The 56665-nt window shown below is 64.0% G+C and carries 53 protein-coding genes (1 of these 53 running past the window's edge); 28 read left to right on the top strand and 25 right to left on the bottom strand.

Annotation, left to right across the window (positions count from 1 at the left end; genetic code table 11):
* Positions 1-636 carry the 3' portion of a thermonuclease family protein gene (locus QZL87_RS03550; protein WP_295323820.1) on the top strand. Its footprint begins 33 nt before the window's first position, so 636 of the gene's 669 nt are visible here — the last part of the coding sequence; its start codon lies off the left edge, out of view; its stop codon occupies positions 634-636.
* A gap of 93 nt (positions 637-729) precedes the next feature.
* Complete coding sequence (locus QZL87_RS03545; RefSeq protein ID WP_295323817.1) at positions 730-1647, top strand: HNH endonuclease; 918 nt, start codon at positions 730-732, stop codon at positions 1645-1647.
* 73 nt (positions 1648-1720) lie between these two features.
* Here the strand turns inward: QZL87_RS03545 and QZL87_RS03540 are convergent, their stop codons facing one another.
* From QZL87_RS03540 to QZL87_RS03500, 9 genes are all read right to left on the bottom strand, one after another.
* A complete protein-coding gene (locus tag QZL87_RS03540) occupies positions 1721-2743 on the bottom strand; it encodes a hypothetical protein (protein WP_295323815.1) in 1023 nt (340 codons plus the stop codon).
* A 98-nt stretch (positions 2744-2841) separates the two neighbouring features.
* Positions 2842-4314, bottom strand: a complete 1473-nt coding sequence (locus QZL87_RS03535) for a hypothetical protein (protein WP_295323812.1) — start codon at positions 4312-4314, stop codon at positions 2842-2844.
* 96 nt (positions 4315-4410) lie between these two features.
* Positions 4411-4995 (bottom strand): lytic transglycosylase domain-containing protein, encoded by a 585-nt coding sequence (locus tag QZL87_RS03530; protein WP_362988543.1) that lies wholly within the window; start codon positions 4993-4995, stop codon positions 4411-4413.
* Positions 4983-5543: a S26 family signal peptidase gene (locus QZL87_RS03525; protein WP_295323811.1), complete on the bottom strand. Its 561-nt coding sequence runs from the start codon at positions 5541-5543 to the stop codon at positions 4983-4985. The genes QZL87_RS03530 and QZL87_RS03525 overlap by 13 nt, the downstream gene beginning before the upstream one ends.
* On the bottom strand, positions 5536-5769 hold the full coding sequence (locus tag QZL87_RS03520) for a helix-turn-helix domain-containing protein (protein WP_295327149.1): 234 nt from the start codon (positions 5767-5769) through the stop codon (positions 5536-5538). Before QZL87_RS03520 ends, QZL87_RS03525 begins: the two co-directional genes overlap by 8 nt.
* 322 nt (positions 5770-6091) lie before the next feature.
* Positions 6092-8371 carry a S8 family peptidase gene (locus QZL87_RS03515; protein WP_295323810.1) on the bottom strand — a complete coding sequence of 760 codons (2280 nt, stop codon included), beginning with the start codon at positions 8369-8371 and terminating at the stop codon, positions 6092-6094.
* Positions 8364-9473, bottom strand: coding sequence for an ATP-binding protein (locus tag QZL87_RS03510; protein ID WP_295323808.1), 1110 nt, complete (start codon positions 9471-9473; stop codon positions 8364-8366). Before QZL87_RS03510 ends, QZL87_RS03515 begins: the two co-directional genes overlap by 8 nt.
* 273 nt (positions 9474-9746) lie before the next feature.
* Complete coding sequence (locus tag QZL87_RS03505) at positions 9747-10646, bottom strand: HEPN domain-containing protein (RefSeq protein ID WP_295323805.1); 900 nt, start codon at positions 10644-10646, stop codon at positions 9747-9749.
* Positions 10647-10732: 86 nt separating this feature from the next.
* Positions 10733-11056, bottom strand: coding sequence for a DUF736 family protein (locus tag QZL87_RS03500; protein WP_295323802.1), 324 nt, complete (start codon positions 11054-11056; stop codon positions 10733-10735).
* 449 nt (positions 11057-11505) lie between these two features.
* Between QZL87_RS03500 and QZL87_RS03495 the strand changes: the two genes are divergently transcribed.
* From QZL87_RS03495 to QZL87_RS03455, 9 genes are all read left to right on the top strand, one after another.
* Positions 11506-11961, top strand: coding sequence for a hypothetical protein (locus QZL87_RS03495; protein WP_295323799.1), 456 nt, complete (start codon positions 11506-11508; stop codon positions 11959-11961).
* A gap of 113 nt (positions 11962-12074) precedes the next feature.
* On the top strand, positions 12075-13307 hold the full coding sequence (locus tag QZL87_RS03490; RefSeq protein ID WP_295323797.1) for a TolC family protein: 1233 nt from the start codon (positions 12075-12077) through the stop codon (positions 13305-13307).
* Positions 13304-14551 (top strand): efflux RND transporter periplasmic adaptor subunit, encoded by a 1248-nt coding sequence (locus QZL87_RS03485; protein ID WP_295323794.1) that lies wholly within the window; start codon positions 13304-13306, stop codon positions 14549-14551. The genes QZL87_RS03490 and QZL87_RS03485 overlap by 4 nt, the downstream gene beginning before the upstream one ends.
* The gene (locus QZL87_RS03480; RefSeq protein WP_295323792.1) at positions 14541-17783 is read left to right on the top strand and encodes a CusA/CzcA family heavy metal efflux RND transporter; all 3243 of its coding nucleotides are present in this window, start codon (positions 14541-14543) and stop codon (positions 17781-17783) included. Before QZL87_RS03485 ends, QZL87_RS03480 begins: the two co-directional genes overlap by 11 nt.
* A 60-nt stretch (positions 17784-17843) precedes the next feature.
* A complete protein-coding gene (locus QZL87_RS03475) occupies positions 17844-18569 on the top strand; it encodes a HupE/UreJ family protein (protein ID WP_295323789.1) in 726 nt (241 codons plus the stop codon).
* A gap of 17 nt (positions 18570-18586) precedes the next feature.
* On the top strand, positions 18587-19204 hold the full coding sequence (locus QZL87_RS03470; RefSeq protein WP_295323786.1) for a transmembrane anchor protein: 618 nt from the start codon (positions 18587-18589) through the stop codon (positions 19202-19204).
* A gap of 73 nt (positions 19205-19277) precedes the next feature.
* Positions 19278-20612 (top strand): MFS transporter, encoded by a 1335-nt coding sequence (locus QZL87_RS03465; RefSeq protein ID WP_295323783.1) that lies wholly within the window; start codon positions 19278-19280, stop codon positions 20610-20612.
* A gap of 81 nt (positions 20613-20693) precedes the next feature.
* Positions 20694-21224: a DUF2271 domain-containing protein gene (locus QZL87_RS03460; protein WP_295323780.1), complete on the top strand. Its 531-nt coding sequence runs from the start codon at positions 20694-20696 to the stop codon at positions 21222-21224.
* A 13-nt stretch (positions 21225-21237) separates the two neighbouring features.
* On the top strand, positions 21238-22092 hold the full coding sequence (locus tag QZL87_RS03455) for a DUF4198 domain-containing protein (RefSeq protein WP_295323778.1): 855 nt from the start codon (positions 21238-21240) through the stop codon (positions 22090-22092).
* A gap of 9 nt (positions 22093-22101) precedes the next feature.
* On the opposite strand, the gene QZL87_RS03450 is transcribed toward QZL87_RS03455, so the two are convergent.
* Together QZL87_RS03450 and QZL87_RS03445 are read right to left on the bottom strand one after the other, a co-directional pair.
* A protein-coding gene (locus QZL87_RS03450) for an IS5 family transposase (protein WP_295323776.1) occupies positions 22102-22862 on the bottom strand; the annotation gives its coding sequence in 2 pieces (ribosomal slippage) (positions 22102-22529 and positions 22529-22862; 762 coding nt in all).
* A 71-nt stretch (positions 22863-22933) separates the two neighbouring features.
* Positions 22934-23416 carry an Lrp/AsnC family transcriptional regulator gene (locus QZL87_RS03445; RefSeq protein ID WP_295323774.1) on the bottom strand — a complete coding sequence of 161 codons (483 nt, stop codon included), beginning with the start codon at positions 23414-23416 and terminating at the stop codon, positions 22934-22936.
* Positions 23417-23498: 82 nt separating this feature from the next.
* On the opposite strand from QZL87_RS03445, the gene phhA reads away from it, so the two are divergent.
* The 5 genes from phhA to QZL87_RS03420 all read left to right on the top strand — a co-directional run bounded on the left by phhA (position 23499) and on the right by QZL87_RS03420 (position 27944).
* Entirely contained in the window at positions 23499-24365 is an 867-nt protein-coding gene (phhA, locus tag QZL87_RS03440; RefSeq protein WP_295323772.1) for a phenylalanine 4-monooxygenase, read from the top strand.
* A complete protein-coding gene (locus QZL87_RS03435; RefSeq protein ID WP_295323769.1) occupies positions 24362-25555 on the top strand; it encodes an amino acid aminotransferase in 1194 nt (397 codons plus the stop codon). Before phhA ends, QZL87_RS03435 begins: the two co-directional genes overlap by 4 nt.
* 61 nt (positions 25556-25616) lie before the next feature.
* Positions 25617-26918: a fumarylacetoacetase gene (gene fahA / locus QZL87_RS03430; protein ID WP_295323766.1), complete on the top strand. Its 1302-nt coding sequence runs from the start codon at positions 25617-25619 to the stop codon at positions 26916-26918.
* Between the two features lie 50 nt (positions 26919-26968).
* Positions 26969-27634, top strand: a complete 666-nt coding sequence (locus tag QZL87_RS03425; protein ID WP_295323764.1) for an SDR family oxidoreductase — start codon at positions 26969-26971, stop codon at positions 27632-27634.
* Positions 27627-27944 carry a 4a-hydroxytetrahydrobiopterin dehydratase gene (locus QZL87_RS03420; RefSeq protein WP_295323761.1) on the top strand — a complete coding sequence of 106 codons (318 nt, stop codon included), beginning with the start codon at positions 27627-27629 and terminating at the stop codon, positions 27942-27944. Before QZL87_RS03425 ends, QZL87_RS03420 begins: the two co-directional genes overlap by 8 nt.
* Positions 27945-27986: 42 nt before the next feature.
* Here the strand turns inward: QZL87_RS03420 and QZL87_RS03415 are convergent, their stop codons facing one another.
* Positions 27987-30527: a TonB-dependent receptor gene (locus QZL87_RS03415; RefSeq protein WP_295323759.1), complete on the bottom strand. Its 2541-nt coding sequence runs from the start codon at positions 30525-30527 to the stop codon at positions 27987-27989.
* Positions 30528-30809: 282 nt separating this feature from the next.
* On the opposite strand from QZL87_RS03415, the gene QZL87_RS03410 reads away from it, so the two are divergent.
* Positions 30810-31703, top strand: coding sequence for a LysR substrate-binding domain-containing protein (locus QZL87_RS03410; protein WP_295323757.1), 894 nt, complete (start codon positions 30810-30812; stop codon positions 31701-31703).
* A gap of 70 nt (positions 31704-31773) precedes the next feature.
* On the opposite strand, the gene QZL87_RS03405 is transcribed toward QZL87_RS03410, so the two are convergent.
* From QZL87_RS03405 to QZL87_RS03395, 3 genes are read right to left on the bottom strand one after another with little or no spacing between them, the layout of a single operon-like run.
* Positions 31774-33216 carry an ABC transporter permease subunit gene (locus tag QZL87_RS03405; RefSeq protein ID WP_295323755.1) on the bottom strand — a complete coding sequence of 481 codons (1443 nt, stop codon included), beginning with the start codon at positions 33214-33216 and terminating at the stop codon, positions 31774-31776.
* A 25-nt stretch (positions 33217-33241) separates the two neighbouring features.
* Positions 33242-34690: an ABC transporter permease subunit gene (locus tag QZL87_RS03400; RefSeq protein WP_295323753.1), complete on the bottom strand. Its 1449-nt coding sequence runs from the start codon at positions 34688-34690 to the stop codon at positions 33242-33244.
* A gap of 8 nt (positions 34691-34698) precedes the next feature.
* Positions 34699-35361 carry an ABC transporter ATP-binding protein gene (locus QZL87_RS03395; protein WP_295323750.1) on the bottom strand — a complete coding sequence of 221 codons (663 nt, stop codon included), beginning with the start codon at positions 35359-35361 and terminating at the stop codon, positions 34699-34701.
* 301 nt (positions 35362-35662) lie between these two features.
* Between QZL87_RS03395 and QZL87_RS03390 the strand changes: the two genes are divergently transcribed.
* From QZL87_RS03390 to QZL87_RS03365, 6 genes are all read left to right on the top strand, one after another.
* Positions 35663-36847, top strand: coding sequence for an aminotransferase class I/II-fold pyridoxal phosphate-dependent enzyme (locus tag QZL87_RS03390; RefSeq protein WP_295323748.1), 1185 nt, complete (start codon positions 35663-35665; stop codon positions 36845-36847).
* 9 nt (positions 36848-36856) lie between these two features.
* Positions 36857-37894, top strand: coding sequence for an amino acid ABC transporter substrate-binding protein (locus tag QZL87_RS03385; RefSeq protein ID WP_295323745.1), 1038 nt, complete (start codon positions 36857-36859; stop codon positions 37892-37894).
* Positions 37895-38007: 113 nt separating this feature from the next.
* Positions 38008-39033: an ABC transporter permease subunit gene (locus QZL87_RS03380; protein ID WP_295323742.1), complete on the top strand. Its 1026-nt coding sequence runs from the start codon at positions 38008-38010 to the stop codon at positions 39031-39033.
* The gene (locus QZL87_RS03375) at positions 39030-40127 is read left to right on the top strand and encodes an amino acid ABC transporter permease (protein ID WP_295323740.1); all 1098 of its coding nucleotides are present in this window, start codon (positions 39030-39032) and stop codon (positions 40125-40127) included. Before QZL87_RS03380 ends, QZL87_RS03375 begins: the two co-directional genes overlap by 4 nt.
* Before the next feature lie 11 nt (positions 40128-40138).
* Entirely contained in the window at positions 40139-40873 is a 735-nt protein-coding gene (locus QZL87_RS03370; protein ID WP_295327146.1) for an amino acid ABC transporter ATP-binding protein, read from the top strand.
* A 14-nt stretch (positions 40874-40887) separates the two neighbouring features.
* Positions 40888-41346: a RidA family protein gene (locus tag QZL87_RS03365; RefSeq protein ID WP_295323738.1), complete on the top strand. Its 459-nt coding sequence runs from the start codon at positions 40888-40890 to the stop codon at positions 41344-41346.
* A gap of 100 nt (positions 41347-41446) precedes the next feature.
* On the opposite strand, the gene QZL87_RS03360 is transcribed toward QZL87_RS03365, so the two are convergent.
* Positions 41447-41728, bottom strand: a complete 282-nt coding sequence (locus QZL87_RS03360; protein ID WP_295323736.1) for a glyoxalase — start codon at positions 41726-41728, stop codon at positions 41447-41449.
* 216 nt (positions 41729-41944) lie between these two features.
* On the opposite strand from QZL87_RS03360, the gene QZL87_RS03355 reads away from it, so the two are divergent.
* From QZL87_RS03355 to QZL87_RS03345, 3 genes are all read left to right on the top strand, one after another.
* Entirely contained in the window at positions 41945-42235 is a 291-nt protein-coding gene (locus tag QZL87_RS03355) for a helix-turn-helix domain-containing protein (protein WP_295323735.1), read from the top strand.
* 543 nt (positions 42236-42778) lie between these two features.
* A complete protein-coding gene (locus QZL87_RS03350; RefSeq protein ID WP_295323734.1) occupies positions 42779-43072 on the top strand; it encodes a hypothetical protein in 294 nt (97 codons plus the stop codon).
* A gap of 261 nt (positions 43073-43333) precedes the next feature.
* Positions 43334-43825: a helix-turn-helix domain-containing protein gene (locus QZL87_RS03345; protein ID WP_295323731.1), complete on the top strand. Its 492-nt coding sequence runs from the start codon at positions 43334-43336 to the stop codon at positions 43823-43825.
* 145 nt (positions 43826-43970) lie between these two features.
* On the opposite strand, the gene QZL87_RS03340 is transcribed toward QZL87_RS03345, so the two are convergent.
* A complete protein-coding gene (locus tag QZL87_RS03340; RefSeq protein ID WP_295323729.1) occupies positions 43971-45257 on the bottom strand; it encodes a hypothetical protein in 1287 nt (428 codons plus the stop codon).
* 169 nt (positions 45258-45426) lie between these two features.
* Entirely contained in the window at positions 45427-45600 is a 174-nt protein-coding gene (locus tag QZL87_RS19230) for an ATP-binding domain-containing protein (RefSeq protein ID WP_362988516.1), read from the bottom strand.
* A gap of 386 nt (positions 45601-45986) precedes the next feature.
* On the opposite strand from QZL87_RS19230, the gene QZL87_RS03335 reads away from it, so the two are divergent.
* Positions 45987-47123 carry an epoxide hydrolase gene (locus tag QZL87_RS03335; RefSeq protein ID WP_295323727.1) on the top strand — a complete coding sequence of 379 codons (1137 nt, stop codon included), beginning with the start codon at positions 45987-45989 and terminating at the stop codon, positions 47121-47123.
* Between the two features lie 435 nt (positions 47124-47558).
* Here QZL87_RS03335 and QZL87_RS03330 read toward each other — a convergent pair whose 3' ends face one another.
* From QZL87_RS03330 to QZL87_RS03300, 7 genes are all read right to left on the bottom strand, one after another.
* The gene (locus QZL87_RS03330; protein WP_295323726.1) at positions 47559-49211 is read right to left on the bottom strand and encodes a GMC family oxidoreductase; all 1653 of its coding nucleotides are present in this window, start codon (positions 49209-49211) and stop codon (positions 47559-47561) included.
* A complete protein-coding gene (locus QZL87_RS03325; protein WP_295323725.1) occupies positions 49208-49978 on the bottom strand; it encodes an anti-sigma factor in 771 nt (256 codons plus the stop codon). The genes QZL87_RS03330 and QZL87_RS03325 overlap by 4 nt, the downstream gene beginning before the upstream one ends.
* A 2-nt stretch (positions 49979-49980) precedes the next feature.
* Complete coding sequence (locus tag QZL87_RS03320) at positions 49981-50508, bottom strand: sigma-70 family RNA polymerase sigma factor (protein WP_295323722.1); 528 nt, start codon at positions 50506-50508, stop codon at positions 49981-49983.
* Between the two features lie 543 nt (positions 50509-51051).
* Positions 51052-51747, bottom strand: coding sequence for a TetR/AcrR family transcriptional regulator (locus QZL87_RS03315; protein WP_295323720.1), 696 nt, complete (start codon positions 51745-51747; stop codon positions 51052-51054).
* On the bottom strand, positions 51744-53183 hold the full coding sequence (locus tag QZL87_RS03310) for an efflux transporter outer membrane subunit (RefSeq protein ID WP_295323717.1): 1440 nt from the start codon (positions 53181-53183) through the stop codon (positions 51744-51746). Before QZL87_RS03310 ends, QZL87_RS03315 begins: the two co-directional genes overlap by 4 nt.
* The gene (locus QZL87_RS03305; RefSeq protein ID WP_295323715.1) at positions 53180-54781 is read right to left on the bottom strand and encodes an MFS transporter; all 1602 of its coding nucleotides are present in this window, start codon (positions 54779-54781) and stop codon (positions 53180-53182) included. The genes QZL87_RS03310 and QZL87_RS03305 overlap by 4 nt, the downstream gene beginning before the upstream one ends.
* The gene (locus QZL87_RS03300; protein ID WP_295323712.1) at positions 54778-55812 is read right to left on the bottom strand and encodes an HlyD family secretion protein; all 1035 of its coding nucleotides are present in this window, start codon (positions 55810-55812) and stop codon (positions 54778-54780) included. The genes QZL87_RS03305 and QZL87_RS03300 overlap by 4 nt, the downstream gene beginning before the upstream one ends.
* A gap of 90 nt (positions 55813-55902) precedes the next feature.
* On the opposite strand from QZL87_RS03300, the gene QZL87_RS03295 reads away from it, so the two are divergent.
* Positions 55903-56526, top strand: coding sequence for a TetR/AcrR family transcriptional regulator (locus QZL87_RS03295; RefSeq protein ID WP_066609328.1), 624 nt, complete (start codon positions 55903-55905; stop codon positions 56524-56526).
* Positions 56527-56665: the final 139 nt, after the last annotated feature.

Genomic DNA, 56665 nt, shown 5'->3' with positions numbered 1-56665 from the left:
GGCGCGACGCCGACGACGGCACTCGCTCAGGAGATAAGCGGCCCCGCGCGCGCCACCGATGGCGACACGCTCAATATGACGGGCATCGTCATCCGCCTGCACGGCATCGATGCGCCCGAGCTCAACCAGAGCTGCTCGCTGGAAGGCACCGGCTGGGCCTGCGGCCGGGACGCGGCCGCGAGGCTTGCCACCCTCGTCGCGGGCCAGTCGGTGCGCTGCGAACAGCGGGACACCGATGATTATGGCCGGATCGTCGCAACATGTCGGATAGGCCAGATCGATTTGTCGGCAGCGATGGTCGACGCCGGCCTTGCGGTCGCACTCCCGCATTTTTCGGCATCTTACGTCGCAAATGAAGCGCGTGCCCGCGAACGCCGGGTCGGCATCTGGGGCGGCACATTTCAGCTCCCTGCCGACTACCGGGCAGCGCACCCGTCGCGGCCGAGGCGGACCCCGGCCTTGCCAAGCGCGAGACCGCTACCGAGCGGCCCGCGACCGTCGGCGGTCTATTTCGGGAATTGCCGTGAGGCGCGCGCGGCGGGCGCCGCGCCGCTCTATCGCGGGCAGCCTGGCTATCGGCCCGAGATGGACGGTGATGGCGACGGAATTGCGTGCGAACCCTATCGTGGCCGCTGAGCCGCGCCGGCGCCCTTCGACAAAGGACCCGCCTGTGACGGCGAACCTGCCCGATCCTCTTGCTCATTGCCCGGAGCGTCGTAAGCTTCGCCCATGATCACGATGTTCGTCGCGATAACCGACCGGAGCTGGTTCGATCTTCTTTCGTCGGCGCACCCCGACGAAGTAAATTTCTGGCAGCCGAGCAGTCGCACGACCTTTCGCGCGCTTTCACCGGGCGAGCTTTTGCTCTTCAAGCTTCACAGCCCGAACGATTATATCGTGGGCGGCGGCGTGTTCAGCCATGCCTCGAACATCGCGCTCTCGATCGCCTGGGACGCCTTCGGCCCGAAGAACGGCGTCGCATCGCTCGCCGAGATGCGGACGCGCATCGCCCATTATCGCCGCGACAAGAGCTTGCTCGATGCGCGGCACGATCCGGTCATCGGTTGCCGGGTCTTGACCCAGCCTTTCTTTCTGCCGCGCGAGAGCTGGATTCCGGTTCCATCCAGCTTTTCGAAGAATATCGTGACCGGCAAGCGCTTCTCGACCCGAGACGCGGAGGGCCGCGCGCTCTGGGATGCGCTGGGCGAACGGCTCTCGCAGGCCGCCGACAATCCGGTCGGCGCCGAGCGGTTCGGGGCGCCGCGCCTCGTCAAGCCGCGTCTCGGGCAGGGGGCGTTCCGGCTGGAGGTAACCGACGGCTATGAGCGCCGGTGCGCCGTTTCGGGCGAACGAACGCTGCCGATCCTCGATGCCGCGCATATCCGCGCCTATTCCGATGGCGGCGAGCATGCGCCCGAGAATGGCTTGCTGCTCAGAACCGACATCCACCGCCTGTTCGATCTCGGCTATGTGACGGTATCGGACGATCATTGTTTCGAGGTCAGCCACCGCCTCAAGGCGGATTTCGACAATGGCAAACATTATTATGATTTGCACGGCACGCGCCTGCGCGCGCCGCTCCCGTCGTTCGCTCCGCCGGCCCGCGACGCGCTCGATTGGCACCGCGAGAACCGCTATCTGGGATAACGAAAAGCCAGTCCCCGCCGGCTACTCCACATCGTTCACCAACAAGCGCAGAGCCGCTGCGACACGCCGCCGGTCAGGCCGTGCGGGCGGCGGCGCGCCGCCGCCGCGCTTCCTCGTGCATATTGACCGGCGTCGCGTTGAGAACGCGCATCACCATCGCGGTCAGGAAACGGCCGGGACATAGGTTTCCCGGCGTGTGATCGGTGAGGATCGAGACGGCCGGAAGGTTGGCGACGATGCCTTCCACGGTCGATTCGGGAAGCTCGGATGCACCCGTATCGTCTTCCGGTTCGGGTTCAGGCCCCGGCTCCAATATTCCGTCGGGCGGCTCGGCCGCGCCCTCGGGCAGCGCCGCCTCGTCGGCATAGTCCATGAGGATGAGGCAGGTCGCATGATAGGCATCGTCTTCCTCGCCGAGCTTGGCGAGCAGGTCGAACAGCCAGTCGGCGGTGCGCGGCTCCTTCTGGAGGATGTCCGACCGCAGGCCGAAGAGGAAGCCGAGCGCCGCTAGCGGATGGCGAAGGCGAAGGTTCTTCGCATCGCCATAGGATTCCTCGATCCGGTTGGGGGCATTCTTGCCGTAGGAGGAATCCATGCGCTTGGTCGAAATGAGGAGTTCGGGGCCGGTCGCCCAGTCGGTCATGATGACATCGACCTGCTTTAGATAATTTTTGCCGAGGATCGCCGCCGACGATGCGGTCACCCCCGGGATCGAGGTCGCTTTCGTCAAGCGATCCATGACCTGGGCCCGCAGCGGGCCCGGCAGCGACTTGACCAGATTGGAGGCGGCTGCGGGCAGGATGCGCGGATTGGAGGGGCGTGGCCAGACCTGGTCGGACAGGAAGCCGGCGCGGCGGAGCTCATAGCTCAGCCACACGTCGAGCGCGAGTGCGGGAACGCCCGACTGGGTTCCGGCCTTCAGGTGCAGCGGCACGCCGAGCAGACGCTCGAGCGTTGCATAGTCGGGCTCGAACCGCAGCTCGCCGTCCGGCCCCTTTACCCAAGGGTTGCTGTGCGCGCCGTCCGGCGCCGCCTCGGCGACGATATGATCGAAGAGGATCCAGGCGCGGGCCTTGGAGGATGGTTCGGCAGCCAAATTCGGTTCTCGCTCCAGCGAAAAGGACAGGATTCGCCATCAGCAGGAAAAGGGCGGCGCACGCAAGAGGAAGCTCCACCGACACAAATACTCCGACGTCAGTCGGCGTAGTGGCGCCAGCGTTGCATCGAGCCGATCGCGGCTTCGAGTTCCTCGGTCTCGCTTCTGGGCGCCGTGCCCGGCGCAGGAAAGAGGATGCGACCGGCCTCGCGCGGTTCGAGCTTGAGCATGCCGCCACCGAGCGCATGGCCTTCGAGTTCGCAGCTCAGCCGCACGAACGGCGAAGACCAGGACGGCATCAGCTTGGCGGCGAGCGCGGCATCGCGCACGCGAATTGCATGGACGCTGTTGGTGCAGGTGACGCCGGCATCGTTGCGGACGAGGTTGACGCTTCGCCCCGACATATAGCTCATCACATAATCGGGAACCTGGACGTCGGGGACGACATACCAGGGCGCGCGGTTGCGGCACTTGTAACCGAGCCGCGCCTCGCGCCCCGCGCTGCTGTCGAGATAATCGCGGACCGGGGCCGGCAGCGCCGCGTCGCGGGTCAGCCGCAGCAGCAGGACGGGATCGTCCTTGCTGCGCCAGCCGGCGACGGTCGCCGCAGTAATGCGATCGCTCGGCATCGCGCGGCCGTTGCGCAGTGAGGGCTGAAGAAAGGCGGCGGGGATGCGGAGCCGCTTCGCCTCGGAAGGGCGCAAATGGAAGAAGCTGTTGTCGCCGCTCACATAACCGATGCCGACCGCCGCGAAATCCGAGAGCCGATGCGTGCCGGGCCGGTCGAGCGCCGCCGCATAGAGACCGCGCACCGACGCCGGCAGCAGATAGGGACGCAGGCGCCGGTTCCAGACGTCTCGCCACTCATCGAGCGCGATCCGCAGCGTGGGACGCGGCGGCGATTTCGTCGGGACGAACCGGTCGGCGATCGTCATATCGATCGTATCGGCGCTGCCGCCGAAGCCTTCGGCGTAGAGCAGCCAGCAGTCTTCCGAGAGCGAAGGAAAGAGCTTTTCGCGGACCGCGACGATTTGCACGGTCCCGAAGGAGGAAAGGAGATATTCGAGCAGCGGCGCCGCGTAGGGGGCGTGGCCGATTTCGGCGGGGACGACAAATGCCATGCGGCCGCCGGGCTTGAGCAGTCCCGCGGTTGCGACGAGGAAGGGCGCCCAGGACGAGGTCAGACCGCTGAAGCGGGCGCCGAGGTCGAGACAGAGATCGAGCGCGCGGCGGCGCATTTCGCCCTTGAAACTCTGGTAGCGAATGAAAGGGGGGTTGCCGGCGGCGCATTCGAAGCGCTCGCCGGTCTCGGTCGCCCAGGTGAAGAAATCGCCTTCATGCACCAGCGCGCCGGGCGCCCGCGCGATCGCAGCATGCGCCGAGACGGGATTCTGCTCGATGCCGACGCTGTTGCGGTGAAGCGCGAGGAAACGGCCGTCGCCGCACGAGGGGTCGATCATACGATCCGACGGCCGACGGCACGCCCAGGCGACGAGCGACGCGGCAACGTCGTCGGGCGTAAAATAGGCGCCCGAGCGCTTCTGCGAATATTCCGGAGAGATTGCCACCATCGCGCGCACCTTAGCCAGATCGTTCCGCCCCGCAACGGGAATGACGAAAAGAACATATCAGGAACGACATCATCTCGCAACCATCGCAAATAAACGCTAGCGCCGGATGAAGAATATCGCCGGCGCGGCCGACGGCGACATCACCCCTTCCACCTCGCGCGCCGCTGCAACCGCCGGCTTGAATGTCGAACGCCGAGCCGCTCGATCCAACGCCCCTGGGCCTGCGGTCGAGGAGAGGTAAGACCGCGTCTCGCCCGGAAGCGAACTGCGGCCGGCGAGCCAAGCGGCGTAGCGCGCGGGCCCGGCATTATAGGCGCCGAACAATCCGGGATAGCCGAAGCGGTCGTACATCAGCCGCAGATAGAGCGTACCCGCCAATATATTGTCGCGCGGCGCGTGAGGATCGAAGCCGAGATCGAGCCGCGCCCGCATGTCTGCCCAGGTGCCCGGCATCAGCTGCATCAGCCCCATCGCCCCGGCGCGGCTGACGATCGGCTTTCCGCGGAGCATCGTGCGCCCGCCGCTTTCGGCCAGCATGACGCGCTGGATCCATTCGGCCGGAATGCCGAAGCGCGCCGACGCCTCCTCGATATGCGGGCGCCAGCGCTCGACCGATTGCGCGGAAGCGGGCGCGGCCGCGAGCAGGGCAAATACAAGTAGCCACATCTTCAGCGCAGCCACAGCGGCACCGTCTTGCCGACGACTGCGGACCGTTTTACCGGCCCGAAATAGCGGCCGTCGAACGACGCCGGATCGTCCATCAGCAACAGAAGCGCGTCAGGCCCCAGCGTCCGGCAACCCTGCCACCAGGGCATCGCCCGCCCCGCGCCATCGGCGCCGCGGCGAACGGCTGCCATCCGGCCCGCAACGAATATCCAGGGACCAAAGCCGCAGACGCGATCGCCGGGGACCGCGGCGACACGCTTCAACAGAGGAACGTTGGCGGGAAGATAATGCCGCCGTGCCGCGAGTTCGCGCCATGGCGATGCAAGGCGCACGACCACCATGTCACCGCGCACTACCGAAGAGCCGGGCGACACGCGCCAAAGTCCGACGGGCGCACTGGCACTGGCATTCCAGAGCAGGCGCGGACGCGGCGGCGCCGCAATTGTCACGCCAAGCGATAGGAAAAGCCCTGCACATATGCCAATAAGACAGACCCGCCAGCGTCGCCGACGCAACGCGGCGCGCAGTGCACGTCCGACGATCCGGATCGACGACCTACGCATCGTCCCCCGCCTCCCCGACCCCGCGCGACCAGGCATCGAGATCGTCGATGTGATAACGGATATGCCGGCTGTGGCGCCGGTAGACCGGCCCTGTCCCCGCCGTCCGGTATTCCTGCAGGGTGCGCAGCGACAAGCTAAGGTAGAAGGCCGCCTGTTCCGGGCTCAAGAAGGGCGATCCTTGCCGTGCACGCGCCGCACGCGCATTGGCATCTTCCTCGTCGGACATGTCGGTCATGGCAAAGCACCTCGATGCGCGGCGCTTCAGCGCGCCGCCGGATGCCGGATTGATGGCGCGGCGCGCAGATCCCCTACAGGGTCGGAAACGGCCTACCGTGAAATCGACCCCGCCGACCGATGAACACCGGTCGGGTTCGAGGAAATCTGCGACGCAAGAAGATGCATCATCGGCAAGCCGTCGGGACAGCGATCGAAGCGCGTGCCACGTTCAGCGCCCCATGCCGCCGGAACCTATCCGTGTGCGCGGTATCTCTGGCCGATAGCGGAATGTCGGCTTTTCGGCGCTAACTCAGCAAAACGACTATCGGCCGCTACTGCGAAAGCCGCACTGGCACCTGGACCCCCGCGCGAGGCCGCATTGGTTGCAAGCGATTGGCCGAACTCACAATCACGCGATCGTAGAGGTCGCGGGCTGAGCGATTACGCAATGTCAGAACGAGAGCGAACTTCATGTTCGACGGACGCGCGCCTGCATGACCATGCTCCCGCGCGATATAGCTGACGTCAAACGCGGGTTGGTTGAGCGATGCCGCGCGCTTCGTCTTGCTGCGCGTAAGTGTCGTCTCCCATTTCTGCGCATCGTCGCGGTGCATATGCTCGGTCGCATAAAAGTTTTTCGCGGAGAAGAAGCTATCCGACGCAGGAACCGTGGGGGTGATGATCTTGTCGTCCTTTACGTAGGGCGGCGGAATTTTGGTCGTATCGGGCCGAAACTGAATTTCGAGACCCCCGCGCGTATAGTTGATCGCGTCTTCCGGATCGACATCACAGTAGAAGCTGAAGGTCGCCTTGATCTCGACATTGCCGGTCAACCCGTCCGGGACGGGCAGATAGAGCCGGACCGCTCCCGTCGTGGGCATCTGACGCTGGTACAGGATATGCGCCTCATAGTCGTCGCAAAGAACTAGATCGCCCAGCCCGTGCGACAGCATACCCCAGCCAATTTCGGGTCGCTTGTCGAAATCACCGCTCGCCTGGTGGACGAGAAGAGCCTTAACCGCTGGCGCCCAGAGGCTCTCGGTAAACTGGGCACGGATACCGGCGCCGCAGCGCATAGCAACGGGAGCCGCGAAGCTCGTCCCCATCGTACCCTGCGCCACCGTGGGGGTTCCCGGACTCAGCGCAAGGAACGGGCTCGCATGCGAACCGCCGAACGCCACGAAATCGGGTTTGACGTAGCCGGGGCTACGACCCGGCCCCCAAGCGCTATACGGCGCACGTGCCCATGTGGCGCCGAAACTGTCGCTCGCCCCGACTCCCAGCATGTTGACGCCATCAGAGGGCGGCTGGATGCGATGGAGTCCGCTCTCCTTGTCGTTCATGCCGTTATTGCCACAAGCAATCGTTGCCACCGTCTCGCCACCGGCGAGGAGCTGGTCGAGCCGCGCGGTCCACGGGCTGACATCATCATCATCGATGGCATAGTCGGGGCCGAGACTAATGTTAATGAAATCATAGCGTCGGGAGGTGAGGATTTCCTCGATCCGGTCGAGAAGAGCAAAGGCTTCGAAATCGTCATTGTCGCCCTCGCCATAGACGCGCCAATGATCGACATTGGCGTGCGGTCGGCGCGTCGGTTCTCCCTGAACCAGCGGACCAAAAAGAAACGCCGAGGTGACCGCTAGTCCATGGGCCTGTCCCGACGCGATCGGCCGGCCAACTCCCGGCGCATCGTGCAGGGTCACCCATTGATCTAGGCCATGATTGGCTGGAAGTCCGCCATCGAAAATCGCCGCTGCGATATCATTGGCTTCGGCCGACTCCCCTGAAAGCGCAACCGGAAACACCGAGCCCACCGAACGAGCCACCGGGTCGAAAGGGACAATACGCGGCGCCTCCCGGAGCACGCGAAGAAATGTGAAATCGAGAATCGCGTCCAGCCTAACGCGTGGCGCGCGAATGGGCAGGAATGCAAGCCCGCCAGCGTGACGCGTGCGATCCACGTCGCACCACACGTCGAGTGAACGCATGAAACTCTCGAACGCCTCAATCACATAATTATGGTTGCGCCCCGCCATAGCTTCGGGGCTGTGGAGAACGACCTCCATTGGAATCTCGTCGCGATCCCGGAAGCGATCCGATAACCCTTTCAACCGGTTATCCCCTGGGACGCGTACGCTTTCAATCTTACGGAAATCCTCGGCCACCTGGTCTTCGGACGGACGCCAAGCGCCGACTGAGGCCCCGAACTCAGCCAAGCGATCGACATTTCCGGCAAGGAAGAGGACGGGTGCCGGCTGCGCCATTCCACGCTCCTCGGCCCGCGCCGAAACCACTTTCTCGGGCACCACATGCGCTGCACGCGACCCGAGATGAATAAGATCGAGCTCGCGTAGCAAGTTCGCGGGATAATAGCTTTTGGCGAGATAGCTTGGATGGAGCGTCAACTCCAATGCCGCCTCCCCTGCAGGACAGGCCAGGTCAGGAAGATCGTCCAGCACATCAGCCACGTGCTCCCATTGCGGAGCAAGACGTCGGCGCGCTTCCGCGAAGGAGTAAGGATGAGCCTTCTCCCCCATGCCCCGCGGCGGGCGGGCGATTTCCTCGGAGAGCTTTTCGCCCTGACCGATAAGATAGCGCGGACTAGCCATTCTTTGCATCTCTCCTGTCGCGTCGCATCGTATCCCGCGAAATTCCAACGGTTTCGCTAATCCGCCGGTCGCTCATTCCCTGCTGGGCGAGTAGCGCTGCGGCGCGCTTGCGCATCTCCGGGGCGCTTGTTCGAAGCTCGTTGCCGATACGGTCAAGCAGAACTTCGTCCAGATTGAGTGCTTTCGTCGTAGCACGGCGGCGGATCCATTGGGCGGTGCGGGTCAGGTCGCTATAGGAGCGGTCCTCCCAAAGGATTGTCAACAATGGGAGCCAACCATCTATCTTCTCCCCATCTTCTCCAAAAGCAGTCCGCAGCAAATCTTCGCGCAGTTCCGACGACGGCAACCGAAATTCGAGGACATCGTCGAACCGCCGCCAGACGGCAGGGTCCAAGAGTTCACCGTGATTGGTTGCCGCGACAAGGAGGCTAGTAGCGGGCCAATCATCGACTTCTTGCAGAAGGACGGTGACGAGCCGCTTCAACTCGCCGACGTCGCCTTCATCGTCGCGTCGTTTCGCGATCGAATCGAACTCATCGAGGAGCAACACCGATTCAACGCTCTTGGCGTAGTCCAGCACCGCTCGAATATTAGATCCGGTTTTGCCGAGATAGCTGCTCATTACGGTCGCAAGGTCGAGTGTAATCAGCGGGCGGTCGAGGAGATGCGCCAACCAGCGCGCGCTCATCGTCTTGCCGACGCCCGGCGGACCGACAAAAAGAAGAGATCGGGTGGGGCCGAGGCCTTGCGCTTCTAGCGCCGCCAGATGATCGCGTTCGGAAGCCACCTGCTCAAGCTTGATGCGTAACTCATCATCAAGGATGGGCGCTTCGCTGCCAATGATCGGATATTCACTCTTGGCGAGCGCAAGCCGGGAATCGGCATCGACGGGAACAAGCGCGCTGCCGAAATCGCGCAGGGGCGAAAGCTCAGTTGGCGCCCGCGCGAGAAGTTCCGATAACTCCCGAGCCAACCCAGGCTCTTGCCCCTTGAGTCGCCGCACAGCTTGGCGCAAATAGGCTTGAACATCCTGCGAACGACCGGCGAGTCCGAGGCGGGCAAGCTGGACTAAATTTTCCGAAAGGCGCTCCGTCAAGTCCATATCGACCTCAATATCATATGTTTCTGTGTTTTTTTGATGGACTAGTTTCTATCATGATGACGCCACCTAGTCCAGTTCGCCCAAAAATAATTTTTAACGGGCGCGCGTGGAGGCTGCCCGCGATCGGCAGCCGCCTCCCGCATCTTCCGAGGGAGCGACTAGAATCGGACAGATGTGCAGCTACAGCAGACCTAGGCCGCTGCAGCATCAAGATACCAATTAAATGGCAGCTTGCGGGCGCATATCTGACGCTATGTACGTCTGCCGAAGCCGCTATTCTGGGGCTAGACGCATCTCGGAAATCGTCTTCACCTCGGCCTGAAGCAGTTCGATGCGTTCGACGAGCCATTCGAGTTCGGGACCGGTAATCTTGTAGTGCGGCGAGTAGCGCGCGTTGACATAAGCCTGCTGCAAAAGCTCAAAGCAGCGGCGGCCGAACTTGCTGTCGCGCGGCCAGACGGGAATGAGATCGCGGGCGATATCTTCGGACCTGTCGCGCAGGAAATTTATCTTGTGCGATTTCGGACTGTACAGCGTCAGGACGTGGAGCACCGTGTGGTAAAAGTGTTCCGTGGCCTGATGCAGGAAGAAGGCCGCATGATTGTTTAGCCCTTCCCCGATCGCAAACTTGGCGCTCTTCAGAAATCCAGCGGCGCTCGCAAACCACTTGTCGAAATAAGCCTGCGCCTCCGCCCTCGCCTCCTCGACCGACAGCGGCTTGGGCGTATCGAACGCCTGCGTACCCAACTCGTACAGCACGACGCCATCGCGCACGATATCGATGAAGAAGGGCCGGCCGCGCGAAAGCTGCTGGTTCACGTCGGTCAGGCTGTGGACGATCAGCCCCACGGGCGCCGACAGCTTCCTGGTCACGCCATAATCGCGCAGGAAGCGGTCCTCGGCCTTGTACCAGTAATCGACCGGATCGGTCAGCCGCTCGTCGTTGACGACGACGAGGATATCGTAATCCGAATAATAGCCGCCGACGGGATCGGCGACCCAGTCGCCGCGCGCATAGCTACCGTAGAGGATGACCTTGAGGATGCGGCCCTGCTTCTTCCATTTCTGTGTCGAAAGCGCCGTCGCATCCTCGAATTCGGCGAAGAGGATTTCGACGATACGCGCGAGGTCCTGCTGCTTGCCGCCGGGAAGATGGTCGAGATCGGTTTTCATGTCTTTCGAATCCTAGCCGAATATTACGCGCTGACAATGAAAAGGGTGATCCCCGCGCCCGCCGGAGCGGGCGCGGGGTCCGGCCGTCAGTCGGCCGGGTTCCAGATGACGGCATAGGTGTCGTCATCGTCCTGACCCGCGGCGCGGCCGAGGTTGGCGTAGAGCCGGCGCGGACCGAATTCGGGGGCCGCGAGGCTCAGCGAGACATAGGTCTTGCCCGACACCTCGCCGGTGCGAACCCAGCCGGCACCGATCTCGACGCCTTCGGAGAAGACCCGGAAATCGGGCTGGACGTCACTGCCCTTGCCGCGATTGGGGCTGATCTCGATGCTGGCGCGGATCGAGAGCGTCTTGAGCTGGCCAACGAAGCCTTTTTCGATGGTGCCGTTCACAAAGCCGATAGCTGCCATTGTTCGTCTCCTTCATCGCTGCCGGAGACCATCCCCGGAGCGTGAGCAGGAAGAGGACGGGCGTCATGGAAACGGCGCGCACCCGCAGGGCCGCAGCATATGCGGAGGACAGACGGAACGGTGCTTTTTGGACGCGGAACGCGGGCCGCGAGGAGCCCGCACAGCGGGCGGGGAAAAAGCGCCGGGATGGATGTTGCGCGCGGTTTCGCGCTCGTCCAGACGGCTCACTCCGGCACCGGGATGGTCAGCGGCAGTGCCTGGGGACGAGAAGCGGCTAAAGAATTTTTACCGAACGCTTCATCGAAATTGGCATGGCCAGACTCGTGTCGCCATAGCAAAGCGGGCAGAGGAGTATGGGTATCTGGCCGCGACGCCACTGGTGGATCGTCTGCTTTGAAGCGCATCCTAGCACAATGCAGCCGTTCAGAATGCCCCGCTTGTCAATTTCGATGCTCGCAATTACACATCTCGATGTGCTTGAGCCTGTCGCCCTTCTTTTCGAGCGTCTGATTGCAGCTCTCTGCGTCGCGCTCATAATGTTCTATGCGGCGACATTGCCAGCGAAGGCAACCGATCAGCTCCAACACAGCCCGGCACTCATGGTGCCGCATGAGCACGGCGGTCTTGACAGTTTCACCGTCGACACCGTCCATGAAAGCGACAATGATCATGTCGATCGTCACGACAATGCGCCGGATGACGAAAGTCAGCCTCGCGATCATGTCGCCGGTGGACACCATCATCATGGCGACAGCGGCCCCAATCTTCTCGTTCCGGGCACAGCCGGCACAGCCGCCGTGCTCTTGTCTTCGGGTCTGCACGGCCTTCGCAAGGACCGACAGATTGCCGGCTTGCGGCCGGTCGGCCCCGAGCGGCCACCCCGAAGCCTCTCGCTGATGATCTGAGTTCCCGCGCCTGATCGAAAAGCGTGGGATGTATCCACGCCTTTCAGCGAGGCCATATTGTCATGTTATTTGATTCTCGTGCGCGCTCCGGCGCGCGGGCTGCCCGGCGAGCGATGCTCGGCGGGGCAGCGATGCTGCTCGCCTTCGGGCAGTTAGCTTACGCCCAGACCCTGAGTCTCGACGACGCCTTGTCGCGCGTCGCGTCCAGCGATCCAACGGTCGCCGCCAATGCGGCCAGGCTCGAAGCCGCCGACGCCGCAATCCTGCAGGCCGACGTGCGCCCGCGCGATGTCGTCGGCGTGGACTTCGAGGATTTCGCCGGAACCGGCCCCTATTCACCGCTCAATCGATCGCAGACGACGGGCTGGTACGAGCGAACATGGGAACGCGGCGGCAAGCGCGAGGCACGGATCGGCGCCGCGCGCGCCGATGTCGCGGTCGTCGGCCAGCAAAACCGCATCCGGCTGTTCGATCGTCTCGCGCGCGTGCAGACGGCATGGGTCGAAGCGCTCGCCGCCGAGGCCGCGATCCCCGTTGCCGAAGCGCGGCTCTCCGACCTCAAGCGTGTCGAGCTCGATGTCGTCCGCCGTGTCACCGGCGCGCTTGATCCCTGGTTCGCCGCCGAACGGGCACGCACCAATGTCGCGCAGGCCGAGATCGCGGTCGAGCAGGCGAAGGAATGGGCGCGCATCGCGCGCGCCAGTCTGGCGGCATGGTGGGGCGGCACGGGCGACTTCAAGCTCGACGCAGCAACATTCGAACGGCTCGACCTGACGGTTCCCACCGCCGGCGCTTCAGCCGAGATCGACCTGCTCGCCGCCGAACTCGCTGCGGCCGAGGCCAAGACACGGCTTGCCGAGACCGGCAATGTTGCCGACCCGACCGGCCGCGTCGGCCTTCGCCACTTTGGCGAGGGCAATGATTTCGCGGTGATGGTCGGTGGCTCGATCCCGCTCGGCAGCGCCGCCGCCAATCGCGGCAATGTCACCAGGGCGCGCGCCGACCAGCGCGCCATCGAGGCAGAGGTCGCGGTGACACGCGTCGAGATCGGGCGCGAGATCGACAAGCTGGTCGCCGACCGCAAGTTGATCGCAGCCGAGGTCGCGCGGATCGATGCCGAAGTGATCCCGAGCGCCAATCGCGCGGTTCGTCTGATCCGCGACGGGCTCGCGCGGGGCGGCACCGCCTTCACCTTCCTCGAATACGCCCAGGCGCAGGCCGCCGCCAACGAGGCGCAATCGCGCCGCGTCGAGCTGCTGCGCCGCTTCCACCTACTCGGCGCGCGCCTGGACCGGCTGACCGGTCGCCACGTCGCGCTCCTTTCGACCATGGAGAATGCTCGATGACCAAGAAACATCTGCTGCTGGCGCTGCCCTTGTTCGCCGCCCTGCCCCTCGCCGCCTGCGGCGATGGCGCCGCGACCAAGGAAGAGAGTGCCGAAAAGCCGGCCGCCGGCGAATATGAGCGCGGCCCCCACCGCGGCCGCATGCTCCGCGACGGCGACTTCGCCCTCGAAATCACCATCTTCGAAGATGGCGTCGAGCCCGAGTTCCACGTCTATGCCTATCGCGGCGACAAGCCGGTGAAGCCTTCGGAGGTCCAGCTGTCGATGCAGCTCGTGCGCCTCGGCGGCAAGATCGACAAATTCGCCTTCGCACCGCAGGAGGATTTTCTGCGCGGCAATGGCGTCGTCACCGAACCACACAGCTTCGACGTGCGCGTGCAGGCGTCCGAAGGCGGCCGCAATCACAAATGGGCCTATCAGAGCTATGAGGGCCGCACGACGATCACCGCCGAAGCCGCCAAGGCCGGCGGGATCAAGATCGAGACCGCGGGCGGCGCGACCGTCAGCGATCTCATCGACATGGGCGGCCGCGTCGAGGTGACGCCCGAAGGCCGCGCCGAAGTGCGCGCGCGCCTGCCCGGCCTCATCGTCTCGCTCAATGGCAAGATCGGCCAGACCGTGCGCCGCGGCCAGGTACTGGCGCGTGTCGAGTCCAGCCATTCGCTCCAGACCTATACGATCACCGCGCCGATCAGCGGCACGATCGTCGAGAAGAATGTCAATGTCGGCGACACGACCGGCGACCGCTCGCTGTTCGCGATCGCCGATCCGACGAACCTCCATGCCGAGTTTTTCGTCTATCCGCGCGACGCCGAGCGCGTCCGCGTCGGCCAGCCGGTCACGCTGAAGAGCCTGTCAGGCGAAGGCACGATCCAGAGCGTCGTCGAGGCGGTCGTGCCGACCGCCGATGTCGCGAGCCAGACCTTGCTGGCCCATGTCCATCTGCCGACGTCGGCGGCGAACGCCTTCCGCCCTGGCATGGCGGTCGAGGGCAGCTTCGCGGTCGCGCAGGCGAATGTGCCGCTCGCGGTCCGGACGAAGGCGATCCAGCGCTTCCGCGATTTCGAGGTGGTCTTCGCCAAGGTCGGCAACACCTATGAGGTGCGGATGCTCGAGATTGGTCGGCGCACGCCCGAATGGACCGAGATCCTCGGCGGGCTGGAACCCGGCACCCAATATGTCACCGATGGCGCCTTCCTGATCCGGGCCGACATCGACAAGTCGGGAGCGAGCCATGACCACTGAGACCGCTCCGCCCCCGGGCAAACCAGCGTTCCTCGAACGCCTCATCGCCGGGGCGATCCGCTTTCGCTGGGCCGTCCTCGGCATCGTCGCGCTCTTGTGCGCGCTCGGCGTCTGGAGCTTCCAGCAACTGCCGATCGACGCCACTCCAGATATCACCAACGTCCAGGTCCAGATCAATAGCGAGGCGCCCGGCTTCTCGCCGCTCGAGGCCGAGCAGCGGGTAACCTTCCCGGTCGAGACGGCAATCGCTGGGCTGCCGGGGCTGCAATATACGCGCTCGATCTCGCGCTATGGCCTCAGCCAGGTGACCGCGGTGTTCGAAGACGGGACCGACATCTATTTCGCACGGCAGCTCATCAACGAGCGGCTGCAATCGGCGCGCGAGCAGCTTCCGCCGGGCGTCGCGCCCGAAATGGGGCCGATCGCGACCGGGCTCGGCGAGATTTTCATGTATACGCTCGAAGCCCAGCCGGGTGCGCGCAAACCAGGCGGCAGCGCCTACACGCCCGAGGATCTCCGCACCTTGCAGGACTGGGTGATCCGGCCTCAGCTCCGCAACACCCCCGGGGTGACCGAGGTCAACAGCATCGGCGGCTATGAGCGTCAATATCATGTGACTCCGATCCCGGCGCGTCTCTCGGCCTATGGGCTGACATTGCGCGACGTCGTGCAGGCGCTCGAACTCAACAATGACAATGTCGGCGCGGGCTATGTCGAACGCTATGGCGAGCAATATCTCGTCCGCACACCCGGCCAGGCGAATGGCATCGAGGATCTGAAGGCAATCATCGTCAGCAACCGGAACGGCATCCCGATCCGCGTCGCCGACGTCGCCGACATCAGCCTCGGCGAAGAATTGCGCACCGGCGCCGCCACCGAGAACGGCCAGGAAGTGGTCATCGGCACCGTCTTCATGCTCGCGGGCGAGAACAGCCGGATCGTCGCGCGCGCCGCGGCGGAACGTCTGGAGGTCGCGGCGAAAGCACTGCCCGCGGGCGTCAAGGCCGTTCCGATCTACGATCGCACCAATCTGGTCGAACGCGCGATCTGGACGGTCGAGAAGAATCTTCTCGAAGGTGCACTGCTCGTCATCGTCGTGCTCTTCCTGCTGCTCGGCAACGTCCGCGCGGCGCTGATCACCGCGGCGGTCATACCGATCACCATGCTGATGACGATCACCGGCATGGTGCGCGGCGGCGTGTCGGGGAACCTCATGAGCCTCGGCGCGCTCGACTTCGGCCTGATCGTCGATGGCGCGGTGATCATCGTCGAAAACTGCCTCCGGCGCTTCGGCGAGGCGCAGCATCAGTTGGGCCGCCTGCTGACCCGCGGCGAGCGTTTCTCGCTCGCCGCCTCGGCCAGTTCGGAGGTCATCCGCCCCTCGCTGTTCGGGATGCTGATCATCGCGCTCGTCTATGTGCCGATCTTCGCGCTCACCGGCGTCGAGGGAAAGATGTTCCATCCGATGGCAATCACCGTCGTGATGGCGCTGACCGCGGCGCTGATTCTCTCGCTAACCTTCGTTCCCGCGGCGATGGCGCTCTTCGTCAAGGGCAAGGTCGAGGAGAAGGAAAGCCGGCTGATGGGCTGGGCGCGCCGCGCTTACGCCCCTGCCCTCGACGCTGCCTTGCGGCTGCGCACGGCATTCGTCGTCGGCGCAGTTGCGCTGGTCGCGCTGTCGGGGTTCGCTGCGACGCGGATGGGCTCGGAGTTTGTGCCGAACCTCGACGAGGGCGATATCGCGCTCCATGCGCTGCGTATTCCGGGCACCAGCCTGACGCAGGCGGTCGGCATGCAGACCGCGCTGGAAGCGCGGATCAAGCGCTTCCCCGAGGTCGACCGGGTGGTCGCGAAGATCGGCACCGCCGAGATCGCGACCGATCCGATGCCGTCTTCGGTCGCCGACACCTTCATCTTCCTGAAGGACCGCAAGGACTGGCCCGATCCACGGAAGCCGAAGACCGAACTCGTCAAGGAAATGCAGGCCGCGGTCGCCCAGATTCCGGGCAACAATTACGAGTTCACCCAGCCGATCCAGATGCGATTCAACGAGCTTCTCTCGGGGGTGCGCGCCGATGTGGCGGTGAAGGTGTTCGGCGACGATCTCGATACCTTGCTCGAAGTCGGCAAGTCGATCGAGGGGGTTGCTGCGGGGATCGAGGGCGCGCAGGACGTCAGCGTCGAGCAGGTCACCGGCCTGCCGATGCTGCAGATCACGCCCGACCGCGGCGCGCTCGCGCGCTTCGGCCTCAATGTGAACGACGTCCAGCAGGCCGTGGCCGTTTCGATCGGCGGCGTGCAGGCGGGACAGATGTTCGAGGGCGACCGCCGCTTCCCGATCATCGTCCGCTTGCCCGAGAATATCCGCGAGCGGGTCGACGAGATTGTCCGGCTGCGGATTCCGCTGACGGGCGCGGGTCCGTCGGTCGATCCGGCGACGGGCATGGCGATGGATACGGGCCTGCGCGGCTTCGTGCCGCTCGCCGATGTCGCCAAGGTCGAGGTCGCGATCGGTCCCAACCAGATCAGCCGCGAGGATGGCAAGCGCCGCGTCGTGGTGACCGCCAACGTCCGCGGCCGCGACCTCGGCTCCTTCATCGAGGAGTTGCAGGCCAAGGTCGGAGCCGAGGTCGAAGTACCCGATGGCTACTGGATCACCTATGGGGGGACGTTCGAGCAGCTGATCTCGGCGGCAAAGCGGCTCCAGCTCGTGGTCCCCGCGGCGCTGCTGCTGATCTTCGGCCTGCTCTACGCGCTGTTTCGCTCGGGCAAGGATGCCGCGATCGTCTTTTCGGGGGTGCCGCTGGCACTCACCGGCGGGGTCGCGGCGCTCCTGCTTCGCGGGATGCCGCTGTCGATCTCGGCCGGGGTGGGCTTTATTGCCCTTTCCGGGGTCGCGGTGCTCAACGGCGTGGTGATGCTGAGCTTCATCAAGCAGCTTCGCGAGACCGGCAGCGACCTCGAACAGGCGATCCGCGAGGGCGCGCTCACACGTCTTCGTCCGGTGCTGATGACCGCGCTCGTTGCGAGCCTCGGCTTCGTGCCGATGGCGTTCAACGTCGGCGCGGGCGCCGAGGTGCAGCGGCCGCTCGCGACGGTCGTGATCGGCGGGATCATCTCCTCGACAATCCTGACCCTTCTCGTGCTGCCAGCGCTCTATCAGCTAGTGCACAGCCGGGGCGCGAAGGACCAGAATACCCAGCCCCCAGCGGCCGAGCCTTCGCTGGCTTGACCGCTCGCCCCGCGTGCCCAGCCGGCGCGCGGGGCACCCTTCCAGATTTCTCAGGAGATTATGATGATTACCCGTGCGATCGCTCCACCCGGCAGCGCCACGCGCACGCTGCTCCTCGCGGCGAGCCTTATCCTTCTCTTCTTTGCGCTCGGCGTCGAAGCCTCAGCGCATAATGTCGCCGAGGGCGACAAGGGATATATCCAGGAAAGCAGCGGCATCCTCTTCTGGCCCTTTGTCTATCTCGGCGCCAAGCATATGGTCACCGGCTACGACCATCTGCTCTTCCTCTTCGGTGTCATCTTCTTCCTCTACCGGCTGAAGGACGTCGGCATCTATGTGACGCTGTTCGCGGTCGGCCATTCGACGACTTTGCTGTTCGGCGTTCTCACCGGAATCAGCGCCAACGCCTATATCATCGACGCGATCATTGGCCTGTCGGTCGTCTACAAGGCGCTCGACAATCTCGGTGCGTTTCAGCGCTGGTTCGGGTTCCAGCCGAATACCAAGGCGGCGACGCTGATCTTCGGCTTCTTCCACGGCTTCGGGCTCGCGACCAAGATCATTGAGTTCGAGATCGCCCAGGACGGCCTCATTCCCAATCTCATCGCGTTCAACATCGGGGTTGAGATCGGCCAGTTGCTCGCGCTCGGCGCGATCCTCATCCTCATGGGATATTGGCGCCGGACGCCTAGCTTCATGCGCCACGCATTCGCCGCCAACACGCTGCTGATGACCGCGGGCTTCCTGCTCGTCGGCTACCAGCTTGCCGGCTTCGCCATCAGCTAACTCAAAGGATCATCATCATGTTCAATTCCCAACGCCCCCGCCCCGAAGATCTCCCCACCTCCGGGCAACTCATCCGCGCGACGGCGTTTGCGGCGGTCGCCGCCGGCGCGATCCTCGTCGCCGTCATCCTGCCGAGCGAATATGCGATCGACCCGACCGGCGTCGGCCGCACGCTCGGCCTCACCCAGATGGGCGAGATCAAGCTCCAGCTCGCCGAGGAGGCGGCGCGCGATGCCGCGATGGAAGCCGCGGCGCCAGCAACGGTGGCGGCCTCTACTCCCACTGCTCCGCAGCCTGCCGATACAAAAAGCGCGGCAACGCGCACCGACACGACGAAGGTTACGCTTGCACCCGGCCAAGGTGCCGAGATCAAGGCGGTGATGGCGAAGGGCGCAAGCGTCAAATTCGCGTGGAGCGTCGAGGGCGGGCATGTCAATTTCGACACTCACGCCGACGCGCCGGGCGTCGCCTATCATGGCTATGGCAAGGGCAAGGAATCGACCGGCGAAAGCGGCACACTCGTCGCCGCGTTCGACGGCAAGCACGGATGGTTCTGGCGCAACCGCTCGGGCGTGCCGGTGACGATCACGCTGCGCACCGACGGTGCCTATACCGACATCCGCCGCGTCGTCTGACGCGGCGGCTTTCCCCTGCTAGTCTCCGGCTGGACAATCCGGCCGGAGGCAGTCCATTCCGAAGGTTACGCTTATGCTCGCCGTCCTCGCCGACCGCACCTATCGCCATCTCTTCCTCGCGCAGGTGGTCGCGCTCGTCGGCACCGGCCTCGCAACGGTTGCGCTCGGGCTGCTCGCCTATGAGATTGCGAGAGCCGACGCAGGCGCGGTGCTCGGCACCGCGATGGCGATCAAGATGATCGCCTATATCGGCGTCGCGCCCGTCGTCGGCGCCTATGCGAACCGATTGCCGCGCAAGGCTTTCCTCGTCGCGATGGACGTGATCCGTTGCGGCGTCGCCTTGCTGCTGCCCTTCGTGGACGAGATATGGCAGATCTATATCCTGATCTTCATCCTCCAGTCGGCTTCGGCGGGGTTCACGCCGACCTTCCAGGCGACGATCCCCGACGTGCTTCCGCAAGAGAAGGATTATACGCGCGCCCTGTCGCTTTCGCGCCTCGCCTACGATTTGGAAAGCCTCGTCAGCCCCGTGCTCGCCGCGGCATTGTTGGGCATTATGAACTTCCACTGGCTCTTCTCGGGAACCGCGATCGGCTTTGCCGCCTCGGCGCTCCTCGTCCTGTCGGTCACGCTGCCGCGCGCCGCCGCTTCGCCGCAGCAGGGCAGCATCTACGACAAGACGACGCGCGGGACGCGCCAATATCTCAAGACCCCGCGACTGCGCGGCCTGCTGGCGGTGACGCTGGCGGCGGCCGCGGCCAGCGCGATGGTGATCGTGAACACGCCGGTGCTCGTGCGCGGCGCGCTCGGACTCGGTCAGAGCGAGGTCGCGATCACGCTCGCGGCGTTTGGCGGGGGCTCGATGCTCGCCGCCTTGCTCCTCCCGCGCATCCTCGACCGGATCGCCGACCGCACCGTCATGCTCGCCGCCGCGGCTGCAATGACGATCTTCCTCACGCTGCTTACCGCCGCGTGGACGGTCAGCGAAGCCTCACGCCTCTGGCCCGTCGTTCTCCTCGGGTGGTTGGTGCTCGGCGCGAGCTACGCCGCGAGCATCACCCCCGGCGGCCGCCTGCTCCGCCGCTCATCGGGCACCGAGGATCGCCCCGCGCTCTTCGCCGCACAGTTCGCGCTCAGCCATGTCTGCTGGCTCATCGCCTACCCGCTTGCGGGACAGGTGGGCGCGCGTGTCGGCATGGGCGCGGCGCTCGGCGCGAGCGCGGTACTTGCGCTTGCAGGGACGCTTGTTGCCTGGCGCATCTGGCCGCGCGAAGACCCCGATGTCGTTGAGCACGATCATGGCGACCTGCCTCCCGATCATCCGCATTTGCGCGAAGGCCATGCCGAAGGCGCGGCGGCGCATGTTTATGTCATCGACGAGCTTCACCCGGACTGGCCGCGCCGATGAAAATCGGGCTGCGTGTAATTGCAATTGCGGATCGTTCGCGATAACGCCGTGTAACGAATCGACCGACATCCGGGGGAATTTATGGAAACGAAGCCGAAGCTTGTCCTGACCGCTGCGGCGCTCGGCGCCGCCGGGATGATCGCCGCACCCGCCGGGGCACAGACGCTCGACGTGTCGGTCACCCTCCCCCGGCTCACCGTCGCCGAATATCACAAGCCCTATGTCGCAATCTGGATCGAGCAGGCGGGCAAGCCCGCGAAGACAATCAACGTCTGGTACGACACCGGCAAGAAGAACAATGCCGGCATCAAATGGCTGCGCGACATGCGCCAATGGTGGCGGACGGTCGGCCGTACGACGCCGGCCCCGCCCAATGGGGTGACCGGCGCGACCCGCGCGCCGGGCGCCCACAAGATCAGCTTCACGGCGGGTCGCGGCGGGATGCCAACCCTCGCGGCAGGCAGCTATTCGCTGGTCGTCGAGGCGGCGCGCGAAGGCGGCGGCCGCGAAGTCGTGAAGGTCCCCTTCAGCGTCACCGCAAGCGGTGGCAAGGGCGGCACCGCCAAGGGCAGCTTCGAACTCGACGCCGTCGGGGTGACCGTGCGCCGCTAAAAGGAGGATCGACATGACCCCAATCCGCAAGACCCTCCTCGCACTCGCCGCGAGCGCCAGCCTCGTCCTTCCCGGCACCGTTCAGGCGCGTCCCTGGCTGCTGCCCTCCGAGACCATGTTCACAGGCGCGGGCAATGAATGGCTGACGGTCGACGCCGCCAACTCGACCGACCTTTATTATTATGACCATCCCGGCCAACCCTGGGATGCGATCGTCACCGCTCCGGACGGCAGCATCGTGCCGGTCGAGAACCGCATGGTCGGCAAGCTCCGTCAGGTGTTCGACGTGCCGATCACCAAGCCTGGCACCTACAAGCTCAGCGTCGACAACGACATGATCTTCGGCAGCTATATGCTGACCGGCGAGAAGAAGACGCTGCCGCGCGGCACTACCCCCGCGACGCTCGCCGCCGCGATCCCGGCGGGCGCGACCGACGTCCAGACTGCGGAAGCGAACAACCGCATCGAGACTTTCGTTACCGCCGGCGAACCGACGACGACGGTCTTCAAGGCGACTGGCAAGGGTATCGAGATGATCCCCGTCACCCACCCCAACGACCTTGCGGTCGACGAGCCCGCCACCTTCCAGTTCCTCCTTGACGGCAAGCCCGCCGCGGGTCTCGACGTCGTCGCGATCCCCGGGGGCATCCGCTACCGCCAGGACATCAAGCAGATGGACGCCAAGACCGATGCCGAAGGCAAGGTGAGCTTCACCTGGCCCGAAGCGGGCATGTATTGGGTCAGCGTCAGCATTGGCAATCGCCGCGCGCCGCCCGCAGCCGAAGGCCAGCCCCCCGCGCCGCCGCCCGCCGATGCCGCGCCCGAACGCCGCGCATCCTATGCGATGACCGTCGAGGTGCAGGGCTAGGCTCAGGACTCATTGAGGCAACCAGAAGAGGCAGGTTGCGGCGAGGGCGATGGCGGAGAGGAAAGTGTGAGCGCATCGGTCGTATCTGGTGTGGACGCGTCGCCAGTCCTTAATGCGGGCGAAGAGGTTCTCGACCTTATGGCGCTGCCTGTAGAGCGCCTTGTCGTAAGGGTGCTGCCGCTTGCGGTGCTTGAGCGGCGGGATGCAGGCGTTGATACCCTTGGCCGCCAGGCGTGATCGGAAGGCGTCGCTGTCATAGCCCCTGTCGGCGATCAGGGTTTTAGCGCGGGGCAGGTGGTCGACCAGGGCATCGGCGCCCTTGTGGTCGCTGACGTTGCCGGCGGTCAGCATCAGCAGGACCGGCCGGCCCTGGCCGTCGCATACGGCATGGAGCTTGGAGTTCAGGCCGCCCCTGGTGCGGCCGATACATCGGGGAAGAGCCCCTTTTTGAGCAGACTGGAGGCGGTCCGATGCGCCTTGAGATGGGTCGTGTCGATCATCATCGTCTCCGGATCGCCTGCGCGGCCCGACAGCTCGGCGAAGATGCGGTTGAACACCCCCAGTCGGCTCCAGCGGATGAAGCGGTTGTAGATCGTCTTATGCGGCCCATAGCCTTTGGGCGCATCGCGCCACATCAGCCCGTTGCGGATCACGTACACGATCCCCGACACGACCCGCCGGTCATCCACTCGCGGTATCCCGTGCGACAGCGGAAAATACGGCTCGATCCGGCGCATCTGCGCCTCACTCAGCAACCACAGATCACTCACCCACAGCACCTCCCGATGCCACAGTGAATCAATCCCTCACCCATAGCGCAAGCAATTAATAGGTCCTGAGCCTAGACTGGCATGGCCGTCGTATATTTCGTCAAGGACAAGGCGAAATGCGACGAGGCGCCTGCGACGGAGCTGTGCGAGAGCAGGGTTTCCATGAGAAAGTGATTATAGTCGGCGACGTCGGCCACGACGATCCGCAGAAGATAATCCCAATCGCCCGACATCGAAAAGCATTCGATGATTTCGGGGCGGCTATCCACGAAGCTCTCGAACGCACCGCGCGCATCGCTGGCGTGACTGCGCATCCGGATATTGCAGAGCACATTCACCCCGCGGCCGATCTTTTCGGGCGCGACGAGCCGCACCGTTTTTAGCAGAACCCCCGCCGCCTCTAGCGCCTTGATCCGCCGCCAGCAGGAAGCGCTCGATGCCCCAACCCGATCGGCTAGCTCGCCATGGGTGATCGTCCCATCCTCCTGGAGGGCGGCGATGATTCTTTTGTCTATCGCATCGACTTGTCGATCGTATTTCATAATCTGCACCATCTAGATAATTCTATTTCATAATTAGTGGATAGTCTGCCGCAATTGAAATCATTTTTCGGTGCATTCGTGCAAAAAGCTGCGCATGGCACAAATGACACTCGAACGCCCCGAAGGCGCCGCTGAAGATTGGACGATCCCGCAAGATTGGGACGCCTACTCACCGGCCGAACATGCGATGTGGGACAGGCTTTTCGAGCGACAGGCAAAGATGCTGCCCGACCGCGTCGTCCCCGAATTCATGGACGGCCTCGACATGCTTCGGATGACCAAGCCGGGTATCCCGGATTTCGAAGAATTGTCCGAGCGTCTGATGAAGGCTACCGGCTGGCAGGTCGTCGCGGTGCCCGGCCTCGTTCCCGACCGCCTCTTCTTCGAGCATCTCGCAAACCGCCGGTTCGTTGCGGGCCGCTTCATCCGTACGCCCGAGCAGATCGACTATCTGCAGGAACCCGACATCTTCCACGACGTCTTCGGTCATGTCCCGCTGCTCGCGAACCCGGTTTTCGCCGATTATATGCAAGCCTATGGCGAGGGCGGCCTTAGGGCCGACGGAATGGGCGCGATCGATCATCTCGCCCGGCTCTACTGGTATACGGTCGAGTTCGGCCTGATCCGCCAGAATGACGCGCTCAAGCTCTATGGCGCCGGCATCGTCTCCTCCTATGGCGAATCCATCTATGCTCTCGACAGCGCTTCGCCGAACCGCATCGGGTTCGACCTGAAGCGGCTGATGCGCACCAAATATCGCATTGACGATTATCAGCAGAGCTATTTCGTGATCGACAGTTTCGAGGATCTCTTGAAGCGGACGGTCGAGACCGATTTCGCACCGCTATACCGCGAGCTGGAAGCCGAAAGCGACATCGAGGTCGACGCGCTTCTCGCCCAGGACAAGATCTACACGCGCGGTACCCAATCCTATGCGCGCGCGCAGGCTGCGAACGCATGAGCGAGCTGCTTGCCCCGACGCCGCTGCCGCTCGGCAACCTTATCGATCAACCAGCAGATGCGCTTCTCGGCCTGATCGCGCTGCACCGGGCCGACCCGCGCCCGGAAAAGCTCGATCTCGGTGTCGGCGTGTTTCGCGACGACATGCAGGCCACCCCCGTGATGCGCGCGGTCAAGGCGGCCGAGGCGCATATTGCCTCGACGCAGGCGAGCAAATCCTATCTCGGTGCCGAAGGCGATATGCTCTACGCCGAACGCCTCGCCGAGGTCGTTCTTGGCAGCGCTATCGACCATGAGCGCACGGCCGGCGTCCAGACACCCGGCGGCACGGGTGCGCTGCGTCTCGGCGCCGAACTGCTCGCCCGCGCGCATCCGGGTGCCACGGTCTGGATCGGGGCGCCGACCTGGCCCAATCATGCGCCGATCTTTGGAGAGGCCGGGCTTCGGACGCGGAGCCACCGCTTCTACGATATCGAGCGGTCGCGCATCGACTTCGCCTCGATGCTCGATGAACTCGACAACGCACGCCCGGGCGACGTCCTCCTGCTGCACGGATGTTGCCACAATCCGTCGGGCGCCGATTTCTCGACCGGAGAATGGCAGGCGATCGCGGCCCTCTGCGAAGCCCGCGGTCTCATTCCCTTCGTCGACCTCGCCTATCAGGGGCTCGGCGACGAACTCGCCGAGGATGCCGCGGCGACACGCAGGATCTTCGAGGCGCTGCCGACCGCGATCCTCGCCTATAGCTGCGACAAGAATTTCGGGCTCTACCGTGACCGGGTCGGTGCGCTCTGGATCCAGTCGGCCAATGCCGGCGTCAATGCGCTGGTGCGCGCGAACATGCTGACGCTGGCGCGCAGCCTCTGGTCGATGCCGCCCGACCATGGCGCGGCCATCGTGCGCACCATCCTCGAAGACGAAGCCCTGCGCACCGACTGGGAGACCGAACTCGCCGGCATGCGCGCGCGGATCAATGGTCTTCGCGGGGCGCTCGCCGCCGCGCACCCGCGCCTCGCTCCTATCGGGGACCAGCGCGGCATGTTCGCAATGCTGCCGATCGCGCCCGAAGCGGTCGCGCAGCTCCGCGACCAACACGGCATCTATATGGCGGGCAACGGCCGCATCAATATCGCAGGCCTGTCGGCAAGGACGGTCCCCGTCCTCGTCGCCGCACTCGCCCCGCATTTCTGATCATTCCCTCAAGGGCTCAAAGGAACGGGCCGCTCGCCGCAGCCCGCGAGAGGACGAACGCATGACCTGGTGGACCACCGACGAGACGCACGATCCGGCGCGAACAAGCTGGGTCGAAAGCGCGAACGGACATGAGGATTTCCCGGTACAGAATCTGCCTTTTGGGCTCTTTTCGCCGTTCGATCGCGGCGAGCGTGTCGGCGTCGCGATCGGCGACGCGATCCTCGACCTGCGCGCCTGCGCTGATGCAGGCTTTTTCAACGACATCATCGCCTCGGCCTGCAGCGGATCCTCGGTCAATGCCCTGCTCGGCCTTCCCGCGCTGCAGAAGCGCGCCCTTCGCCGCCGGCTGAGCGAGCTTCTGTCGGATTCCGATTATCGGCCGGGCATAGAGAATAAGCTGTTCCCGTCGAGCGACTGCATCTTGCACGTTCCGGCCCGGATCGGCGACTATACCGATTTCTATGTCGGCATCCATCATGCGAACAATATCGGCCGCCTGTTCCGCCCCGACAATCCGCTGCTCCCGAATTATAAATATGTCCCGATCGGCTATCACGGCCGCGCGTCGTCGATCCGCGCATCGGACGTGCCGGTTCGCCGACCGCGCGGCCAGCGCAAGTTACCGGACCAGGAGTCACCCGTTTACGAGCCCACCGCGCGGCTCGACTATGAGCTCGAACTCGGCGTGTGGATCGGCGCCGGCAACAAGCTCGGCGACCCTGTAGAGATTGGCAGCGCGCACCGCCATTTCGCCGGGCTAAGCCTGCTCAACGACTGGTCGGCGCGCGACATCCAGGCCTGGGAATACCAGCCGCTGGGCCCCTTCCTGGCCAAGAATTTCGCTTCGACCATCTCGCCCTGGATTGTCACCGCAGAAGCGCTTGCGCCCTACAGGATCGCGCAGCCGCCGCGCCCCGCGGGCGATCCCGCGCCGCTTCCCTATTTGCTCGATGAGGCCGATCAGGCACATGGCGCTTTCGCCATCACACTCGAGACATGGATCCGGACCGCCGCCATGCGTGCAGCAGGCCAGCCCGCGCATCGCCTGAGCACGGGCCCCGCGACGAGCATGTACTGGACGGTGCATCAGATCCTCACTCATCATGCATCGAACGGATGCAATCTCAAGCCGGGCGATCTACTCGGCACCGGCACCATCTCGGCGCCCGAGCGCGAGGGGTTCGGCAGCATGCTCGAGATCTCGGACGGCGGGAAACATCCAATGATCCTCCCGAGCGGCGAGCAGCGCTGCTTCGTCGAAGACGGCGACGAAGTCATCATGAAGGCGTCGGCACATGCGCCGGGTTTCGCGGCGATCGGGCTCGGCAGCTGCCAGGCGATCGTCCTACCAGCAAGCTGACGGGACGGCCCGCATCCTATTTCGAATCCATTCAGCCTCGGGGGACAGTCATGCATACCCTGGTTACCGGTGCCGCCGGCATTCTCGGCCGCGCCGTCGTCGAGACGCTTCATCGCCGCGGCGGCGACCTGATTGCGATCGACCAGCAAGACGGGACCGTTCCGGGAACCGAAGAAATCCGGTTGCTCGCGGTCGATCTTGGCGATCCGCAGCGGACCCGCACAGCAATCGAAGAGCGTCTCGGCAAAGCGGGGCCGCTCGACGCCGTCGTCCACCTGGTCGGCGCCTTCGACTGGATAACTGTCGCAGATTCGACCCCCGACGACTGGTGGTCGCTTCACGCCGCCAATATCGGAACGACGCTCAACGTCATCCGGGCAGCAACCCCGCATTTGCGGGACGGCGGCGCAATCCTGTGCGTCGGCGCAGCCGCGGCACGATCCGCCAAGGCCGGAATGGCGCCCTATGCCGCCGCCAAGTCGGGGATCGCGCGCATCGTCGAGGCGCTGTCCGAAGAGCTGAAACCTCGCGCTATCCGCGTCAACGCGGTTGCGCCCGCGATCATCGACACGCCCCGCAACCGCGCCGACATGCCCGAGGCCGATCCGGCTGACTGGACGAGCCCCGCCGCGATCGCCGAGGTGATTGCCTTCCTCGTCGGCCCCAAGGCCCGCGCCATCAATGGCGCGATCATTCCAGTGACGAACAATGGCTGAGCCCGTGAAGATCGAGGCGCTCGGACAGGCGGCGCGCACTGCTGCGCTCGCCTGCCTTCCGGACTGGAGCTACGACAGCGAACGGCGCGCGCTTTTCAGGTCGCTGCGTCTCGCCGACTTTTCGCAAGCCATGGGCCTGATGATACATATCGCGATCGAGGCGGAAAAGGCCGACCACCACCCCGAGTGGAGCAATGTCTACAACCGCCTCGACATATGGCTGACCACGCACGATGCGGATGGCGTATCCGAACGCGACATCCGCATCGCGCAGCTTATCGACGGGATCGTGGCGCGTCGTTCCTGCTGAGATCCCGAGGCGGATCGGACCCCGCCGATCCGCCTCGGGACCTTAGAATTTGATCCGGGTCCGTGCGTACCAGGAGCCGCCGTTGAAGCCGAAAGGCGAGTTGATCGGATAGATGAACCCGAAATTCTTGATCGCGGGGATCCGCTCCTTCCCAGGATAATTGTCGAGGATATTGCTGCCGCCGATGGCCAGTTCGAAATTGTCATTGAGTTCGTAGCGCAGCTCGAGGTCGACCAGAAGTTCGGCCTCATAAGTCTGATCGAACGAAGCGGCATCCGGAACGTTCGCAACGGCATCGGTATATTTGCCGTAATAGTTGAGCCGGGTCATGACCGAGAACGCGCCCTTCTGGGCGACGCCCGTCAGCGTACCGCGCCACTTGGGATAATAGCTTGCGATCTCGACGCTGCGCTCGCGGTCGACTGCAAGGGGAAAGGTGATGCGGTCGAGATCGGTCTTCGTATAATTGAGCGCCCCGTTCACATCGAAGCGAACATCCCCCCAGTGAAAGCTCTTCGACGCGACCGCGTCGAAACCCTGGGTCGTCGTGTCGAAGGCGTTGGTGAAAAAGGCGATGGCGTTGAGATCGCTGACGTCGATACCCCGCGCCGTCAGCGCCGTCCGATCGGCAGCGCTGATCGGAATATTGGAGGTCACGCCGATACGGTCGCGCAATTTGATGTGGAAATAATCGAGCGTGAACAGAAAGTCGGCGCCGAGATCGACGACCGCGCCGGCAGAGAAATTCTTCGACTTTTCAGGCCGGAGCGGAGTTGCGCCATAATAGGCGGCCACCGGCGTATCGACGGGCACCGTCGCGACGTTTCGCAATTCGCCGGTGGGAATATCGATGCTCGTCGATCGCGCCGAAACATGCGACTGGCCCGGGGTCGGAGCGCGGAAACCCGTGTTGTACGAACCACGCAGCGCAAGGCCGTCGACGATCTCGAACCGGCCCGACACCTTCCAGTTGAAGGTTCCGCCGAAGTCCGAGAAATGCTCGTAACGGCCCGCGAAACCAAGCGACAGATCCTTTAGCGGCTCGAATTCGACGTCGCCATAAAAAGCCTTGTTCGACCGGCTCCACTTGCCGGCCTGTGCCGGCTGGATGCCGGGAAAGGCGCTGGCTCCGATCTCGAGCCCGACATAGACCGGCGTCGCCGGGGTCGAACCCGGCGCGTCGGGATCATAGACGCGCGCGAACGGGCCCGCCCGGTAGGAATCGGGTTCGCCGGCGCGCATGATGAAGGTCTCGCGGCGATATTCCGCGCCGAAGGCGAAAGTGACGGGCTCTGTAAAGGGCCCCTTCGCCCATTCGTAAACGAAGTCGGCGTGGAGCTGTTCCTCCTTCTGTATCTGCGTGCCGACATAATAGGATGTCGGCGCCGTCGGGCCGAGCGAGGGATTGATCGTGTCGAACACGCTCATCTTCGCCGAGTCCTTGGCGAGATTGCCGCTGAGGTCGTAGTCCAGGCCCTCGGCGATATCGCCGCGCACGCCGACCGTGACGCTCTGGTCCTGAACGACATAGCGCTGCGTCGGCAGCAGGCCCTCGGGATAGAGCGTCGCGAAGGAAAAACGCGCGCCCCCCGGCGTCGTCGTCAGCGGGATCGACCGGTACATCGAATTGCGAATATTCGGCCCGCCCGGCACGCGATAAAATTGAGTCGCTAGGGAATCGTGCCAAGCATAATTGCCGAAGCCGTACAGCGTCACGCTCTCGCCGAGCGGGATCTCGCTGTTGACGAACAGCGATGCCAGCTCGTTCTTCGGATCGCCAATCGGCTGTGCGGGATCGGCGATGGTGCCGCCGGTTGCGGCTGCGATCGCCGCCGCATCGGGGCGCTGCGTGCCCCGGTAGGTGTGCTCATTTCCGGAATATTGGCCGCTGACGTTGATGAAGCCCTCGCCGAGCGGAAGGCCGACATTCGCCTGGATATCGTAATTTTCGCCATCGCCCTCATAATATTGGCCATATTTGGCGTCGAGCTGGATGCCGCCATCGTCCTCGCGAAGCTGGAAGTTGATGACGCCGGCGATGGCATCCGAACCATATTGGGCCGCTGCCCCGTCGCGCAGCACCTCGACCCGGGCAATCGCAATGCTGGGGATCAAGGACAGGTCGGGTCCCTGCGCGCCCGAGGACAGTGGCAGGCGGCTGAGCTGGACAACCGCCGACCGGTGGCGGCGCTTGCTGTTCACCAGCACGAGCGTCTGGTCGGGGGAAAGGCCCCGCAGCGAAAAGGGGCGAATGGCGAAAGCATAGCCGGCGGTCGTGAAGTTGGTGACGTTGAGTGACGGGACCGCAACCCGGAGGAGGTCGTTGGTGTCCGTGGCTGCCTGGCGTGTCAGCTGCTCGCTCGAGACCACATCGATGGGGGTCGGCGAATCCGCGACCGTCACGCCGGTCCGGCGCGTTCCCGTTACGATGATGGTGGTGTCGCTGGCCGGCGACTTCTCTTCCGCTTGCGGCGCAACCTCTTGCGCCGCTGCTACCGCCGGCAAGAGCGCCAGGCCGAGCCCGAACGCGCTCGCGGAACCGAGGAGCTTCCGGATGGAATTCCGTTCAAACGGGTAGATCATTGCGTGGCCCCTCTTTCATGGCGCATTGAGCGCTCGGGTTTCGGCTGGGCCTCGGAAAACTTTCTCTTTACCCTGCCCGATACCGAAGCTGTGGTAAAAGGGGTGCGAATACAATTCACAGAACTGTACGAGTCTATGCACATATCTTATAGTGTCTCGATTTCTACACAGATTCCGAGATCCCGGCTTTTCCCGCATGATTTACAATCTGCTAGGCTGATATGTAGAAGGTCGATGCCTTAGATGGCGGCTTGGTAGAAAACAATATTATAGGAGCCCGCAATGCAGTTTCGGCAACTCGAAATTTTCAGGGCGCTTATGATCAGCGGCTCCGCATCACGCGCGGCGGAGCTGCTCAACATCACCCAGCCTGCGGTCAGCCGCGCTATCGCCGAACTCGAATTTCGCGTCGGCTTTTCGCTGTTCGACCGTGTGAAGGGCCGTCTCGTCCCCACTCCCGAAGGGCAGATGTTTTTCGAGGATGTCTCGACGGCGTTCACCGGCCTCGACAGCCTTCGCGCCGCGGCCGCGCGCATTCGTGATTTCGGCTCGGGCAGTCTCAAGATCGCGAGCCTCGCGGCGCTCGGATCGACGCTCGTGCCCCGTGCAATCCGCAAGTTTCGCGAAGCCAATCCGAACATCGCCATCACGTTGCAGATCCTGTCGTCGTCGAACGTACGCGACCATGTCGCCAACAAGCGCTTCGACATCGGCCTCGCTGCCGACGAAGTCGACCTTTCTGGTGTCGATCACAGCGTTTTCACGAGCGTTCGCGCAGTCTGCGCGATGCCGGCCGATCATCCCCTCCGTCATCTCGACGTCGTCGGACCGGAGGATTTGCACAATATGGCGTTCATTGCGCTCGCGCCCGACGACCGCGCCAGAGCGCGCCTCTCGGAAACCTTCGACGCGGTCAATTCGCGGCCCCAGATCGTCATCGAGACGCCCGCGTCGGCGACGGTTTGCGCGCTCGCGCTCGAAGGCGTGGGGCTCGGGCTGGTAAACCCGCTGTCGGCCGACGGATATCAGCAACGCGGCCTGATCTTGAAACCCTATCAACCGGCGGTCTACTTCAAGACCTTCATTCTCTACCGCCCCGACGCACAGCGTGCCCGCCTCGTCCGCGAATTTGTGGCGGCGCTGAACGCGGCGCGGCGTAACAGTCCCTCGGCATAAAGAACTCCACCCCCGCCCCCTTATGCCGAGGGTCGGAGATGGAGCCCAAAAGGAGTGCCCTTCTTCTCTTTTAGCGACCGGCGGCCGGGTATTTCTTCAGCCGGATGAAGCCTGCCGTCAGCGCGATGGCCGCGAATAATGCCAGCACGATCGCGTTGAGCGAGAACCGTCCGAAGACCACGCCTTCGGCTTCCGGAGCATATTCGAACCGCGGGATATTCTTCACTTCATCGCGTGTCAGCAAGCGGTTGTCGACGATCGCGGGCAGGAAATAGGCGCGCCATTTCTGGTGGTAGCGCTCGACCTGCGTGTTAAAGTCGTCATAGCTTTGCGCGCCATGGTCGGCGAGGTCGCTGAGCGCGAGCTGCGCGACGGCCGCCGGGGTCAGAAATTTGAGCCGTTCGGTAAAACCCTGCTGGGCCTGCCGCTGCTCCTGGAATTTGACGAAGATCGGGGCCGCCATGTTTTCCGCCTTTGCCTCGACCGGCAAAATCTTCGCAAAATAGTCGTTCGTGCTGGCGACGACCGCTTCTTCTTCGCCCTTGCGAAGCAAGTCGGATCGATCGACTTTCTGGAAATTATCCTTTTTCTCGGCGACGCGATCCGCCCGGCGCATCGATTGCACCATCTCGATCCGCGACGGCAGGGGATGCAAGCCTTTCGCGATGATATTGAGGCTCGCCGGCATGATGAGGACGAGAGCGATCCACACCGCCATGAGCGCCAGCGCGTTGGTTGCCGACTTCTTCCCGAACGCATTCACCAAGACGGACAGACCGAACCAGAAAACGCCATAGAGGAAGAGCACGGTCGCAAGGGCGAGAACGCGCCATCCTTGCCCCCCCGACAGAATGTCGGGGTTCATCATCAGCAAGCCGCCGAGCGAAATGGCCATCGCGATGCCGATCACGATGCTGCCGCGAAGCACGATCTTGCCGAGCACGAACTGGCGCACCGATACCGGCTGGGAGAGCAGCAGCGCCTGCGTGCCATTCTCACGTTCCGACGAGAGAATATTGTAACTGAGCGCGATGATCAGAAGCGGATAGAGATAGATGAGAACGAAGCTCAGGTCGAAGGCGCCGACCGCGAGATTCTTCGGATTCTCGATCTCGTCCGTGTTCGGTTGCTTGAACATCGGCCGCCACTGGACCTTCAGATAGGATGGCAGGACATCACTTTGCCCGATTGCGATCGCGGCGCCCGATGACGGGATTTTCGCGGCAAACTCATATCCCTTGAAGCGTGCGAGAGCGGCCGCGACCCGCGGATCCTCGTTGAAGCTGTATGGATCCGCGCCCGATTCGAGCCGGTCGATCTTGGCGAGCTTCGACTCCATGCCCTTGTCGGCAAGCGCGACGGCCTCGGCGGTGTTGGATTGAAGAAAATTCTTCCACTGCGTGCCGTTGAACACGCCATAAGCAATCAGAATAATATAGATCGGCAGAGCGATGTAGAGGATCTTCTCGCGCGAGAGCACCATCCACTCATGTTTGACGATACGCTTTATCATTTTATGTCTCCAGCCTGCCGGTGGATCAGGAGTCGATGCGGGCGCGAAGGGCCGCACGGCGCAGGAGCGCCAAGCTTGCGGCAAGCCACGCCAGCAGCACGACAATCGAGAAGATGTTGCGACCGAGGATCGTGGCGATGCCCGGCGGATCGAAATCGAACGGCGGTACGCGGCTCCAGAGCTTCTTGTCGGTCTTGTAGCTCCATTCCGCCGAATAGTTCGACAGGCCCTTGGCATTCTTCATCAGGTCCTCGTTGAGAACACGGATCATGTTCCGCCGATAGCCTTCGCCCGCTTCCGAAAAATCGTTCGAGAAGGCGACATCGGTTCCCGACAATGCAGCCGACAGATTCTTGATCGCGATGAAGGGGGAGATCAGCGACAGATATTGCTGGACCTTATCCTGTTGCTCGTAGAGCCGCCGGACGCCACCATATTCCTTGTCGAACACGGCAAAGCCGACCTCTTCATCGCGCTGGAGCGCGAGGCCGAGGAAATTGTACGGTAGGTCTTCCACCTTATCGACATTATATTTCTCCAGCATCTCCGCGCTGAAAGCCTTGTAATTCGGGTGGTTGGGTTCGTGCGCGTGGGGGCCCTTCTCTCGGCCGGCCTCGATCGCCGCCTGCACCTCGAAGGCCGACGGCGTGGGATAGACTCGCTTGCCGACGTCGGTCGCGACCCTCGGGATGAGGAGTCCCGCGACGATCCAGAAGCCGATCAGCCCGGTCAGCGCGCCACCCGAGGATTTTGCGTAGATCGACACCGTCAGCGCCAGGCAGACGAAGATCGCGAAGAATACGAGGTAGAGCAGCAGGAGTGTCACGACCTTCGACGGAAAGTCGATCATCTCGTGCACATCGCCGCTTCCGGCCATCATCGCCGCGGCGATACCGCCCGCGATGAGCGCGGGCAACAAAACCGCTCCGACCGCGAGCACCGCGCCGGTGGCCTTGCCCGCAACAAGGGTCTGCCGCTTGACGCCGATACTGAGGAGCTGGCGCCAGGTGCCGTCTTCACGCTCGCCCGATACCATGCCGAAGCAGAGCAGGATGATGAGCAGCGGCACGAGCATCTGCAGCACCATCGCGCCCGAAAGGTCGCCGAAGCGCTGGAGGGCCGTCGAGTCCGAAGCGGGCTTGTAACCCGCCTGATTTTCGCGGTGCGCTTCGAGATACTGGATGGTCCCGGTATAATCATTGTAGCCGGGATCGAAGAGCGCGAGCGGCGTCGCGGGCTTGAAGGCGTAGACGCCATAATGGCCCGCAGTATGCGGCCCTTGTGCGCCCTGAGTGAGCCATTGCTGCCGGGCTTCGCTCGTCGCAGCTTCGCGCAACGCGCGATCTTCCGAATAGCGCTGCGCCCCGACCCCGAGCGAAACGATCAGGAGGAGCATGATGACCAGCGCGGTCCACAAAAAGCGGCCGTCGCGCGTGATCTCGGTGAATTCCTTGCGGGCGATGTGCCAGATCATATCGGACCTCAATCGTGCATATATTTGAGATAGAGGGCTTCAAGATCGGCGTGTCCGATCTCGGCGGTGAACAGGTCGGTCACCAATTCGCCGCGCCGCATGATGCCCGCCCGCGTCCCGCTTTCTTTGGCGCGAAAGAGATCGTGGGTCGCCATCAGGATCGCGACGCCGTCGCCGGCCAGCTGGATGAGCAGGTCGGAGAATTCGTTCGATGCCTTGGGATCAAGGCCCGAGGTCGGTTCGTCGAGGAGCAGCGCTTTCGCCTGCTTGGCGAGCGCGATGGCGATGCCGACCTTTTGCCGCATGCCCTTGGAATAGCCACCGACGCGGCGGTTCGGCGCATCCTTAGGCAATCCCGCGCGGTCGAGGAACGCCAGCAGATCGCCGTCGCTATAATGCTCGTGGCCCGCGAGACCGCTGAAATAACGAAGATTTTCGAGACCGGTCAGGTTGCGGTATAACATGACAATCTCGGGAATGTAGGCGAGCGCCTTTTTCGTCTCGATCGGATGGTCCTTGACGTTCAGCCCATCGACCAGAGCTTCGCCCGACGTCGGTTCGATGAAGTCGAGGAAGAGGTTGATGGTCGTGCTCTTGCCGGCGCCATTGGCGCCGAGCAGGCAATAGATTTCTCCCTTGTCGATCTTGAGGTCGAGACCCTTGAGGGCCACCTGACCGTCATATTCTTTCCGCAGTGATTTTGCTTCGAGCATCGTCGAGCCCTTCAACCCTAGTGTCCAGAATGGTCAAAGGCAGGCGAATGAACGCCGGCTTTTCCACGCTGCAATCTTCGCGATTGAAACGCCAACAAATCAAGTTCGAGGATAACACGGGTCTATGCAAAAACCTTATACCCTGCTCCGCCTTCTCCCATCCTATAACATTCACGTATAGTTCCGTGCGGGATCGTAATTTGAGTTTCTACTTGCGGACGGCCACGATCAGGGCTCCACAAAGAAAGACTAACTGACCATGAAAGACCTGACTCGTGTCGTACATCATCCTATGGTGTCGCTGAAAGGCTTCGACACGTTGACCGTACCAACCTATCGCGCATCGTCGATCATATTTGACGACGCCCAAGCCTATGCGAACCGCAAGCATCGCGGTCCCGACGGCTACACCTACGGCCTGCATGGAACTCCGACGACGAAGACGCTCGAGGCCCAGATTTCCGCGCTCGAACATGCCGAACGGACCGTCCTGCTTCCCTCGGGCCAGGCCGCGATCACGATCGTCTTTCTCGCGGTTCTCGAACCGGGCGACAAGGTGTTAATACCCGACACCGTCTATCCCCCGGTCCGGATATTCTGCGCGCAATATCTGGCCGCGCGCGGGATCGACCATGTGGTTTACGATCCGCTGATCGGCGGCGACATTGCCGAATTGATCGACGACCGGACCAGATTGATCTGGACCGAATCGCCCGGCTCGACGACGATGGAGTTTCAGGATGTCCCCGCCATCGTCGCGGCAGCGAAAGCGCGTTCCGTCCTGACGGGCTGCGACAATACCTGGGCGACGCCGCTCCTCTTTAAACCCCTCGACCATGGCGTCGATTTCTCCATGCAGGCGCTGAGCAAATATGTCGGCGGGCATTCCGACATCCTGATGGGCGCGGTCTCGGTCAAGGACATCGACCTTTATACGCGGCTCAAGGATACTGGGCGCATGATCGGCATGGGTGTATCGCCCGACGACTGTTCGATGGTGTTGCGCGGGATAGAGACGATAGGCGTCCGGCTCGCGCACGTCGGACAGGTCGCCGAGGAATTCGCCGGACGCATCGTCGACCTGCCGGGCGTCCGGCAGGTGCTTCACCCCTCGCTTTCGGATTGTCCGGGTCATGAAAGCTGGCGGCGGGATTTTTCCGGCGCGAGCGGCGTCTTCACGATCATCATCACGGCCGAAGCCGAGGCGGATTTGGCGAAAGCACTCGGCCAGCTCAAAACCTTCGCAATCGGTTCGTCCTGGGGCGGCACGCGCAGCCTGATCGCCCCGATGTCGGTGGAAGGCGACCGGACATTGCGCGACAGCAAGTCGGACATGATGCTGCGCGTCAGCATCGGACTGGAACATCCCGACGATCTATGGGCCGATCTTGCGGCGATCTTCGACACGTTCGGCTCTGCCTCCGCGTCCGGCGCATCGGACTGAGGGCCGATCATGCGGTCCCGCTTCATGGTCGCGGCGATGCTGGCGGCGGCAGGCCTTGCGTCCTGCTCTCCCGCCGATCCCCAACGCGCCACCACCGGACGCACGCTGGGGGCGGTGCAGGAACGCGGCTATCTGCGCTGCGGGGCGACCGAAAGTACCGTCGGCTTCGGCGCGCCCGACGAAAAGGGCTATTGGCGCGGCCTCGATGTCGACACCTGCCGCGCCATCGCGGCGGCCGTTCTAGGCGACCGGGAGAAGGCCCGTTTCGTGCCCTTGTCGGGCCAGCAACGTCTTATCGCGCTCCAGACCGGCGAAGTGGATGCCCTGCCGCGAACGACCACCTGGACGCTGCTGCGCGACGCCAATGGCGTGAACTTCACCTTCCCCAACTATTATGACTATACCGCCTTCATGGTGCCGCGCTCGGCGGGCGTGTCCCGCGTCGAGGACCTCAAGGGCGCATCGGTCTGCATCCAGTCGGGGTCGATGCCCGAAGTCACCTTCGCCGACATATCGCGGAAGCTGAAACTCGAACTGCGTGCCGTGTCGTTCGAGAGCGGCCAAGCGGCTCGTCAGGCCTTTTTCTCCGGTCGCTGCGATGCGGTCATAACCGATGCATCGGCTCTCGAGTCGGTCCGCGCGACCGAAGCCCCGGACCCCGCCGACTATGTCATCTTTCCCGCCAGCGACCAGATCAGCGCGCTGACGCCGGCCGTGCGGCATGGCGACGATCAATGGTTCGACATCGTCAAATTCACTATCCAGGCAATGATCACCGCCGATCATCTCGGTATTACTCAAGCGAATGTCGACGCGATGCGGAAATCCGACGACCCCGCCATCAGGCGCTTCCTCGGCGTCGAGAAGGGCAATGGTAAGGCGCTCGGCCTCGACGAGGAATGGGCCTACCGGATCGTCAAGCAAGTCGGCAATTACGGCGAAGTCTATGACCGCAACGTCGGCAAGGACAGCAAGCTGAAGATCGACCGCGGCCTCAACCGATTGCAACGCGATGGCGGGCTTATGGTCCCGATCGAGTTCTTCTGATGCGGCAGCCCGCGCGCGCCCGGCGCCGGCCGACAGGCTGGATACGCACTCTTGGATATCAGGCCGCGCTCGTCGCGGCGCTTCTGCTGGCCGCGATATGGGTCTGGCACAATATGGCCACGAATCTCGCGCGCCGGGGCATCACCATGGGGTTCGATTTCCTCGAGCGCTCGGCGCGCTTCCCGATTTCGGAAAGCATTCTTCCCTATGCGCCGAGCGACAGCTTTGCGTGGGCCTTCTTCGCCGGCATCGGCAACACGCTCTTCATCTCGGCGATCACGATCCTGATCGCGACCTGCCTTGCCCTGCCGCTCGCGCTCGCACGGCGATCGAACCACCCGCTCGCCCTCGGACTGTCCTCGGCCTTCATCGACGTCGTGCGCAACACGCCGCTGATCGTCCAGCTGCTCTTCTGGTACAGCATCATCATCTTCGGGCTTCCCCGGTCCGCCGCCGCGCTCAACCCGTTGCCGGGCGTATATCTTTCCGACCGCGGCTTCTACTTGCCGCGCCTTGCAGCGGGCGAGCCGCACTGGCTCATGCTCGGCCTCATTCTCGTCGCCGGAATTTCCGCGGCGGCTTGGTGGCGGAAAGGTGCGCGCGACGCGCTGCTCGCGCGGGCCGGCCTCGGCCTGATTGGCTTACTGACGGCCATGGGCGCGCTTGCTTCGTCGTTCGCGCTTGAAATGCCCTCGCTCGGACATTTCAATTTCACCGGCGGCATGACGATCACGCCCGAGTTCATCGCCATATTGCTAGGCTTGCTGGTCTATTCGACCGCCTTCATCGCGGAAATCATTCGCGGCGGGATCGACGCCACGCCGCACGGACAGTGGGAGGCCGGACGCGCCATCGGCCTCAACGAGCGCCAGACGCTTCACGAAATCATCCTGCCGCAGGCGCTGCGCATCATCATACCGCCGATGACCAGCCAATATATCAATATCATCAAGAACAGCACGCTCGCGATGATCGTCGGCTATCCCGAGCTCAATTTCGTCACCGCGACCACGATCAACCAGACCGGCCAGGCGGTCGAGGGCGTGGTCATTCTGATGACGAGCTTTCTCTTCCTCAGCCTTCTCTTATCGGCGGCCATGAACCGGGTCGATCGCAAGCTCGCTCTGGTGACCCGATGATCCCCGTCGAACCCTTTCTCAGCCTCGCGGCCGAACCGCAGCGCCTGGCACCCGAGCGCGAGAAGCTCCCATGGAACAAGGCGCTCTTCTGCGACCTGCTCAGCAGCGTGACGACGGTCGCGATTGCGCTCTTCTTACTCTGGTCGGTGCCCCAGCTCGTCACCTGGGCGTTTGTGGACGGCGTCTGGAGCGGCGACGGCGAGGCCTGCCGTTCGGGCGGCGCCTGCTGGGCGTTCCTCCGCGAGAAATACCGCCTCCTCCTTTTCGGCATCTATCCGCCGGAAGAGCAATGGCGGCCGGTGGTACTGATCGGCATCGTCTTTGCCCTGACACTGGCGACATTGTCGCCGCGCAACTGGACCGCGCGGACCGGATGGGCGTGGCTGGCCGGCATATTCTCCGGGCTCGCGCTCATGCGCGGTGGATTCTTCGGCCTGGAAGAGGTGCCCACCACCGCCTGGGGCGGTCTTCCGATCACGCTGATAGTGACGATCGTCTCGCTCGCCGCCGGATTTCCGCTCGCGGTCCTGCTGGCCCTCGGCAGGCGATCCGGGATGCCGTTCGTCCGGCTTTTCTGCACCGGCTATATCGAGCTGATCCGCGCGCTGCCACTGCTGAGCCTGCTCTTTATCGCGGCGCTGATGCTCCCGCTCATGCTTCCGGACGGAGTGACGATCGACAAGCTGGTGCGAGCCATCGCGGCGATGACGATCGCCTCTTCCGCCTATCTCGCCGAAATCGTGCGCGGCGGGTTGCAGGGCGTCGGTCCGGGCCAGGAGGAAGCCGCGAGAGCGCTCGGCTTTTCGTGGCGAGCGGCCATGCGGCAGGTTGTGCTGCCGCAGGCGATCCGCAACGTGATCCCGCCGCTCACGAACACCGTTGTCGTCGTTATCAAGAACAGCAGCCTCGTTCTCGTCGTCGGCCTGTTCGACCTGATGAGCGCGGGCCGGGCGGCGCTGGCGGACCCCGAATGGCCGGCGCCGTTCGCCGAAACCTATCTCTTCATCGCCGGTATCTATTTCCTGCTGTGTTTCGGCATTTCGCAATATTCGCGCTGGATCGAGCGCCAGATGACAAAGGAAGTGCGCCGGTGACCGACAACCTCATGCCGTCCGCCGCAGTTAGCCTATCGGGCATCCATAAATGGTTCGGCGATTTTCATGCTCTGCGAAACGTCAGCCTGTCGGTGCAAGCCGGCGAGAAGATCATCATCTGCGGGCCTTCGGGATCGGGCAAGTCGACCCTCATCCGCTGCATTAACGCCCTCGAGACGCATGACGAGGGCGAAATCAGCGTTAATGGCACACGCCTCTCCCGCGACATGCGATCGATCGACGAGGTACGCCGCGATGTCGGCATGGTGTTCCAGGGGTTCAATCTCTTCCCGCATCTGTCGATCCTCGACAATTGCACCCTCGCACCGATGAAGGTTCTGGGCCACAGCCGGGAGAAAGCCGAAGAGACCGCGCGTCACTTCCTCGCCCGGGTGCGGATACCGGAGCAATCGGCCAAGTTCCCCGGACAGCTTTCGGGCGGCCAGCAGCAGCGCGTCGCGATCGCCCGCGCGCTCTGCATGGCGCCCAAGGTCATGCTGTTCGATGAACCGACCTCGGCCCTCGATGCCGAAATGGTCAAGGAGGTACTCGATATTATGACTAGCCTCGCCGAAGAGGGCATGACGATGCTGTGCGTCACCCACGAAATGGGCTTCGCCAAGCAGGTCGCCGACCGGATCGTCTTTATGGACGGCGGCCAGATCCTCGAAGTCAATGCACCCGGTGCGTTCTTCGCCGACCCCCGCCACGACCGCACACGGGCCTTTCTCGCCCAGATCATCTGAAGAACGGAGACTATATGAGCATCGAACGCCGGATCGCGGAACTGGGCCTGACGCTACCCGATGTAGCGCCCCCGGTGGCGAACTACGTCCCTTTCACCCAGTCGGGTGCGATCGTTCATATCTCAGGACAATTGTCCTCCCTCGCCGGCGAGGCGATCAAGGGCGATGTTGGCGGCGATATCGACGTCGAAGCTGCGGTGCGCGCGGCACATCTGTGCGGCCTCAATCTTCTCGCGCAATTTCGGGCCGCCTGCGAAGGCGACTGGGCAAGGTTCGGACGTCTGCTGAAACTTGGCGTGTTCGTTCAGGCCGCCCCCGGGTTCGATGCCATTCCCCAGGTCGCCAACGGCTGCTCGGACCTCATGGCGGAGGTCCTTGGCGACAGCGGCCGGCATGCGCGAAGCGCCGTCGGCGTGTTCAGGCTCCCGTTCGGGTGCGCAGTCGAGGTCGATGCCGCCATCGAGCTGCGCTGACCCAATCGCCGCCCTCGCCGGAGCCTCAATCCTCGGCGACGACCCAGCCAGTCCGTACGAGCAGCCCGCTCGGATCGCTCACCGCGAACTCGTAAGTGCCTCAGGGTTTCGCATTAGGGCTGCCCCTCTCGATAATGAGGTCGCGCACCCGATCCGCGATGGTATCGTCGACATAGAGATAGATACCGAACGGATTGTCCTCGATCCGTCTCGGCCAGCCTGACAAGTGCGCCAGGTGAAGACGCCAGCCACGCCCGTCGTCGAGAATGCGATAGTGACCATAGTCGCTCGCGACATCGAACCCGAGTCTGGCGTAAAAGGCTTCGCTTTCGTCGAGGTCGGTGGTCGGAACGATCGCGACGGCATGATGATCGGTTGGCATGGCTGGATTCCGCTATTTCCTGCTTCCGGTCTTGCGCAAATCGGGTGCGCTGGCGAGCGGGAAAGCGGCGCGACGAAGCCGTCGCGGACATTGATGCCAGATAGTCTGGGACACTCATGCCGACCGCCTGTCCCCTTTCAAGCATCTATGCCTTATACCCACGTCATGCAGGGGCGACTGCCCACTGATCCCCGTACTATGCGTACCAGAGCCGCAATGATCGACGCACTGGCAAGCCTGCTCGCGGAGCGGCGCTACGAGGCGATCCGGATTGCCGATATTCGCGAGCGCGCCGACATCGGCAAATCGACCTTCTATGAGCATTTCTGGAGCAAAGACGAACTGCTGCTCGCAGCGATCGAGCCGTGCTGCTCGCGCTGGCGACCACCGCCTCAGGCCGCGCGGCGCGGTCTATCACGGTACGCCACCGATGGGAACGGCGCGCAGTCGGAAGGGCCATATTCGGCTCGACCACGCCACTGGCGGAGTGCCGGCTCGCGCAGATGATCTTTCCGCATGCCCGAGGAGACGTGAGCACGAGCACGCCTCCACACGGGCGACCGGAGTGGCCGCCGCGCAGATCGGCATGTTGCGGAGCTGGCTCTCGGGCGAAGAAAGTACAATCGCCGCCGACATCGCTGCCGGAGACCATCCCCGGAGCGTGAGCAGGGAGAGGACGGGCGTCATGGAAACGGCGCGTACCCGCAGGGCCGCAGCATATGCGGAGGACAGACGGAACGGTGCTTTTTGGACGCGGAACGCGGGCCGCGAGGAGCCCGCACAGCGGGCGGGGAAAAGGCGCCGGGGTGGATGTTGCGCGCGGTTTCGCGCTCGTCCAGACGGCTCACTCCGGCACCGGGATGGTCGCCGACGGCGCAAGGAGGCGAGAAGCGGCTAAAGAATTTTTACCGAACGCTTCATCGAAATTGGCATGGCCAGACTCGTGCGGCCATAGCAAAGTGGAGCAGAAGACAGGCCGGATTCGCGGACGGGGCGGTCCGCTGTGTACGGATCATCGACCGTGGCGAGTGCGGATCAGGGGATATCGAAATGGACGGCAGGGCCGAGCTGTTGATTGCGAGCGAGCATGGCGATCTTTCGGATATCGCCGCGCGCAGCGCCGGAATCTGGATCGGGCTTTCGATCGACGATGCCGCGCATGCCGCGCTCCGCCGCGACGGGCTCGACCCCGCCGCACTGCGGCTGACGGGCCTCCATCCATTCGAATATGCTCCCGCTCCCGACGGCGGATTGCAGGTCGTCGCACATGCGAACGACAATGAGACCGCCGAGGCCTTGCTCGACCTCTTCCGCATCTATTTCCTGAGGCGGCTGCTCGCCTGACCGACACCCGTCGGTAGTGGACGATTGCCGACTGCCTCGGGCGGTACCCGTCGTCCGAGACAGCCGGGGGGCACGCCCGTCCGGCGGCGGGTTCGATTTTGGTTGCCGTGCGTTCAGGGAGTTCAAGGCGGTGTTCGGGGCCTTGTGGCGTAGCAATCGTCATCTCCCGACGAAATCACCTTAGACTGCGTTTCGTTTATTTCGAATGTTTCATTTATTTCGTTTATACCCTATATGGGTACGGCCCGAAGGAGAAGCGAAATGGCTGCACTTGCTGTCAATCTGGACGAGGTCCACGAACCGAGCCTCGACGAGATCGACGCGGCCCGCACGGCGGCGCGCCAGTTTTCGCGGCTCGATCATGGCGCCTCGGTGAGCTTTACCGCCGAGGCACCGGGCGATGCAAATGTCGAATCGGTCACGATCCCCGCGAATATTTTCCGCACGATCATCAAGATGCTCATCGAGGTGGGTAACGGGAATGCCGTCGCCGTCGTGCCGGTCAGCGCCGAACTCACGACGCAGCAGGCGGCCGATCTGCTCAACGTGTCGCGTCCCCATCTGATCAAGCTGCTGAATGAGGAGATCATCCCCTATCGGATGGTGGGAACGCACAGGAAATTGCTGGCGCGCGACGTCCTCAACTATCGCGAGAAGACGGTGATGGAGCGTCGCAAGGCCCTGACCCGCATGACCGAACTCGACGAGGAATATGACCTCATTGACGACGAATGCGTCGAGTCGAAGGACTGAAATGCTCGTCGGCCGCTACTCCGCCTTCCTCGAGGCCAATGTGCTCCATCCCGCTTTCCTGCGGGGCGCCTTGCTCTTTTTGCGGATGCCCGGCTGCTGCGGCCCGGCTGGTTGCACGGCGCGTGGTACGAAACAGCTGGTGTCATTAAAGGGACTTCGTAAACTCCTTGAACGATGAGGACACGACACCGAGATCGTCGGCGGCGTCCCTGATCTGCCGATGATCAAGGGTGGAACGGCCGCGGCCGTACGTCTGGTCGTTATCTTCGATACCGGTAAGAAGTTCCGTCATCGTGACGGACGTAAAATGAGCCAGCGCCGGCTCGATGAACCTGCCGAAACGGGAGTCCGCGGCGTCGTAAGTGCGGCTTCCCGTGTAGGTTTTGATGGCCAGGCGGACGGCCCCGTCCACCTGTCCTTCGCTGTTCGCATCGTCGAGCAAGGCCAGCCATAAATCATCGTCCAGCTTGGCCAGGTCACGATGATCTTCGGCGAGGAGCGCGTCGAGGTGCGCCGCCATGTCAGGGCTTTTGAAGCGGCCTCTCGCGCGGTTGTTTATGTCGGCTGCAAGCCGGCCTTCCACCAGAATCTGGGCCGCGGGATCGAGGAGGCCGAACAGCTCTCCATGGTCCGCCAAAAACGCGATAAGAGCGTCGAGCGGTTCCGGGTCCGGTCCGACATTGCTGAACACCGCCCGCTCGGCACCGATCATTGTCCGTACCGCCACCGGATCGCGATTGAACAATATAGCAAGCGCCTGTGCGTTGATCCCCCGGTTAGCTTCGGTATCGGCGTTATTGAGCCTGAAGCAGAATTTCCAAAGAACTCGGAATAGTTCGAGCTCGATCGCTAATGGCATGTTTGGCAGGTACCGCGCTTCGAGGTAGGCTTTCAGCTTCTCGCGCGAAATAAGTAAGGCCTTGTTCGTGGCGATATCATCGACGAGCGTATCGATAACCCGCTTCGAGAACAGGGCTGGTTTGAGCAGCACCGCTTCGAGCGCCATGCGAATCTGGGCCCGGACGTCCTCTTTCGTCGGTCGAAAGAGCAGGTCCGCCGCTGTCAGGACGGGGTGTGCCGACAGGTGGCGCAGTTTCTGGAGATTCTGGAGCTGCACGAACTCCGAGGTTTCAAGCATTTTGGTGCGCTTCGCGACCTCTTCGAGCAGGTAAATTTCCCAGTCTGGGCTGTTCGGGTTCGTAGCGCGTTTTTGCTCGACGTCCTGCAAGAGCTTGCCTGCGGCCGTGTCGTTGTAAAGATCCCGCAGTGTCTGCAGCTTGTATACGAGATCACACACGACAACCGTCCACAGCATGACCAAGCTGCTCCGGAAGCATTCGTTGGCGTATGACCGCGATACTTCCTCGAAGTAAGCGCGCGTGCGGGAATCGACGATACGGTCGGCCGCAAGATCGATGGAAAAGGAAGACATACAAGGGATCCAGGAATATCGTGGGGCTTAAACCGGTCGGCGTCGGGACCGGGTCTCTAGCGCAACCGGTTCGATTTCGCATCAGACAATAGCGGCGGTGCGGCTGCTACTCGCAAAGATCCCGCCCCGAATACTGGGGGCATGATGCCCCCTCTTCGACCGCTCGCCCCTACCCCGCCATTTTCAATATTCGGCGGCAGGCCTCGCGTGCGCCGCATGGGTAGGGGACGGATTTCGCCCGCGACATGCCGACATAGAGAGTCTCGCGGTCGGCCGCAGCGTTGCACGCGTCGTATGCCCAGAGAATAATGACGGAGCGTTCGAGACCCTTGAACCTCGCCACGGTCTCGACGGTCAGGCCGCCGGGGCCATAATCCTCGACGCGCCCGGAAGCGGCAGTCTGGCATGCGCACGTTCGCGAGCGGGTTCGGATTCGTTGCCGATTACGACGACATGCCTCGCAGTATCCGCCAACCCGGCTTTACTGTGGCCCCGGGACCCGCGTGACCGCGCGTCCAACGAAAGCGGCCTCGCCGGGCGCGAGCCCTGGAACGATAGGTGAGACCCTTTGCCAACTCCTTGGCACAGCAAAGCTTGGCCGAAAGTCCATGACGCATAATGCCCGGGGATAATGGCGAACGAGGCTAACCGCGATCATCTCTCGCGTTCGGCGCGGTGAGCAGAAGCCCGAGTTGCTGTTCCCGAGCGCTATTCGATTGGAGACGCGCGATGACCCCGTTCAAAGTCCAGGTTCCGCAGGACGCTATCGACGATCTGAAGGCGAGGCTCGATCGCGTTCGTTGGCCGGACCGCGAGATTGTTGGCGACAAGAGTCAGGGCGTCCAGCTTGGAACGGCGCGCCGATTGATCGACCATTGGCAGCACCGGCACGATTGGCGCCGCTTCGAGGAGCGGATCAACCGATATCCGCAGTTCCACATGGAGATCGACGGGCTGGAAATCCATTTCCTGCATGTCCGTTCGCCGCACGCGGGCGCCCTTCCCGTCATCCTGACGCACGGCTGGCCCGGTTCCGTCATAGAGTTTCTCGACGTTATCGGTCCATTGACCGACCCTGTCGCGCATGGCGGCAATGCAGCCGACGCGTTCGACGTCGTCATTCCATCGATCCCGGGGTACGGCTTCTCTCAGCGGCCAACGGATGCTGAATGGAATGCCGAACGAACCGCGCGCGCTTGGGGAGCCCTGATGCAAAGGCTCGGTTGCGAGCATTGGGTAGCGCAGGGCGGCGACTGGGGGTCGCTGATCACGCATCGCCTCGCACAGCTTCGCCCTGACGGTCTGGCAGCCGCGCACGTGAACCTGCCTCTCGTTATGCCGACAGTCGATCCGACGGACCCGACCCAAGAAGAGAGGCGCGCGCTCGCCAGCATGGCGAAATTCCAGAGCGACGGCGGCGCTTACGCAAATCTTCAAGGCACCCGGCCCCAGACGCTCGGCTACGGTCTTGCGGACTCTCCCGTGGCACAGGCGGCGTGGATGTTCGAAAAGATCGACGCGTGGTCGGGCAATGACGGCAGCGATGAACCGGCGCTGGGTTTCGACACCATTCTCGACGATATCTCGCTCTACTGGTTCACCAACACAGGCACCTCTTCAGCGCGCTATTATTGGGAGGTGTTTCGAACGGGCTTCGGCGGCTATTCTGCGGGCCGGATCGACCTCCCGATGGGAGCCACGATTTTCCCGGGTGAATTCTACCGCGCGCCGCGCGTCTGGGCGGAGCAAAACTGGGCCAACCTCTTCTACTGGAACGAAGCGGATCGCGGCGGACATTTCGCGGCTTGGGAGCAGCCGAAAATCTTTGTCGAAGAAGTGCGGAGTGCGTTTCGCCAGTTTCGCTAGGCAATTCAGTTGCGGGCCTGTTTCGTCGACGGGGCTGCTCCCTTTTCGCGAGTGACAATCATCGGGATAGCTTTGGCCGATGTATGGACCCGCTCAGCAAGATGGTCACCGGCAACGCCGGGAGACGAACGGCGGCCAAAGAAACTATAGCGAACGCTTCGCCGGAACGGGCAATGGCCAGACGCGCACGGCTATATCAAGGCGGAGCAGAAGACAGGCCGGATTCGCGGACGGGGCGGTCCGCGGTGAGTGCGCGGATGATCGCCTTTCATGGCGGCGGATCAGCCGAGGCGCAAGATCGCGACATGGGCGATCACCGCTCCAGGTATGAAAGCCGTTGTGGCGCGGTCGAGCAACGCCGTGATCATATAGGATCATGAAGATAGCTGGCCACTCGCCGACAGGAAACAATGCCCCGGTTCCACCCGCCATCGTTCAGGACGCTTTTCGCCCGAGCAAGACGTCGTCGTTCCAGGCGTAGGCCGCGTGAATATCGGACGCACGGCGGAGACGGACGAGCGCGGTCGAGATACGATCGGCAGTACGCAGCGCCAAAGCGGCAATCGTAAGGGTGGGATTTGCCCACCCAGCGGTGCTGAATGTCGATGAGCCCACGACATAGAGATTGTGCAGCCCGTGAACTCGTCCATCCGCATCCACAACGCCGGTGCGCGGACTGGCGGACATGCGGGTCGTGCCGATATGGTGATAGCCGCCGATCGGGTGCGACGAAATCAGCGGATCGCTTTGCCAGCGAGGCCCGTCGTCCGCCAGCCAGGCCGCCGGCTCGACGCGCCCGCTTCCGAGCCTGGTCAGCTCCACGCCAAGCGCGCCCACCAGTCCGCCCACGCTCCGTTTATCGAGCGCCGACAGCCGCCAGTCGAGCTTGACCCGCCGGACACCCAAGGCATCGACCTCGCCTCCCAAGGTGATGCGACTGTCGGGGTTCGGGGCTTGCTCGGCGCGAACCAGAAGCGCGATGTCGGCCAATCCCGCCTTGTGCAACAGCCAGGGGCGCGCCGGATCGATGTGCCGCTGCGCCCAGTTCGCCGCCTTCTTCGTCGCCATCCAAAGCGCTCGCCCGCGCCTGGTCGGTTCGATATCGTGTTTGAGGCTCCCGTAAACGCGCATGCCGACGAACTGCGTGGCGCGGGCGGGCTGGCGCGCGACGATCGTCAACGAGCTGTTCAGCAGGCCTTCGCGGCGTTGAACCGCAGCGGCGGGCGTGATCAGCGCCGCCACATCCTGCCCGTCGATGCGATGGCGCCGGGCAAAGGATTTGAGGAGGTTCCAGCTATCACCGCCGACGATGCGGCCGCCGCGCGCATGCGGATGTTCCATGAAGTAACGACCGACCTGATCATATTGGTTGCCGATGTCGGAGGCGAGGAGAAGACGGGCATTCTCTATTCCGCCCGCCGCGAGCACAACGACATCGGCGGAAACGATCAGCCGTCCGCCTTTCAGCGAACGCGCCTCTAGACGCTGCACCGCGCCCGCGCGCCGCTCGATGCCCGTAACGCTTGCATGGCAGATGACCTGGCAGCGCGGATGCGATATTATGTCGTCACAGGCATCGAAGGTGAAACGGTTGAAGCGCGGATCGAAAGTCCAGATGGGCGTGTTGAGCATCTGATCGCTGAAGTGCGGAACAGGCACGCCATGCGAACGCAGGTCGGCGATATTGTAACGCCGATCCGGCAGCCCGAACATCGGGCGTGCCTCGGCGTAGTAAGGAGCCAGATCGCTCCAGCCGATCGGCCAACCCGAGTGGGGTACCCAGTCGCGACGCTCGAGATCAATCGGATCGAGTTCGGCGCAGCGCCCACCCCAGATCGCCGTCGTGCCGCCGAAGAAGCGCATTCGCGCGTCGTGGAGCGGATAATAATCCTCGCCGATATTGGCACCGGCGTTGAGGTCGGCGGTCGCCGCCTCGAAATCCTTGCCCCCGCTTTCGAGCAGTAGCACCTCGTGTCCCGCGGCAAGGAGGCGGCGCGTCAGCGCGATCCCCGCCGCTCCGGCGCCGACCACACAAATCTCCGTCTGGCGCCGGATCGCACCGTCGATATCGTCAAGGTCGAGCATCATCGCGCATCCTGATTGTCCGCAAGATCGGACGCGGCGGGTGCGAGGAAGTCGGCGGGGCCTCCCATCAGCACATAGACCGTCCCCTCGCGCGCCCAATAGGCGATATCATCGCCCTTCACATTTGCCATCACGGGCACTCCCGGAAGGCCTTCGCTGGCGCGCGCCGCGAACAAGGACAACTGCCTTTCCGGCCCGGCATCGATAACGATCTGCAAGCTCGGTCCGTAATCGGAGGGGAACAGCTGGACATCCTCCACACGCCATCCGCGCGGCATCTCGGGAACCGCGATATGCGTAGCGTTCCTCACGTCGGCGGGATCGAAGTTCGGTATTTCGACTTGGGACGACATCCGCGACCGGACCATGGCGGTTCGGTGCGACATCAGCGCTTCTTCGACAAACTCGGGCACCGCTGCCTTGGCCGGCGTCACGACATGCCAGTCCTGCCAATAGGGCGCGCTGCCGAGCGCCGCCGCGATCAGGAGCGCCGCCGTCAGTGCGGCGCGGCCGAACCGCCGCCGTGCGCCGCCGCGTCTCAAGGAGGTGGCCAGCTGCTCGGCTGACCGGCCAATCCGATCGGGGACCGGCGCGGCGGGCGCGAATGCAAGTGCCCGCATGGCATCGCGGGTGCGAAGGTCGGCAAGGACGCGCGCAGCGACATCGGGATTACGGACAAGATAGTCGGCGACCTCGAGGCGTCCCACGGGGTCGAGTTGATCGTCGACATAGGCCTGAAGTTCGAACTCGCTGATGCAAGGCTTGTCCATATCTAATCCTTGACGATGCGAAGCTTCGGTGTGGCAGGCGCGCCGATTTCGCCATCGTCCAGTTCGCGTAACCGGGTCCTGGCGCGCGAGATGCGCGAGATCAGCGTGCCGATCGGAATGCTCAGCGCCGAAGCGGCTTCCTGATAGGAAAGCCCTTCGCACACGACGAGATGCAGCGCCGCGCGCTGGTCATCGCTGAGTTCGAGCAGCGATTTTTCCACCTCGGACAGGCGAAGACGGGTTTCCTGCTCGGACGGTGGCGTCTCGGCGGGTAGTGCCGCCATGGCCGCGAGATGTCGATCCCGAACGCCGCGTTGCCTCACATCGCTCACGAAACGGTTATGCAATATTGAAAAGAGCCAGGTCCGCAGCGAGCGTTCGGGCCGATATTGGTCGGCGTGCGCATAGGCGAGCACGAGCGCGTCGTGGACGAGATCCTCCGCCGCGCTATCGTCACGTAGCAGCGAACGCGCGTATCGGAGCAACGCCGGCACATGCTTTGTCACCTGGTTGTCGGGAATACGGGTCATCGAAAAATATACGCGGGGCGGCGCGAATTAATCCGCTCGCCGTTCGAATTTCGCGGACCGTTTTCAAAACAGGCCCTTGTCGATTGGAAAGATGCGGCGTTTTCATGCCGATGATCGGCAGGGCAAGGTCCGCACGTCAATTTTCCTGCCATTTTTGTCCGCCTTCCGAGAGAACCAGCGAAGCGGCCCAAGCACGATGATTTCGGCCGAAGGGCGACAGGTCGCATCGCATTTTCGCGGTGCGCGCCGCCTGAGCCGTTGTGGGCCCGATGACATTAGGAGGCGCGCGTCCCTGTGCGCTATCACACGAAGGTATGGCCGACCCTGAACCGCGGTATCGGAGGCATTTTCCTTGAGTGAAGGCGCGCCGCCGACGCGATTGACTGGCACGCCTTTCACCGCCGACTTTTGAGGAAACGGCGTTGATCCGCCGCGCCCCGCCGTCACCAAATTGCCGCTGCCGTGGAACGACCTAGTGGGATCGGAGGCGGGCAGGTTGGAATCGGCGGACCGCCATCCCTGAAGAGACGTCCCCGGGACGGACTAAGGGGCGCGGCCCTGCGCGCCGACGACCGCCCGCACCGCGGCACGGTCATCTCGTTGCATTTCGCTCTCGTCCCCATCTTCAGGGGCAAATAGCGTCTTCAGCGCATCGATCACGAAGCCAGCCTGCGTCGAGGGCGCCGCGCCGATGGCGTCGACGGGCAAGAACAGCCGGTGCGGGTCAAGCCCGAGGCAGATCGCTATCACCAAGCGTGCGGCGCGGCGCGGATCACCGCGGCGAAACGCCCCTGCCCGCATATGCAGGGCAAAGAATTCTGCAAGGCGTGCTTCGACAACGCCGACGAGGCGGTCGTAGAGCAGGTCACCGACCGCGATCCGGTCGGCCTCGGCCGCGACTTGCCGCTGGAGCTTCAGCGCCGCCGACGACGAGATAGCCGCAACGAATGTATCGACAAAAGCCGCCAGAATCTCGAACGCTTCTCCCGCGCGGTCGAGCACGGCCAATGTGTCGGCATGAAAGTTACGGCTGTCGGCATCGACGAACGCGGCGAACAGCGACGCCTTCGAATCGAAATGGTTCCACAAAGCCGATTTCGACCCGCGAACCTCGGCCGCGATCGCCGACATCGTCGCCGCGCCATAGCCGTGCGCCAGAAAGTGCCGCCGCGCGACCTCCAGGATGCGGCGCCGCTGCGCCTCGCGGCGATCGACGGCCAGTTTTGCCGCACGAGTCATCGCGGCGAGCCCTTGCCCTCGGTCGCTTCCCATCCGCCGCCGAGCGCCTTGTAAAGCGCGGCGAGCTGCTGAAGCCGGCCCGACTTCGCCTGGATATGGAAGCGGTCGGCGGCGCTATAGGCGATCTGCGCCTGGAGCAACGCCGTCAGATCCTCCTCGCCCGCACGGTAACGGCGGCGCGCGAGCTCGACCGCTTCGGCGGCGGCGGTTTGCGCCGCGGCGCGTTCGGCGGCGACAAAGCCGGCCGCCGCAAAGCGGTTGATACTCGTCTCGCTGTCGGCGAGCGCGGCGAGCACCGCGCGTTCGTAGCGCGCGCTCGCGGCGTCGGCACGTGCATCGGCGGCACGAATCTGGGCGCGGATGCGCCCGCCCGAGAAGATCGGCCAGCGTAGCGACGGCCCGACCTGGAAGCGCAAGCTGCTGTCCGAGGGGAGGTCACCGGGCCGGCGCGCCTGCAGCCCGATGCCGCCGATCAGCGAAAGGCGCGGGAAAAGCTCGGCGGTCGCGACGCCGATGTCGGCGGTCGACGCGGCAAGGTCGCGCTCGGCGAGACGAACGTCGGGGCGGCGGCGGAGCAGGTCCGAGCGCAGCCCTGCGGCGACATCGAAATCGGCCGCAGGCATCGGCGCGGGCTGCCGCAGCCGTGCGTGCAGCGCCTCGGGCGGCTGGCCGACGAGAAGAGCGAGGCGGAAGGCGGCGGCCGCCTCGTCGCCTTCATAAGCGGGGATCGCCGCCGCCGTCGAGCGCGCCTGTGTTTCGGCGCGCAGGTAATCGACGCGCGACGCTGCGCCGACGCGCAGCCGGTCGCCGACGAGCCGTGCGATGCCGGCCTGCGCCTCGGCATCGGCGACAGCGTTGCTCCGCAGCGCCTGCGCGGTCCGCAGATCGATATAGGCGCGCACGACCTCGGCGATTACCTGGAGGATCACCCCGCGCCGCGCTTCCTCGGCGGCTTCGGCGCGCGCCTCGCTGCTCTCGATCGCGCGCCGCGTGCCGCCCCACAGGTCGATCTCCCATGACGCGTCAAAACCGACGTCGTAGATCGCGAGGTTGCGGCCGAGGCCGGGAACCTTGCCGACGGGGAGCTGGCCATTCTCGCTCAGCCGGCTTTGCGTCGCGATCGCCGACACGCCGGCCTGCGGCAGTTCGCGCCCGTACACCGCATCGCGGTTGGCGCGCGCCTCGCGCAGCCGCGCGCCGGCTTCCTCGATATCCTTGTTGTCCGCAATCGCCGCATCGACCAGTTCGGCGAGCAAGGGATCGTCGAACCGCTGCCACCACATACCGTCGACCGCCTCGCTGCTGACCGGGCTCACCCAGGCCTCACTCAGCTGCGTTTCGGGGGGGCGGTAATTGGGGCCGACGGTGGTGCAGCCGGCGAGCGCGGCGGCAAGCAGCGCGGTCGGGGCCGTGCGGGTGCGGATGGACTGGGTCATGATGCAGCCTCTGCTGGAGCGGATTTCCCCATCGTCTTCGCAAGGAGAATCTTGATTGCGACGATGCACGGCGCGCCGACAACGAAGAGCAGCGCGACGAGGTTGAAGGCGGTGTCGAAGGCGATCACGGCGCCCTGCCCGCCCACCGCGCGGCCAACCATCGCGGTCGCGCTTTTCGCCGCCGCGCTCGCATCCACCCCGCGCGCGACGAGCAGGTTCGTGGTCGCCGCGATGCGCTCTGCGAGCGCGGGCGAGCCGGAGGTGATCGCGGCGCCCAGCATCGTCTGGTTGTGGACGAGGCCATGGTCGATCGAGGTCTGGAGCGCCGCGACCCCGATCAGCCCGCCGAGCTGGCGGCCGATGTTGAAGATGCCGATGCCGTAGGCGACGCTCGCCGCGGGCAATTTGGTGAATGCGATCAAGGTGATCGACAGGAAGAGGAACCCGAGCCCGAGCCCGCGGAGCAGGATCGCGGGCATCATGTCGGCGGCGCCGCTCTGGGCGTTGGACCCCGACAGCATCCACATCGCGATCATGATAGACAATATCCCGAGCGGCACCGTCGCGACCGGTGGCAGTCCGCGCGCTTGCATCAGCCATGCCGACAACAGCAGGGTCGCGAGGAAACAGGCGCCGCTCGGCAGCAGCAGCGCGCCCGCCTCGGTCGGGGTGAAGCCGAGCACCGAGAGAGCGAAGGCGGGGATGACGAAGGCACTGCCGAACAGCGCCGCGCCGGCGACGAAGCTTACGAAAAAAGCGAATACGAAGTCTTCCGTACGGAACACCGACAGGTCGAACAATCCTGAGGCGCCCGCGCGCAGTTGGCGGGCGGCTACGAACGCCAGACCGGCAATTGCAATCCCGATCAGCCAGGTGATACGCGGTGCCTCGAGCCAATCCCAGCGGCTGCCCTGCGTCAGCACATAGGTCGCCGCGAGCAGCGCCGCGCCGAGAGCGAGCAGCCCGACGAGGTCGAGGCGGCGCGGCGGCGCGGGGCGCTTCGGCGTGTCGCCAGCGAGGATCAGCAGCCCCGCCGCGCCGAGCGACAGCGGCACCACCGCCGCGAAAATCCAGCTCCAGTCGCGCTGGTCGACCAGCCAGCCCTCGAACAGGGGTGCGGCGGTCGCGGGCGCGACGACCGAGCCCATCGCGAACAGCGCCTGCAGGACCGGCTGACGCGCCGCGGGCCAGGTCCAGAACAGGATCGCCTGCCCCGCGACGAGCAAGGTCGCGCCCGACAGCCCTTGCACCGCGCGGAGGACGACGAGAAGGTCTAGGCCGGTGACGGCGGCAGCGAGCGCTGAGGCCGCGCCCATGACCAGCGTCGCGGCGAGCAGCACGCGGCGCGGATCGACACGCGTCAGCAGCCACGGCGCGAAGGCGAAACCGATCAGCTTGAACGCGGTATAGCCGACGTCGAGCCCGGCGAATTCGTCGGGGGTCGCCGCTGTGTCGCCGATGATGTCGGCGCGGCCGAGCGCAAGGATCGTACTCGCGAGCGCCTCGGTCAGGCAGGCGAGCAATATGCCGGCGACGAGCAGCCAGCCCGGCGGCGTCGCTCCGGCGCGCACTTCAGCCGGAACGGGCGCCGCGGTCATGTCCGGCGGCCGTGCAGGACCTCGACCCGCGCCGAAAGCCCGGGCACGAGCCGCCCCATGAGCGGGTTGGTCCGCAGACGAATTTTGACCGGAACGCGCTGGACGACGCGCACGAAATTGCCGGTCGCATTGTCGGCGGGAATCAGCGCGAAGGCCGATCCGCTGCCCGGTGCGAGGCTATCGACAAAGCCCTCGATCGCGACGTCGGGATAGCCATCGACGCGGATTCGCACCGCCTGGCCGGGGCGGATATATTCGAGCTGCGTCTCCTTGAAATTGGCGACAACATAAAGATCGGCGACTGGCACGATGTCGAGCAGCGCCGCGCCCGGCGAGACGAGGCGTCCGACGCGGACCTGGCGATTGCCGACGACGCCCGCGATCGGCGCGCGCACCACCGTATTGTCGAGGTCGATCTGCGCAAGATCGCGCGCCGCTTCGGCCTGCGCGAGCGCAGCGAGTGCTGCGGCATGCTGCGCGCCGAGCAGCTCGACCCGCTGGCGCTGCGCATCGAGCGTGGCCTCCGAGGCGGCAACCCCTGCTGCGGCACGCGCGTGCCCCGAGTCGCTTTCGTCGACCTGCGCCTGGCTCACCGCGCCGCCGCCGACCAGCGCCAAACGCCGGTCGCTGGTCTTGCGCGCGAGCGCGAGGTCCGCCGACGCCGCGCGGCGCTGCGCGGCAGCCTGCCGCACCAATATATGCTGGAGTGCGATATCTTCGCGGCTGCTCGCGACGCGCGCGCGCGCCGCCTGCACATTGGCCTGGGCTTGCGCGAGCTTGGCGCGATAGTCCCGGTCGTCGATGCGGAACAAGATGTCGCCCCCCCGCACCGCCTGATTATCCTTCACCTCGACCGCGACGACATAGCCCGCGACCTTGGGCGCGAGCGAGGTCACGTCGCCGCGCACATAGGCATTGTCGGTCTCCGCCGCCTCGTCGCCCGCCGCCAATATCCAGAGGAGCAGGGCGACGAGAACCGCCGCCGCGATCAGCAGCAATCCGGTCTTCTTGCGTTTGGTCAGGGTCGCCATGATCGCCTCCGGTAATGGACGTTACCATTGACCCTTACGGTAATGATCATTACCAGTCAATCTATCCAGAAGTAGTGGGGAGTATCTGTTGTGAATGAGGCGGCAGCCGGAAACCGGGGCAAGGTGGGGCGCGACGCCTTACTAGAGGCCGCCGCGGCAATCTTTTTCGAGCAGGGCTATGCCGCGACGCGCATCGACGACATCATCGAACGCGCGGGCGGATCGAAGCGCAATATCTATGACCAGTTCGGCAACAAGGAGGGGCTGTTCACCGCGATCGTGTCCGACCATGCCGGGCGCGCGCTCGCGGCGTTGTCGCTGGACGATCCGGGACCCGGCGGGCTCCGGCCGATGCTGCTCGCCTTCGGCCGCCAGCTGATCGACATCTCGCTGTCGCCCGCGCTGCTCGGCGTCTATCGCATCGCGACAACCGAGTATGCGCGCTTTCCGGATCTGGTGCGGCGCTTCTACGATCTCGGCCCGGGTCTCGCGAGCGCGACGCTTGCGAAGGTGCTTGCTGCTGCCGAGGCGCGCGGCGAGATCGGCTCGTGCGACGCACAGGCGGCCGGCGACCATTTCGTCGGAATGATCCGCGGCAATCTCCACCTCCAGGTGCTGCTGGGATTGCGCGCTGCGCCAACCGAAGTCGAACGGACCGCACTTGTCTCCTCCGCGGTCGACATATTCCTGACCGGACTCGGCCACCGACGCTGACCGGGAATTCTCTCATTCTTCGGACCAGCGTGCGGGGCTTAGGTTTACAGGTTCAAAACCTAAGCACCCAAGCATCCGACACCGGAAAGACGAGCTGCCCGTCAAGCCATTATAATATAGAAACATATTGGATATGGAT

This window comes from uncultured Sphingopyxis sp., from assembly GCF_900078365.1.
Lineage (GTDB): Bacteria > Pseudomonadota > Alphaproteobacteria > Sphingomonadales > Sphingomonadaceae > Sphingopyxis.
Note: the sequence above shows the minus strand (reverse complement) of the source record. Positions and strands in the feature narration are given on the sequence as shown.

Coding starts and splice junctions, on each gene's coding strand:
- QZL87_RS03380 (WP_295323742.1), top strand. CDS start 38,008: ATGGCCACGAATCTCGCGCGCCGGGGCATCACCATGGGGTTCGATTTC.
- QZL87_RS03490 (WP_295323797.1), top strand. CDS start 12,075: ATGCTCGGCGGGGCAGCGATGCTGCTCGCCTTCGGGCAGTTAGCTTAC.
- QZL87_RS03535 (WP_295323812.1), bottom strand. CDS start 4,314: ATGGTGGCAATCTCTCCGGAATATTCGCAGAAGCGCTCGGGCGCCTAT.
- QZL87_RS03520 (WP_295327149.1), bottom strand. CDS start 5,769: ATGTCCGACGAGGAAGATGCCAATGCGCGTGCGGCGCGTGCACGGCAA.
- QZL87_RS03360 (WP_295323736.1), bottom strand. CDS start 41,728: ATGCCAACCGATCATCATGCCGTCGCGATCGTTCCGACCACCGACCTC.
- QZL87_RS03545 (WP_295323817.1), top strand. CDS start 730: ATGATCACGATGTTCGTCGCGATAACCGACCGGAGCTGGTTCGATCTT.
- QZL87_RS03375 (WP_295323740.1), top strand. CDS start 39,030: ATGATCCCCGTCGAACCCTTTCTCAGCCTCGCGGCCGAACCGCAGCGC.
- QZL87_RS03515 (WP_295323810.1), bottom strand. CDS start 8,371: ATGGCTAGTCCGCGCTATCTTATCGGTCAGGGCGAAAAGCTCTCCGAG.
- QZL87_RS03300 (WP_295323712.1), bottom strand. CDS start 55,812: ATGGCGACCCTGACCAAACGCAAGAAGACCGGATTGCTGCTGATCGCG.
- QZL87_RS03435 (WP_295323769.1), top strand. CDS start 24,362: ATGAGCGAGCTGCTTGCCCCGACGCCGCTGCCGCTCGGCAACCTTATC.
- QZL87_RS03485 (WP_295323794.1), top strand. CDS start 13,304: ATGACCAAGAAACATCTGCTGCTGGCGCTGCCCTTGTTCGCCGCCCTG.
- QZL87_RS03365 (WP_295323738.1), top strand. CDS start 40,888: ATGAGCATCGAACGCCGGATCGCGGAACTGGGCCTGACGCTACCCGAT.
- QZL87_RS03480 (WP_295323792.1), top strand. CDS start 14,541: ATGACCACTGAGACCGCTCCGCCCCCGGGCAAACCAGCGTTCCTCGAA.
- fahA (WP_295323766.1), top strand. CDS start 25,617: ATGACCTGGTGGACCACCGACGAGACGCACGATCCGGCGCGAACAAGC.
- QZL87_RS03460 (WP_295323780.1), top strand. CDS start 20,694: ATGGAAACGAAGCCGAAGCTTGTCCTGACCGCTGCGGCGCTCGGCGCC.
- QZL87_RS03410 (WP_295323757.1), top strand. CDS start 30,810: ATGCAGTTTCGGCAACTCGAAATTTTCAGGGCGCTTATGATCAGCGGC.
- QZL87_RS03525 (WP_295323811.1), bottom strand. CDS start 5,543: ATGCGTAGGTCGTCGATCCGGATCGTCGGACGTGCACTGCGCGCCGCG.
- QZL87_RS03400 (WP_295323753.1), bottom strand. CDS start 34,690: ATGATCTGGCACATCGCCCGCAAGGAATTCACCGAGATCACGCGCGAC.
- QZL87_RS03330 (WP_295323726.1), bottom strand. CDS start 49,211: ATGATGCTCGACCTTGACGATATCGACGGTGCGATCCGGCGCCAGACG.
- QZL87_RS03500 (WP_295323802.1), bottom strand. CDS start 11,056: ATGGCAGCTATCGGCTTTGTGAACGGCACCATCGAAAAAGGCTTCGTT.
- QZL87_RS03455 (WP_295323778.1), top strand. CDS start 21,238: ATGACCCCAATCCGCAAGACCCTCCTCGCACTCGCCGCGAGCGCCAGC.
- QZL87_RS03355 (WP_295323735.1), top strand. CDS start 41,945: ATGATCGACGCACTGGCAAGCCTGCTCGCGGAGCGGCGCTACGAGGCG.
- QZL87_RS03315 (WP_295323720.1), bottom strand. CDS start 51,747: ATGACTCGTGCGGCAAAACTGGCCGTCGATCGCCGCGAGGCGCAGCGG.
- QZL87_RS03405 (WP_295323755.1), bottom strand. CDS start 33,216: ATGATAAAGCGTATCGTCAAACATGAGTGGATGGTGCTCTCGCGCGAG.
- QZL87_RS03445 (WP_295323774.1), bottom strand. CDS start 23,416: ATGGTGCAGATTATGAAATACGATCGACAAGTCGATGCGATAGACAAA.
- QZL87_RS03505 (WP_295323805.1), bottom strand. CDS start 10,646: ATGAAAACCGATCTCGACCATCTTCCCGGCGGCAAGCAGCAGGACCTC.
- QZL87_RS03495 (WP_295323799.1), top strand. CDS start 11,506: ATGCTCGCAATTACACATCTCGATGTGCTTGAGCCTGTCGCCCTTCTT.
- QZL87_RS03310 (WP_295323717.1), bottom strand. CDS start 53,183: ATGACCCAGTCCATCCGCACCCGCACGGCCCCGACCGCGCTGCTTGCC.
- phhA (WP_295323772.1), top strand. CDS start 23,499: ATGGCACAAATGACACTCGAACGCCCCGAAGGCGCCGCTGAAGATTGG.
- QZL87_RS03370 (WP_295327146.1), top strand. CDS start 40,139: ATGCCGTCCGCCGCAGTTAGCCTATCGGGCATCCATAAATGGTTCGGC.
- QZL87_RS03425 (WP_295323764.1), top strand. CDS start 26,969: ATGCATACCCTGGTTACCGGTGCCGCCGGCATTCTCGGCCGCGCCGTC.
- QZL87_RS03345 (WP_295323731.1), top strand. CDS start 43,334: ATGGCTGCACTTGCTGTCAATCTGGACGAGGTCCACGAACCGAGCCTC.
- QZL87_RS03465 (WP_295323783.1), top strand. CDS start 19,278: ATGCTCGCCGTCCTCGCCGACCGCACCTATCGCCATCTCTTCCTCGCG.
- QZL87_RS03350 (WP_295323734.1), top strand. CDS start 42,779: ATGGACGGCAGGGCCGAGCTGTTGATTGCGAGCGAGCATGGCGATCTT.
- QZL87_RS03470 (WP_295323786.1), top strand. CDS start 18,587: ATGTTCAATTCCCAACGCCCCCGCCCCGAAGATCTCCCCACCTCCGGG.
- QZL87_RS03320 (WP_295323722.1), bottom strand. CDS start 50,508: ATGACCCGTATTCCCGACAACCAGGTGACAAAGCATGTGCCGGCGTTG.
- QZL87_RS03335 (WP_295323727.1), top strand. CDS start 45,987: ATGACCCCGTTCAAAGTCCAGGTTCCGCAGGACGCTATCGACGATCTG.
- QZL87_RS03475 (WP_295323789.1), top strand. CDS start 17,844: ATGATGATTACCCGTGCGATCGCTCCACCCGGCAGCGCCACGCGCACG.
- QZL87_RS03510 (WP_295323808.1), bottom strand. CDS start 9,473: ATGGACTTGACGGAGCGCCTTTCGGAAAATTTAGTCCAGCTTGCCCGC.
- QZL87_RS03420 (WP_295323761.1), top strand. CDS start 27,627: ATGGCTGAGCCCGTGAAGATCGAGGCGCTCGGACAGGCGGCGCGCACT.
- QZL87_RS03390 (WP_295323748.1), top strand. CDS start 35,663: ATGAAAGACCTGACTCGTGTCGTACATCATCCTATGGTGTCGCTGAAA.
- QZL87_RS03385 (WP_295323745.1), top strand. CDS start 36,857: ATGCGGTCCCGCTTCATGGTCGCGGCGATGCTGGCGGCGGCAGGCCTT.
- QZL87_RS03340 (WP_295323729.1), bottom strand. CDS start 45,257: ATGTCTTCCTTTTCCATCGATCTTGCGGCCGACCGTATCGTCGATTCC.
- QZL87_RS03325 (WP_295323725.1), bottom strand. CDS start 49,978: ATGGACAAGCCTTGCATCAGCGAGTTCGAACTTCAGGCCTATGTCGAC.
- QZL87_RS03415 (WP_295323759.1), bottom strand. CDS start 30,527: ATGATCTACCCGTTTGAACGGAATTCCATCCGGAAGCTCCTCGGTTCC.
- QZL87_RS03305 (WP_295323715.1), bottom strand. CDS start 54,781: ATGACCGCGGCGCCCGTTCCGGCTGAAGTGCGCGCCGGAGCGACGCCG.